Annotated in this window: 47 protein-coding genes (2 of these 47 running past the window's edge); 33 read left to right on the top strand and 14 right to left on the bottom strand. The window is 61.9% G+C overall.

Going from position 1 to position 57,671, the window contains the following annotated elements; translation table 11 throughout:
• The 4 genes in view from AC3IR3_RS10005 to AC3IR3_RS09990 are tightly spaced (at most 25 nt apart) and all read right to left on the bottom strand, a layout consistent with a single transcriptional unit that may run on beyond the window.
• Positions 1-1,620, bottom strand: partial view of a bifunctional sulfate adenylyltransferase/adenylylsulfate kinase gene (locus AC3IR3_RS10005; protein ID WP_489196730.1) — the 5' portion only. It extends 138 nt beyond the left edge of the window; only the first 1,620 of its 1,758 coding nucleotides appear in the window; its start codon is at positions 1,618-1,620; the stop codon falls past the left edge of the window.
• 25 nt (positions 1,621-1,645) lie between these two features.
• The gene (locus AC3IR3_RS10000; RefSeq protein WP_489196729.1) at positions 1,646-2,332 is read right to left on the bottom strand and encodes a phosphoadenylyl-sulfate reductase; all 687 of its coding nucleotides are present in this window, start codon (positions 2,330-2,332) and stop codon (positions 1,646-1,648) included.
• Complete coding sequence (gene cysI / locus AC3IR3_RS09995; protein WP_489196728.1) at positions 2,329-4,020, bottom strand: assimilatory sulfite reductase (NADPH) hemoprotein subunit; 1,692 nt, start codon at positions 4,018-4,020, stop codon at positions 2,329-2,331. The genes AC3IR3_RS10000 and cysI overlap by 4 nt, the downstream gene beginning before the upstream one ends.
• A 1-nt stretch (position 4,021) precedes the next feature.
• Complete coding sequence (locus tag AC3IR3_RS09990; protein ID WP_489196727.1) at positions 4,022-5,809, bottom strand: assimilatory sulfite reductase (NADPH) flavoprotein subunit; 1,788 nt, start codon at positions 5,807-5,809, stop codon at positions 4,022-4,024.
• 160 nt (positions 5,810-5,969) lie between these two features.
• On the opposite strand from AC3IR3_RS09990, the gene AC3IR3_RS09985 reads away from it, so the two are divergent.
• From AC3IR3_RS09985 to AC3IR3_RS09965, 5 genes are all read left to right on the top strand, one after another.
• Entirely contained in the window at positions 5,970-6,719 is a 750-nt protein-coding gene (locus AC3IR3_RS09985; protein ID WP_489196726.1) for a sulfite exporter TauE/SafE family protein, read from the top strand.
• An 86-nt stretch (positions 6,720-6,805) separates the two neighbouring features.
• On the top strand, positions 6,806-7,777 hold the full coding sequence (locus tag AC3IR3_RS09980; protein WP_489196725.1) for a glutathione S-transferase family protein: 972 nt from the start codon (positions 6,806-6,808) through the stop codon (positions 7,775-7,777).
• Between the two features lie 94 nt (positions 7,778-7,871).
• Positions 7,872-8,255 (top strand): DUF6249 domain-containing protein, encoded by a 384-nt coding sequence (locus AC3IR3_RS09975; RefSeq protein WP_489196724.1) that lies wholly within the window; start codon positions 7,872-7,874, stop codon positions 8,253-8,255.
• 4 nt (positions 8,256-8,259) lie between these two features.
• Positions 8,260-8,811 carry an RNA polymerase sigma factor gene (locus AC3IR3_RS09970; protein ID WP_489196723.1) on the top strand — a complete coding sequence of 184 codons (552 nt, stop codon included), beginning with the start codon at positions 8,260-8,262 and terminating at the stop codon, positions 8,809-8,811.
• Entirely contained in the window at positions 8,808-9,161 is a 354-nt protein-coding gene (locus AC3IR3_RS09965) for a hypothetical protein (RefSeq protein ID WP_489196722.1), read from the top strand. Before AC3IR3_RS09970 ends, AC3IR3_RS09965 begins: the two co-directional genes overlap by 4 nt.
• 405 nt (positions 9,162-9,566) lie before the next feature.
• Here the strand turns inward: AC3IR3_RS09965 and AC3IR3_RS09960 are convergent, their stop codons facing one another.
• From AC3IR3_RS09960 to AC3IR3_RS09930, 7 genes are all read right to left on the bottom strand, one after another.
• The gene (locus AC3IR3_RS09960) at positions 9,567-9,911 is read right to left on the bottom strand and encodes a lipid-A-disaccharide synthase N-terminal domain-containing protein (protein WP_489196721.1); all 345 of its coding nucleotides are present in this window, start codon (positions 9,909-9,911) and stop codon (positions 9,567-9,569) included.
• 93 nt (positions 9,912-10,004) lie between these two features.
• On the bottom strand, positions 10,005-10,508 hold the full coding sequence (locus AC3IR3_RS09955; protein WP_489196720.1) for an XVIPCD domain-containing protein: 504 nt from the start codon (positions 10,506-10,508) through the stop codon (positions 10,005-10,007).
• A 247-nt stretch (positions 10,509-10,755) separates the two neighbouring features.
• Complete coding sequence (locus AC3IR3_RS09950) at positions 10,756-11,394, bottom strand: hypothetical protein (RefSeq protein WP_489196719.1); 639 nt, start codon at positions 11,392-11,394, stop codon at positions 10,756-10,758.
• Between the two features lie 22 nt (positions 11,395-11,416).
• The gene (locus AC3IR3_RS09945) at positions 11,417-12,088 is read right to left on the bottom strand and encodes a lysozyme inhibitor LprI family protein (RefSeq protein ID WP_489196718.1); all 672 of its coding nucleotides are present in this window, start codon (positions 12,086-12,088) and stop codon (positions 11,417-11,419) included.
• Between the two features lie 130 nt (positions 12,089-12,218).
• Complete coding sequence (gene msrB / locus AC3IR3_RS09940) at positions 12,219-12,623, bottom strand: peptide-methionine (R)-S-oxide reductase MsrB (protein ID WP_489196717.1); 405 nt, start codon at positions 12,621-12,623, stop codon at positions 12,219-12,221.
• The gene (locus tag AC3IR3_RS09935) at positions 12,613-12,990 is read right to left on the bottom strand and encodes a TraR/DksA family transcriptional regulator (protein ID WP_489196716.1); all 378 of its coding nucleotides are present in this window, start codon (positions 12,988-12,990) and stop codon (positions 12,613-12,615) included. The genes msrB and AC3IR3_RS09935 overlap by 11 nt, the downstream gene beginning before the upstream one ends.
• 106 nt (positions 12,991-13,096) lie before the next feature.
• On the bottom strand, positions 13,097-13,861 hold the full coding sequence (locus AC3IR3_RS09930) for an AraC family transcriptional regulator (protein ID WP_489196715.1): 765 nt from the start codon (positions 13,859-13,861) through the stop codon (positions 13,097-13,099).
• 211 nt (positions 13,862-14,072) lie between these two features.
• Between AC3IR3_RS09930 and AC3IR3_RS09925 the strand changes: the two genes are divergently transcribed.
• From AC3IR3_RS09925 to AC3IR3_RS09860, 14 genes are all read left to right on the top strand, one after another.
• Complete coding sequence (locus tag AC3IR3_RS09925) at positions 14,073-15,014, top strand: proline racemase family protein (protein WP_489196714.1); 942 nt, start codon at positions 14,073-14,075, stop codon at positions 15,012-15,014.
• The gene (locus AC3IR3_RS09920; RefSeq protein WP_489196905.1) at positions 14,993-16,108 is read left to right on the top strand and encodes an NAD(P)/FAD-dependent oxidoreductase; all 1,116 of its coding nucleotides are present in this window, start codon (positions 14,993-14,995) and stop codon (positions 16,106-16,108) included. Before AC3IR3_RS09925 ends, AC3IR3_RS09920 begins: the two co-directional genes overlap by 22 nt.
• Positions 16,105-16,356 carry a (2Fe-2S)-binding protein gene (locus tag AC3IR3_RS09915; protein WP_489196713.1) on the top strand — a complete coding sequence of 84 codons (252 nt, stop codon included), beginning with the start codon at positions 16,105-16,107 and terminating at the stop codon, positions 16,354-16,356. Before AC3IR3_RS09920 ends, AC3IR3_RS09915 begins: the two co-directional genes overlap by 4 nt.
• Positions 16,349-17,638, top strand: a complete 1,290-nt coding sequence (locus AC3IR3_RS09910; RefSeq protein WP_489196712.1) for an FAD-dependent oxidoreductase — start codon at positions 16,349-16,351, stop codon at positions 17,636-17,638. The genes AC3IR3_RS09915 and AC3IR3_RS09910 overlap by 8 nt, the downstream gene beginning before the upstream one ends.
• A 4-nt stretch (positions 17,639-17,642) precedes the next feature.
• Positions 17,643-18,548 (top strand): dihydrodipicolinate synthase family protein, encoded by a 906-nt coding sequence (locus AC3IR3_RS09905; RefSeq protein ID WP_489196711.1) that lies wholly within the window; start codon positions 17,643-17,645, stop codon positions 18,546-18,548.
• Position 18,549: 1 nt separating this feature from the next.
• The gene (locus AC3IR3_RS09900) at positions 18,550-20,145 is read left to right on the top strand and encodes an aldehyde dehydrogenase family protein (RefSeq protein WP_489196710.1); all 1,596 of its coding nucleotides are present in this window, start codon (positions 18,550-18,552) and stop codon (positions 20,143-20,145) included.
• Positions 20,142-21,356 carry a M24 family metallopeptidase gene (locus tag AC3IR3_RS09895; RefSeq protein ID WP_489196709.1) on the top strand — a complete coding sequence of 405 codons (1,215 nt, stop codon included), beginning with the start codon at positions 20,142-20,144 and terminating at the stop codon, positions 21,354-21,356. The genes AC3IR3_RS09900 and AC3IR3_RS09895 overlap by 4 nt, the downstream gene beginning before the upstream one ends.
• A 36-nt stretch (positions 21,357-21,392) precedes the next feature.
• Positions 21,393-23,165: a DUF885 domain-containing protein gene (locus AC3IR3_RS09890; protein ID WP_489196708.1), complete on the top strand. Its 1,773-nt coding sequence runs from the start codon at positions 21,393-21,395 to the stop codon at positions 23,163-23,165.
• A gap of 38 nt (positions 23,166-23,203) precedes the next feature.
• Positions 23,204-24,607 carry an amino acid permease gene (locus tag AC3IR3_RS09885; RefSeq protein WP_489196707.1) on the top strand — a complete coding sequence of 468 codons (1,404 nt, stop codon included), beginning with the start codon at positions 23,204-23,206 and terminating at the stop codon, positions 24,605-24,607.
• Between the two features lie 13 nt (positions 24,608-24,620).
• Entirely contained in the window at positions 24,621-26,990 is a 2,370-nt protein-coding gene (locus AC3IR3_RS09880; RefSeq protein WP_489196706.1) for a twin-arginine translocation signal domain-containing protein, read from the top strand.
• A gap of 190 nt (positions 26,991-27,180) precedes the next feature.
• Entirely contained in the window at positions 27,181-29,151 is a 1,971-nt protein-coding gene (locus tag AC3IR3_RS09875) for a glycoside hydrolase family 127 protein (RefSeq protein ID WP_489196705.1), read from the top strand.
• Between the two features lie 276 nt (positions 29,152-29,427).
• On the top strand, positions 29,428-32,337 hold the full coding sequence (locus tag AC3IR3_RS09870) for a TonB-dependent receptor (RefSeq protein WP_489196704.1): 2,910 nt from the start codon (positions 29,428-29,430) through the stop codon (positions 32,335-32,337).
• A 199-nt stretch (positions 32,338-32,536) separates the two neighbouring features.
• Positions 32,537-34,714: a TonB-dependent siderophore receptor gene (locus tag AC3IR3_RS09865; RefSeq protein ID WP_489196703.1), complete on the top strand. Its 2,178-nt coding sequence runs from the start codon at positions 32,537-32,539 to the stop codon at positions 34,712-34,714.
• Between the two features lie 120 nt (positions 34,715-34,834).
• A complete protein-coding gene (locus AC3IR3_RS09860) occupies positions 34,835-35,134 on the top strand; it encodes a PepSY domain-containing protein (protein WP_489196702.1) in 300 nt (99 codons plus the stop codon).
• 23 nt (positions 35,135-35,157) lie between these two features.
• On the opposite strand, the gene AC3IR3_RS09855 is transcribed toward AC3IR3_RS09860, so the two are convergent.
• On the bottom strand, positions 35,158-36,042 hold the full coding sequence (locus AC3IR3_RS09855; RefSeq protein WP_489196701.1) for an SDR family NAD(P)-dependent oxidoreductase: 885 nt from the start codon (positions 36,040-36,042) through the stop codon (positions 35,158-35,160).
• A gap of 87 nt (positions 36,043-36,129) precedes the next feature.
• Here AC3IR3_RS09855 and AC3IR3_RS09850 point away from each other — a divergent pair, with 87 nt between their 5' ends.
• Positions 36,130-36,663, top strand: coding sequence for a MarR family winged helix-turn-helix transcriptional regulator (locus AC3IR3_RS09850; RefSeq protein WP_489196700.1), 534 nt, complete (start codon positions 36,130-36,132; stop codon positions 36,661-36,663).
• Between the two features lie 431 nt (positions 36,664-37,094).
• The gene (locus tag AC3IR3_RS09845) at positions 37,095-37,283 is read left to right on the top strand and encodes a hypothetical protein (protein WP_489196699.1); all 189 of its coding nucleotides are present in this window, start codon (positions 37,095-37,097) and stop codon (positions 37,281-37,283) included.
• Here the strand turns inward: AC3IR3_RS09845 and AC3IR3_RS09840 are convergent, their stop codons facing one another.
• Positions 37,284-37,472, bottom strand: coding sequence for a hypothetical protein (locus AC3IR3_RS09840; protein WP_132141690.1), 189 nt, complete (start codon positions 37,470-37,472; stop codon positions 37,284-37,286).
• A gap of 73 nt (positions 37,473-37,545) precedes the next feature.
• Complete coding sequence (locus tag AC3IR3_RS09835; protein ID WP_489196698.1) at positions 37,546-46,188, bottom strand: glycoside hydrolase family 94 protein; 8,643 nt, start codon at positions 46,186-46,188, stop codon at positions 37,546-37,548.
• Between the two features lie 444 nt (positions 46,189-46,632).
• Here AC3IR3_RS09835 and AC3IR3_RS09830 point away from each other — a divergent pair, with 444 nt between their 5' ends.
• The 12 genes from AC3IR3_RS09830 to AC3IR3_RS09775 all read left to right on the top strand — a co-directional run.
• On the top strand, positions 46,633-47,100 hold the full coding sequence (locus AC3IR3_RS09830) for a hypothetical protein (protein WP_489196697.1): 468 nt from the start codon (positions 46,633-46,635) through the stop codon (positions 47,098-47,100).
• Entirely contained in the window at positions 47,100-47,981 is an 882-nt protein-coding gene (locus AC3IR3_RS09825; protein ID WP_489196696.1) for a VirB8 family type IV secretion system protein, read from the top strand. The genes AC3IR3_RS09830 and AC3IR3_RS09825 overlap by 1 nt, the downstream gene beginning before the upstream one ends.
• 38 nt (positions 47,982-48,019) lie before the next feature.
• Entirely contained in the window at positions 48,020-48,748 is a 729-nt protein-coding gene (locus AC3IR3_RS09820) for a TrbG/VirB9 family P-type conjugative transfer protein (RefSeq protein ID WP_489196904.1), read from the top strand.
• Entirely contained in the window at positions 48,745-50,016 is a 1,272-nt protein-coding gene (locus AC3IR3_RS09815) for a TrbI/VirB10 family protein (protein ID WP_489196695.1), read from the top strand. Before AC3IR3_RS09820 ends, AC3IR3_RS09815 begins: the two co-directional genes overlap by 4 nt.
• A gap of 20 nt (positions 50,017-50,036) precedes the next feature.
• The gene (virB11, locus tag AC3IR3_RS09810; protein WP_489196694.1) at positions 50,037-51,074 is read left to right on the top strand and encodes a P-type DNA transfer ATPase VirB11; all 1,038 of its coding nucleotides are present in this window, start codon (positions 50,037-50,039) and stop codon (positions 51,072-51,074) included.
• Positions 51,075-51,097: 23 nt separating this feature from the next.
• Positions 51,098-51,898 carry a lytic transglycosylase domain-containing protein gene (locus AC3IR3_RS09805; RefSeq protein ID WP_489196693.1) on the top strand — a complete coding sequence of 267 codons (801 nt, stop codon included), beginning with the start codon at positions 51,098-51,100 and terminating at the stop codon, positions 51,896-51,898.
• Between the two features lie 34 nt (positions 51,899-51,932).
• Complete coding sequence (locus tag AC3IR3_RS09800) at positions 51,933-52,379, top strand: TrbC/VirB2 family protein (RefSeq protein ID WP_489196903.1); 447 nt, start codon at positions 51,933-51,935, stop codon at positions 52,377-52,379.
• A complete protein-coding gene (locus AC3IR3_RS09795; protein WP_489196692.1) occupies positions 52,372-52,680 on the top strand; it encodes a VirB3 family type IV secretion system protein in 309 nt (102 codons plus the stop codon). Before AC3IR3_RS09800 ends, AC3IR3_RS09795 begins: the two co-directional genes overlap by 8 nt.
• Positions 52,681-52,737: 57 nt before the next feature.
• The gene (locus AC3IR3_RS09790) at positions 52,738-55,161 is read left to right on the top strand and encodes a VirB4 family type IV secretion/conjugal transfer ATPase (protein WP_489196691.1); all 2,424 of its coding nucleotides are present in this window, start codon (positions 52,738-52,740) and stop codon (positions 55,159-55,161) included.
• A gap of 73 nt (positions 55,162-55,234) precedes the next feature.
• Positions 55,235-56,005, top strand: coding sequence for a hypothetical protein (locus AC3IR3_RS09785; RefSeq protein ID WP_489196690.1), 771 nt, complete (start codon positions 55,235-55,237; stop codon positions 56,003-56,005).
• 76 nt (positions 56,006-56,081) lie between these two features.
• Positions 56,082-57,212: a TrbL/VirB6 family protein gene (locus tag AC3IR3_RS09780; protein ID WP_489196689.1), complete on the top strand. Its 1,131-nt coding sequence runs from the start codon at positions 56,082-56,084 to the stop codon at positions 57,210-57,212.
• Positions 57,209-57,671, top strand: partial view of a DUF4189 domain-containing protein gene (locus AC3IR3_RS09775; RefSeq protein ID WP_489196688.1) — the 5' portion only. It continues 56 nt past the right edge of the window; the window shows 463 of its 519 coding nt (coding positions 1-463); it begins with the start codon at positions 57,209-57,211; the stop codon falls past the right edge of the window. The genes AC3IR3_RS09780 and AC3IR3_RS09775 overlap by 4 nt, the downstream gene beginning before the upstream one ends.

Below are 57,671 nucleotides of genomic sequence, written 5' to 3'. Positions count from 1 at the left end.
AATCTTTCCCGCGCGGGCCTGTGCATACAGCCCTTTACGGTCGCGCGCTTCGCATACTCCGATGTCCGTGGTCACGTGAATCTCGACGAACCCGCCGTGCGCCTCGACGAGTGCCCGCGCCTCCGCACGCGCATCGGCGAACGGCGCGATGGGTGCGCAGATCGCGATGCCGCCATGGCGTACGACTTCACTGGCGATGTAACCGATCCGCGTGACGTTGGCCGCACGATCCTCGCGCGAAAAACCCAATCCACGCGAAACATGACGGCGAACCTCGTCCCCATCCAGCACCGTGACCGGGCGGGCCGTGCGCTCAAGCAGCAGGGCAAGCACGGCCTGCGCGATCGTCGACTTGCCTGCACCGGACAGCCCCGTGAAGAACAACGCGAAACCGCGCGCCGCGCGCGCGGGATGCCTCTCGCGCAGGATGTCCACGACTTCGGGGAAGCTGAACCAGCTGGGGATCTCGGTACCCTCGCGCAGATGCTTCCGCAACTGCGTACCGGAGATGTCGCGCACATCGTCATCCTCGACGACTTCGGTGCTGGGAAGATAGCTGTCCCGATTGGCCGCATAGACCATCGCGGGAAACGGCACGATGGCGATGCCAAGCTCCTTCTCGTGTTCCAGCAGCAACGTCTGAGCGGCGAACGGATCGTAGAAGGGTTTGCCGTCCGCGCCGTTTCCCGGGCCCGCGTGATCGCGGCCGACGATGAAATGCGTGGCACCGTAGTTCTTGCGGATAATCGCGTGCCACAACGCCTCGCGCGGTCCGCCCATGCGCATGGCCAGCGGCAGGAGCGAGAGCTTCACGCTGTCCGCGGGGTATTGCGGCAACAGCGCACGGTAGCAGCGAACGCGCGTGTAATGATCGACATCGTCCGGCTTGGTCAGGCCCACGACCGGCTGGATGAGCAGCCTCGCTCCGACTTTTTCCGCAGCGCGCAAGGTCAGTTCGCGATGGGCGCGATGCATCGGGTTGCGCGTCTGGAAAGCGACGATCCGGTCCCATCCATTGGCCGCGAACCAGTCGCGCAATGCGCGCGGGGTATCGCGTAATTCCGCGAAATCGAAATGGGCGATACGGCCAATCCCACGGACCTTGCCGCCCAGCGCCACCGGCGCGGCCCCGTCGAGAAGCCGGGCCACACCGGGATGCAGACGGTCGACGGTTCCGAATACCTCGCGTGCTTCGTGCTCGCGATCCGGACGCCAGATATCGCTTACCTCGAGGATGGCCAACGGCACGCCCTGTGCGTCGCGCAACGCTAATTCGTCGCCGACCGACAGCGTCGCCGCGACTACCTCGTCCACGCCAAGCGTGATGGGGATAGGCCACAACGTGCCGTCGACGAGGCGCAAGCGCTCAACCACGCTGTCGTAATCGGCCCGGCCGAGGAACCCTTCCAGCGGCGAGAACGCGCCATTGATCAGCAGCTCGAGATCGCACAGCTGCTGCGCGTCGAGGACGACGCCAGGCAATGAGGCGCTGCGACGGCGCAGAAGGTCCGCCTCCGCATGCGGTGCGGCAAGATCGCGAAGGACGCCGCCGTACGGCGCGACGGGGTGGAAAGGACGGAAGTCATCCGTGGCGGGAGTGGCGAGAGCTGGCAGATTCATGTTTTTTGTCTTTGCTCGGGGTAGTTCAGGCGGGATCGTGCAGGCCGCATTCGCGTTTCCATCCAAAGAAACGCGTGTCTTCCGGGTCCATGCCCGATTCAAGACGACGGGTGGTGTGGGTGTCTCCGATGGAGACGTATCCCTCGTCCCATAGCGGGTGATATGGCAGGTCGTGCGCGCTGAGATAGCGCCCGACATCGCGGTCGCTCCAGTCGGCGATCGGGTGGACTTTCCAGCGGCCATCGCGAAACTGCGCGAAGGGAGTCGAGGCGCGGCTTCGCGACTGACCGCGGCGCAGCCCGGCGAACCAGGTGCCCGCGCCTAGCTCGGCCAGCGCGCGCTGCATGGGCTCGACCTTGCGCACACGGTTGTATTCCGCGAGCCCTTCGGCACCCTGCTCCCACAACCGGCCACGCGAGGCCTCGTGCCATGCGGGACTCCATGGCGACGCACAGACCTTCAGATTGAGATGGAGCTTTGCGGACAACGTGTCGATGAAGCGATAGGTCTGCGCGAACAGATAACCCGTGTCGATGACGACGACTGGCAGATCGGGCCGGATCGACGTGGCCAGATGCAGCGACACGGCTGCCTGAGCACCAAAGCTAGACGACAGAACATGTTCGCCCGGCAGGTTTTCAAGCGCCCAGGCGATACGCCCCTGCGCGTCGAGATCGGCCAGATGCTCGTTGATGGCGTCGATCTCGTTCATGCGACGGTCGCCACGGAAATCGAACGATTCTCCGTATCCAGCGCCCCGCTGCGCAGCAACCAGTCGCCGAAACCTTCGGCCTCCTGGCGTTCCGCCGCATACGCACCGAACAACGGATCGAGCGCGGCGAGGATGGCCGACTCGTCGACATTCTCGCGATAGACGCGGTTGAGGCGCTGCCCGCGAAAGTCCGCACCCAGACGCAGATCGTAACGCCCCGGTGCGCGCCCGATCAGCGCGATCTCGCCCAGATAAGGCCGCGAGCAGCCGTTAGGGCAGCCGGAAAGACGCAGCAAGATGGGCGCGTCGATAAGACCGTGCGTATCGAGCAGGGCTTCCAGACGCGTCGTGATATCGGGTAGGTAGCGCTCCGCTTCCGCCATGGCCAGACCGCAGGTCGGCAAGGCCACACAGGCGACGGCATGACGGCGGATGCCGCTCTGCTCGCGATACACATCCAGGCCGTGAGCGACCACGAGTGCATCGATGCGTGACCGATCCTTCGCTGCCACGTTGGCGACGATCACATTCTGGTTGCAGGTGAGACGAAAATCGCCGTCGTGGATCGCCGCGATTTCGCGCAAACCAGTCAGCCAGCGCCGTTCGCCGGTATCGGCCAGGCGACCCGACTCGATATGCAGCGTGAGGTGCCATCGCCCGTCGTGCCCTTCGACCCAACCGTAGCGATCGCCGTTGTGGTCGAACCGGTACGGCCGCGCCGGTTCGAAAGCGAATCCGGCGCGTGCCTCTACTTCGCGGACGAAGGCGTCGAGACCGCGATGATCCAGCGTGTACTTCAGTCTCGCGTGTTTGCGTTCCACGCGATTGCCCCAGTCGCGCTGCACGGCCACGATCGCCTCGGCGATCGCAGGCAACCGCTCTGGCGTGACGAAACCCACGACGCTGCCAAGGCGTGGATACGTGGACGGATCGCCCTGTGTCGCACCCATGCCACCGCCGATGGCGATGTCGAATCCTGCGAGACGCCCGTGTTCGACGACGGCGACGATGCCCAGATCCTGCGCAAATACATCGACGTCGTTGAGCGGAGGAATGGCCAGTCCGATCTTGAACTTGCGCGGCAGGTAAGTCTTTCCGTAGAGCGGCTCCGGCTCGGGTTCGCCGATCAACGGTTCGCCGTCGAGCCATATCTCGTGGTAAGCGCGCGTACGCGGCGCCAGTTTGTTCGACAGGCGCGCGGCCCACGCATAGGCTTCGGCGTGGCCTTCGCTTTCCACGGGATTGGCGGTGCTCACCACGTTACGCACCACGTCGCCGCAAGCGGCGATGGTGGTCGCCAACGCGTCGTGAATCGTGGCGATGGTCGGCTTGAGGTCGCCCTTCAGAATGCCGTGCCACTGGAAGGTCTGCCGCGTGGTAATACGCAGCGTACCGTTGGCGTGCTCGCGCGCCAGTACATCGAAGACCAGCCATTGCGCCGGCGTGACCACGCCACCGGGCAACCGCGCACGCAGCATGAAGGCGAACGCGGGTTCGAGTTTCTGTCGGCGGCGTTCGTCGCGCAGATCGCGATCGTCCTGCAGATAGCTACCGTGGAATTTAAGGATCTTGTTATCGTCGTCGCCGATGCCTCCGGTTACCGGATCGGCCAGCGCTTCACGCAGGCTACCGCGCAGCTGGCGACTGCCTGCCTTCACCCGCTCGAAGTCGGAAAGATTTTCGCTCATCTCAGTACACGTCCCGGGCATAGCGCCCTTGCTGAAGCAGTTCGTCGAGCCATGCCGCCGCCTCGGCGCGATCGCGCCCGCCGTGCTCGACAACGATATCGATGAGGGCCACATGGACGTCCGGCGCCATGGCCTGGGCGTCGCCGCAGACATAAAGGTGCGCGCCGCCCGCAAGCCATGCATAAAGTTCGGCACCGTTTTCACGCAAGCGCTGCTGCACGTAGACCTTGCCACCCCGATCGCGCGAGAAGGCAAGATCGAGCCGGGTCAGTGCGCCCGTCTTGAGGGCGGCCTGCCATTCGGCCTGATAGAGGAAATCGCGGCGTGCGTGCCGGTTGCCGAACAACAGCCACGACCGGCCTCGCGCCCCTGTGGCCTGACGCTCCTGAACGAAGGCGCGGAACGGTGCGACGCCCGTGCCGGGACCGATCATCACGATGTCGGTCGCGGGATCGGCAGGCAGGCGGAAACGATCGTTGGTTTCGATGAACACGCGCAGGCTCGCATCGTCGCCGGCCAGCGCGAGATGACTGGTCGCCGCGCCGACGTGACGATGACCATGGGCCTCGTAATCGACGACGGCGACGGTGAGATGTGCCTCCTCACCGACCGCGGTGGCGCTCGATGCGATGGAATACAGGCGTGGCAATAGCGGGCGCAGTGCGGCAAACAAGGTCTCGGCCGTCCATGTCGCGGGATACCGTCGCAGCAGGTCGAGCGGCTGGTGCGAGTCCAGCAGCGCCCGCAATGCCGGAGCCTGCACCGGGTCAAGCACGGCATGCAGCTCGTCCCGGTCGCTGCGCTCCGCGAGCGCGGCGACGAACGGCCTCGACAGCCGCGTGATCTCCTTCGCGTCGGTCAGCCATTCGGCCAGCGTGCGGCGGCGTTCCGCGACGGCGATCATTTCGTCACCCGCCAGATGGGCGGCGGCAAGCAGATCGGCAACCAGTGCCAACGGATTGCGCGGCCACACGCCCAGCGAATCGCCCGGCGCATAGTGCAGGCCCGAACCCTCCAGGGATATCTCGATGTGCCGGACGTCGCGTTCGCAGTCGCGGGACACGATGCGCTGATTGGCAAGCACGGCCGCTTCGAAAGGCTGCTCCCGGGAGTATCGGGGCGATACGACCGTCTCGCGTGCCGGAGCAAAATTAAGGACATTCGTCGTGGTCAACAGCGGACGCACACCGTCGATAGCCTCCGCGGCCCATGGCGCCGACACCGTTTCCACATCGACGTCCGCCTCGCCCAGCGAGGCAAAGCGCTCGGCCCCCAGCTCGGCCAGGCGGGTATCGAGACGCCGCCCGATCTCGCAGTAACGCGGATAGCTCGAATCGCCGAGCGCCAGTACGGCGTAACGAAGGTCCGGCAGCCGGGGGGCGCGCCGGCTCTCGAGGAACTCGACAAAGGTTTTGGCGTCGTCCGAAGGGTCGCCGTCGCCTTGCGTGCTGGCCACGATCGCCAGGAAGCGCTCTTTTGCCAGCTCCCTGACCGGATACGCATCCGCGCGAACCAGCCGGGCGCGCAAGCCGCCGGATTCCGCACTACGAACCAGCGCTTCGGCAGCCCGCCTGGCATTGCCGGTCTGACTGCCATAGATCACGGTCAGCGTGTCGCCGCCCGAACGTGCGGGCGCGTCTTGGATCGGGGGCGCCGCCCGTGCCGCCAGCCACGCCGCGGCCCAGTACAGCTCGGCCGGTTTCAGCCCATCGGCCACGCGAGCGAGCTGCGCCCGTGTCGCCGCATCGAGCGGCAAGGCTTCAAGGTCGGTGGAGACGACGGCATTCACGGATAAACCTCGGGACGTTTGGGCTTCTGGACGTCCAAAGGTTAAGAACAAGCTAAGCGCGACGGAAAGGATGCATTCGTATATCCATATAGCGAATGCTTACTTCACGCGCCGGAAGGCGAACGCGAATACTCTGGCCTTGCCACACCGCCGGACGACCATGCCTCCGCTTTCCGAATTTCTTACCTTTGTCGCCGCCGGCGTGCTTGCCCAGCTGGTCGACGGCGCGCTGGGCATGGCATTCGGTGTCGTCTCGGCCGGTATCCTGCTGGCCCTGGGCCTGCCGCCGGCCCTGGCCAGTGCCAGCGTGCACTACGCCGAAACCTTCACCTGCGGCGCGTCCGGCCTGAGCCACTACCTGGCGGGCAACGTACGCAAGCGCCTGCTCTGGACCCTCGCCGTGCCCGGCCTCATCGGTGCGACGATCGGTGCCTACGTGGTCACCCACGTACCGGCCGCCTGGATGAAACTCGCGCTGACACCCTATCTGCTAGGTGTCGGCATCTTCCTGATCGCCCGCGGCGCGCGTGCCGCGCGCGTCACGAACGACGATCCGCGCAGTCCGAAGTGGCTGGGTTTCCTCGCGGGACTCGCGGACACGATCGGTGGCGGCGGCTGGAGCGCGATCAACGTCACGGCGCTCATCGCGCGCGGCGCCACGCCACGCATCGTCGTCGGCACCGTGCACGTGGCCAAATGCATCGTGAGCGCGGCGGCAAGCGTCAGCTTCCTGTTCCACGTGGGCGCGCCGCACCTCGCTTCGGTCGGCGGGCTGATCGTCGGCGGCATGCTCGCCGCGCCATTCGGCGCCGCCTTCGCCCGGCGCGTACCGGCACGCGCCATGACCTGGCTGGCGGCGCTGGCCGTACTGGGCCTTGGACTGAACAACGTCGCGCGCGCCTTCGTCTGAAACAGCCGTTATCTCCCCCCAACCCAACGCAGCTTGCAAGGCCGCAAGGGCGCCCCCATCCGTGGGGAACGCGCAAGGGGAACGGCATGATCGATCTGTACAAATTGCACTGGTCGCACTATGTGGAAAAAGTCCGCTGGGCGCTGGACTTCAAGAAACTGCCGTGGCGCGGCATCGACATCGTCGCGTTCACCAAAAAAGAAATGCGGCACTTCGACTGTCCCCAGACCGTACCGCTGATTAACGATACGGCGACCGGCATAGCCATAAGCGATTCGTCGCCGATCATTCGATACCTTGACGAAACCTATCCGGAACATCCCCTGTTCCCGAGCGATCCGGTCGAACGCGACCAGGTCTGGCAATGGATGCTTCGCCTCGATTCCACGCTTGGTTTATATGCGCGACGGCTCGGCTATACGCAGCTGATCATGGAATGCCCGCAGACCCTCGCTCAGTTGTTCGTGCCGGATGTTCTGGGCGGCCTGTTCGCGCGTCGCGGGTGGCGCACGGTCGCTTCCCCGGTGCTTGGCATGATGCTGACGTTGCGCTTTCACTTTCATCGCAACCGGCATGATCGTATCTACGAGAAACTTGAAGCGCTTCTGATACCGATTGCGGATCGGCTAGAGCGAGACGGTTTTCTGGTGGGCGCGCAATTCACGGCAGCGGACCTGACGCTGGCGTCGCTGCTGCGACCGTTGCGCATCGTGCCCCACTTCAGTCACCACGCCCGGCTGCAATCGCTGTTCGCCTGGCAGGAAGGGCTCTTTCGCGAACATGATCGCGATGTATCGTTTCCTTATGAAGAAGCGATTCAGGCGAAGCGCGAGCGCAGCGGCTCCATGCGGAGCCGGGTGAGCTGGATGGGAAAGCGTCCCGAAGCCACCAGCGACCACGACCACCATGTGCCGCTGGATACGGCAAAGAACGATCTGCACCCGGTGAGCAGCAGGACACTGATTCTCGGGTTACCGGCCTATTTCAGACTGCGCTGGTTCAATGGCATTGCAAAGACGGCTTACAGGCAGGCACCGTACGTCGCCGGCCTGGCGTAACCTGCCCGGGTTTCCTGTATGAATCCAATGGCCCCTCCCACTGCATCTAAGCTTCGATACCCCTAACTCGCAGACTTAAAGGAAGGCAGGCGCCATGAGCGACGTGTTCGATTCGTTAACCGGGCTACTCACCATCGTACTGGCCCTGGGCGGGCCAGTATTCGTAGTCGGGCTGGTGCTGCGCTTTAAGTTGCGCAAGCATCGATCCCGGCAGGAGTTCGCGATTCGCATGCTCGAACAAGGCCATACCCCTGACCTGGACCTGCTCGACAGCAAGGACGACTGGAGCGATTTCCGCTGGGGCGCGATCCTGGCCATGCTGGGCGTCGCCCTGCTCGCTGTGGGGGCTGTCGAGGCCGACAAGGACTTTCTGGCGGGCGCGTTCATTCCATTGCTGATCGGCCTCGGCTTTCTGCTCACGTTCTATGTGCGGCGCCGCAGCCAGGGCCAGACGACGACTGGCGTGAGGACGGACTAAGCCGGTGCCAGTCGACCCGCTGGACGATCGGGCACTGGTTGCCCGTGTACGCCTCGCCAACGACCAGCATGCGTTCGCTACTCTTGTGCGTCGGTATCAGGGGCCCTTGCGGGCCTGGTTACGTCGTCTGCTATCCGGCGATGAGGCCATCGCCGACGACCTCGCCCAGGAAACCTTTCTGCTGGCCTACCGCAAGCTGGACCAATATCGCGGAGAGGCTTCGTTCTCCACCTGGCTGCACAGCATCGCTTACCGGCAGTTCCTGATGCAGCGCAGGAAAAATGGGCCAACAACGACATTTGCAGAACCCGCTGGGTTGGCCGAAGCACCGGTGACGGAGAATCTTGCCGCCGTCAACGATGTCCGGCGCGCTCTGGCCGAACTTTCGACCGAAGAATACAGCGCCATCGTGCAGTGCTATTACTTCGACCGCAGCCATACCGAAGCTGCCGAAATACTCGAAAGCGCCATCGGTACGATCAAATCGCGCATTCTGCGAGCCAAGGCGAAACTCCGCCTGTCGCTTGCGGCATGGGCAACAGAGGACACGCCATGAAAAAACCGCTGGAACCCCATGAATCACCCAACGACGCTCTGGACGTCTTTCTGCGTAAAGCGCTGGTGGATGAATTGAACGTACCGGCCGACGACGGCTTTACCGATCGCGTCGTCAGCCGCTTGCCCGCCCGCCGTGTCCACGGTTCCCGGTGGAACTTCGCTCCGTACGTGGGGGCGATCCTCGGCGGAACGATCTTCGTGACGAACGCTCCCGATTTTCGCGCCACCGTCAGCCAGCTCATCGCCACACCCGGCCCTGTTCCGGGCATGACTATATTGATGGCGCTATTGCCCCTGATCCTTACCGGCATGGTGTTTTCAGTACTGACCATGATCGATCGCCGGTAACGGCGTACCGCGTGGCCGGCTGTCAGTCTTTCAACAATGCGTGATAGTCGGGACTGAGTTCGGCGACAACGCTTCGGCGAACGTCGGATAGCTCACGGCGAAGACCTGTCGTCCCCGGGTGACGCCCTTCGGGTCCAGCAGTACCGCGATACTCGGACATACGGTTTACCCGTTCGATGTCTCCACCGGCCGCGGACACGACCCCGAAGGGCTACTCGGCATCCTGCCCTCGCTCGCCACCAGTCTGCTTGGACTTTGCGCGGGCCAGTGGCTACGGAAAGGACAACGCGACATCTCGTCGTTGCCGGCATCGTTGCGGCTCTGGTCGCGATCGCGTGGACTATGGATCGCAAGCGGGTATATATCAAGTTGTGAGGTATCCGAAGCGGCTTCCGGGTCGCTGCGCTACTGCAAGTCCGCAGTAACGTTACCCTGTTTTTTTTCCCTGCGTAGAAGCCATAAATTGCGACCATACAGTGCCGGGAGAAACACGTAGCTCAGAATGATGGGTAATTTATCGACGTGTAAGGCATAAATCAGGGAAAGCAGGCTGCCCCAAAAACTGATGTGCCAGAACATGGATGGAACCACCAAACGGCCTTTGCGTTCCGACTGCAACCACTGCAGGATAAACCGTGAACTGAAGAGGAAGCCACCGGCCAGGCCGACGCCGGTCCAGGCTACGGAGTCCGTGTAAAGCCATGGTGCAACCGAGCCGAGATAAGTCTGAAGAAACGATTCGGAGATCATGTACCTGATTCTTTACGATGAGGGCGCAGTAAAAATCGCGCCCTTACAAAATACTAGAGGCTGGAGCTACCGAAGCAGCACAGCCAACGGTCTTCAGCGCTGTATCGAATCGTGCTGCTGCACTTGCTGATTCTGCAGTGTCTGAGCGGCAATATGCTCCGGTTGTGCCGTCCGGTTCCAAGCGGCGCTGCTCTGTGCTATGGAGGTATTCACTGCCTGGGCAGTCGCGACATCGGCATACTGCTTGAACGCGGAATTGAGGTCACCCTGCACCGCCCATATACGGCTCGCATCGTCATTCAGGACAGCATGATCGATTCGTTGTAACCCCTGCCCCCGCGCCGCTACGGTCAAGGCCGCTGCGAGGTTGTCGCTAAGATGGTCTGGCGTGCGTCCCTGTCGCGCATCCAATGCGTGGACGGCAGCTCGTGCTTGCTCATACAACGGATTGCCGGGATGCGATGCGTTGTCCAGCATCGCCGACGAACTGAACGCCTCACGTGCCTGATCGTGCAAAGCGCCTTGCAGTGTCTCGAGCGTCTTCGTTCCCACTATGCCGTCATCGTTCAGATGATGAGCGCGCTGAAATGACTGCACAGCATGCCGCGTGTCCGGACCAAAATCGCCATCGGCGGTCAGTGGACGACTATCGGGCCAGTGATGCCGAGCCCGGCTAGTTGTCCCTGCATCGTGCGGACCGCATCACTGTCGTGTTGACCTTCATGCAGAGACTCGTGGCCAGGTTGCGGAGCAGTGTGTGGCGCAGGCTGAGCTTGAGGCTGTCCGGGCGCTCCCTGTCCACCTGCGTGGCTCTGATCCAGAGGTAGCGTGTTCAATGCATCGGTCAGGCGGCTCTCACGATTGGCAACGGAGGTCGGATTGTCAACCCCGTAGCGGGTAGCGTCGATAAATCTCTGAATATCGGTTCGGCTGATTGTGTCACCCAGTTGCAATGTGCCCCGGGAAGCGTGACGGGATTACCTTCCAGGTACGACAACATGCTATTGCGAGGTGGCGCATTCGCGCCGATGCCACTGATCGCGAACTGATTGTCGTAGTCGGCCAACGCCAACTGCAGTTCGAGGCTATTGGCGATGGTGCTTCCGATCGTCGGGTTCGCGCCTTGCACCGTGGTGACAAGGTCACCAATGCGGCCAACACTATTTATCAGCTGGCTATCCGTGAATGTGTCAAGTCTTTCCTGTGGTATAGCCCGAAGCTGACTGTTCAGCGCACTTACCTCAGCAGCACTGAGACCACCGTGCTGCGATAGCTGCGCGATCTGCTCCTGCGAGAAACCGTTCTCAGCAAGAAATCCCTGCACATTGCCATGATTGCTGCCGACATCAAACTGGAGCATGCCGAACGAATACGTACTCGTTCCGCTCCCCGCATAACTAAAGGTATTGAGGATTGCCCGATTATTTCCGTTCTCTGTGGAGAACAACACCGTTCGCAATTGGTCCGTCGTCATGTCCGTCACGGTAACGCTCCTTGTCGTGATCTCAACCGCCAAAACACTGGGTATTGGTGAAGTCGATCAGGTCCTTCTCCGACGCACTTTTCGCGTCCACTTTCTGTATGGAGAAATGCCCGACCATGTCGTCGTTACAAATCTTCACATCGCTGCGCGACGTGCCCGTCTGCAAAATACAGATACCACCGAAACTATGATTGCCACTGGCGGTGCCCACCGGGAGGTCGACCAGTTTGCTGCATCCGATGATTTTTCCGCCCTGTTTTTGTTCGACCAGCGATCGGTTGAAGGATTCCACGCGCGCGGCTGGATCACGATAGAACACGACGCTGCGGCATGTTTTTCCGTCGGGAATGTCACAGGATGTCTTGTTGACGAGGTACTTGTCGTTATGTTGAAGAAGGGCAATACGCGATTTGTACGCATCGCCCAGACAAGTCTCGTTCTCGCATATGTTTCGGACATAGCGAATCCAGTTGCGTTGCTCTTTGAGAAGTGCTGGTTTACTTGGCGCGGCAGCCGCGTTCGCAGCGCTCTCGTAGACAATCTGCAATTGCGAGTCCAGATTGGATAGCGAAGTGCTACTACAGATCAGCTTCTCGGTGGAACTTGCGGCCTTCGCACAATCGAAACTCGCCGAAAACGCAGCGGGCGTCGTCATGGAGAGGCAAAGAAGCAGCGATAGTCGGATCGGCTTCATCTATTGTCCTTGTGCAGCATCCAGGGTCGTCGTCGAGCGGCAAATTCGCCTCTGCGCCCAACGCATCATTCCCCAAAGTCTTGCCTATCATCGGAGCGTTGTCGAGTCCGCGCCCACATGTACCTTCGGATCAATCCGGCACGAAGTTCAACGCCACACCATTGATGCAGTAACGCAACCCGGTAGGCGGCGGCCCATCCGGAAACACATGCCCCAGGTGGCTGCCGCAGCGACTGCAATGGACTTCCGTGCGTTGCATGCCGTAGCTGGTGTCGACGGTGGTTTCGGTCGAGCCCGGAGCCGGCGTGTCGAAACTGGGCCAGCCGGTTCCGCTTTCGAATTTCGTGCCGGAGACGAACAACTTCTGACCGCAGCCGGCACATGCGAAAGCGCCGGTTCGTTCTTCGTGCAGGAGGCTGCAGCTTCCGGGACGTTCCGTCCCGTGACCGCGCATGACGGCATACTGCTCCGGCGTCAGCAACCGGCGCCATTCCTCGTCCGTGTGCGTTACTTCGAAATGTTCGTTAGCGCTCATGATCGCGTTCTTCGTCTACGGTATAGATGGCTTCGGGGATTGCCTCGAGCCGTGCTTTGGGAATGGGGTCGCCGCTATCGTCCGACAAGCCATAGGTGCCTTCGTCGATTTTTTCCAGCGCCCGCCTGACGTCGTCCAGTCGCTTGACGGACTGGTGGAACACGGCTTCGTCGTTTTCCTGAATCGCCATTTTCTCGGCGTCATCTTCGATGTCGCCTGCCTCGCCGCCCGCGGTGTCCTGAAGCAATCGCTCCTCCGCACCCGCCGCGTCGCCCGTCCCTACCAACTGCGCACGAAGGGCGATCAAACGCAGACGCTGCGCTTCGACGAACGAAGCGCTCAGGGGATGATTCGTGGAGCTGTTCATAAAACTCTCCGTTGCTCGTGGGAGCCAGGCGCGATTATCGCGACTATGCGCGCAAGCAGGAAATATTTCTTGCACGGATGTGCTGCGCCCGTCGGGCCGTTGCGCATCAGCGCCGTATATAGTCGTCGGTCGACACAGCGGAAACGCCTTGCCTGGGTTCGCCTCGCTCACCGCGCAGTGCCGCCATGGCGCGATAGTCTCGCGGCGTCATGCCCACGGTGGCCTTGAACTGACGGGCGAACGCGCTCTGATCGACGAAACCGCAGGCCAGTCCGATCGATGCCACGGTGTCGTTGCCTCCCAGTAGCCGCATCCCCGCTTCGATCCGGAGCTTAGTCAGCACCTGTTGCGGCGTGAGCTGAAATACACGGCGAAAATGCCGTTCCAGTTGAGCTACCGAAAGATCGGCCAACCCGGCCAGCGTGTGCACGCGCACACCCTCGGCATAGTGTTGCTGCATATAGTCGAGCACCCGGCGCAGACGGTCGTAGGTGGGATGGCGTCCGTCCGGCTGGCCCAGATCGCGCGAGATGCCGATCACGCCGCGTATCTCGCCGCGCACTCGCAGCGGCCGCTTGCAGGTCAGGCACCAGCCCGCTGCCCGGTTGCTGAAGATGTGTACCTCGAGCTGGTTTTCGATCACCTCGCCGCTCAGTACGCGCTTGTCCTGTGCCGCATACGAACCGCCCATGGTGGTGGGAAACAACTCGGTGACACTCTTGCCGATCACCTCGCTGCGCCCTTTCAGGCCCAGCCGGCGCACCAGGGTGAGATTGGCATGCGTATAGCGCGCCGCGGCGTCCTTTACGAAGAACACCACATCCGGCAGCGCATCGAATAGCGGCTCCAGTTCATCGGCTGAAATCTTCATACGTGTTATGTGCTCCCCGACCGGCGGCGACGGCGTTCGCGGCATCGCAAAGCGCTTGTGCACCGCATCATAAACAGCAATTTACCCGCTTGCGCAAGTAGGGACCCCAAAAGCGGGGGTTTTACTCCGACCCGGCCGTTATGCCGAATTCCGCATTCAATGACAGTAAGGCTTTCTAGACGCCCGGTGGCGGTGACGCGAGCATGACGCCATGCACACCATCGACTTCATCGACTCGCACACCGGCGGCGAACCCACCCGGGTCGTGCTCGCGGGCTTTCCCGATCTGGGCACCGGCACGCTGGCCGAACGGCGACGCCTTTGTCACGACCGCTACGACCGCTGGCGCCAGGCCATCGCCTGCGAACCACGGGGCTCGGACACCATGGTCGGTGCCCTGCTGGTATCTCCCCAGGACCCGCGCGCCTGCGCCGGGGTGATTTTTTTCAACAATGTCGGTTACCTCGGCATGTGCGGTCACGGCACCATCGGCGTGATCCGCACGCTGTGCTTCCTCGGCCGCATCGGACCGGGACGTCACCTGCTGGAGACGCCGGTGGGCATGGTCGGCGTGGAACTGTACGAAGACGGCCGGGTGGCGATCGACAATGTCGAGAGCTACCGCTACGCCGCGAACACCGTGCTCGATGTGCCCGGCTATGGCAAGGTGCGCGGCGACGTGGCCTGGGGCGGCAACTGGTTTTTCATCAGCAACGATGTCCCGCTGCCCTTGACCCTGGTCCATCAGCGCGAGCTGACCGTCTATACCGAAGCGATCCGCAACGCACTCGAACGAGCCGGCATTACCGGTGCCGACGGCGCGGAGATCGACCATATCGAACTCAATGGGCCGCCCGGGCAGGACGATGCCGACGCGCGCAATTTCGTGCTCTGCCCCGGCATGGCCTACGACCGCTCGCCGTGCGGTACGGGCACCAGCGCCAAGGTGGCCTGCCTTGCGGCGGACGGCAAACTGGCACCCGGTCAGGTCTGGCGTCAGGGCGGGATTCTCGGCAGCGTGTTCGAGGCGCAGTACGTGCCCGGCACACGCGGCGTGCTACCGCGGATTACCGGCAGCGCATACATCACGGCGCAGGGTCAGTTGCGGATCGACGATACGGACCCGCTGGCCTGGGGTATCGGCGCGGCGTGAAGACTTATGACCTGATCGTCGTTGGCGCGGGCATCATCGGCGCGGCATGCGCGGACTACGCCAGTGCCGAAGGCCTGCGCGTAGCGATCGTCGAGCCGGGTCCGATCGGCGGTGGCGCCACCGCCGCCGCCATGGGTCATCTGGTGGCGATGGACGACGATCCGGCCGAACTCGCGCTGTCGCGTTATTCGCTTGAGCTGTGGGAATTGCTGAGCAACCTGCCGCAAGCCGAATTCAGCCGCTGCGGCACATTGTGGGTGGCCAGCGACGAACGAGAACTGGCGAGCATCCCGGCCAAGCGCGCACGCCTGGCCGCCGCCGGTGTGGAAACCGAAGCGATCGACAGCGACACCCTGTATCGGCTGGAACCGGCGCTGGCGCCGGGCTTGGCCGGCGGCATGCGCGTGCCTGGCGAAGCGGTCGTTTATCCCCCTGCGGTAGCCCGGCACCTGGTCGATCGCGCGGTCGAGCGCGGCGCCCAGATGTATTCGCGGCGTGTGGCACACATCGAATATGACGGCGTCCGGCTGGACGACGACACCCGCCTGCAAGGTCCCGCACTGATCGCTACCGGCTGTGCTCTTGCTCAACTGCTGCCCACGTTGCCGCTACGCGCGCGCAAAGGTCATCTGGTCATTACCGATCGCCATCCGGGCCTGGTGCATCATCAATTGCTGGAACTGGGCTATGCCGACAGTGCGCATGGCGATGCCGATAGCAGTGTCGCCTTCAATGTGCAGCCGCGCCCGACCGGACAGATCCTGATCGGTTCCTCACGCGAGTTCGGCAGTTCGACGCCCGAGGTATCGCTGCCGATGGTGCGCCGCATGCTGGCGCGGAGTTTCCGGTTTCTTCCCGCGCTACGTCAGCTCGAAGCGCTGCGCATCTGGACCGGTTTCCGACCGGTCAGTCCCGATGGACGTCCCTATCTGGGCCGCGTGCCGCACGAGCACCAGCTATGGGTCGCCGCCGGACACGAAGGTCTTGGCGTCACCACGTCGCTGGGCAGTGCGCGCCTGGTGGTCGACCAGTTACTGGGGCGCGCCACCGCTATCGACGCCACTCCTTACGATCCCGCGCGGGTTGCGGCATGAATGCCATCTCGACCATCCGCCTGTTCGTCGACGATCAACCCGTTGACGTGCCTGCGGGTGCCAGCGTGGCGGCGGCCATTGCCACGCTGGGTATTCCATTCCGCCGCTCGATAAGCGGCCAGTGGCGGGCGCCGCTGTGTGGCATGGGTGTGTGTTTCGAATGCCGCGTACGCATCGACGGCATTGCGCAACAACGCGCCTGCATGTGGCCGGTGCACGACGGCATGCGGGTATCCACCCATGAATGAGTACTACGACGTTCTCGTCGTCGGTGCCGGTCCTGCGGGGCTGGCCGCCGCACAGGCCGCCGCCAGCCATGGCGCGCGGGTTGGACTGATCGATGCGCAGGCCACCGCAGGCGGCCAGGTATGGCGTCACGATGTGCGACATGCCGCACCGTCGTTGGCTCGTCGCAGCATCGAGGGAGCGCTGATGCATTCGCGCGTGGACTGGCTGGCGCGAACGCAGGTCGTCGCCGCCGAGACCGGCAGCCTGTTGGTGGAAGATCCCCGGCGCGGCAGCCGGCTGGACTATGGCGCATTGGTTCTTGCCACCGGCGCGCGCGAATTATTGCTGCCGTTCCCCGGCTGGACCCTGCCCGGCGTTACCGGCGCCGGTGGCTTGCAGGCGCTGGCCAAGCAAGGTTGGCCGCTGGCGGGTCGCCGTGTGCTGATTGCCGGCAGCGGACCGTTGTTGCTGGCTGCCGCCGCCACCGCAAAACGCCACGGCGCGACCGTACTGGGCATTTACGAACAGGCCGGTGCCGATGCGGTGCGTCGTTTCGCCGGCTCCCTGTGGCGCTGGCCGGCCAAGGCGATCCAGGCGGCCCTGCTTCGCGGTCAGCTGGCAGCCGTGCCGTATCGATGCGGTAGCGTGGTGCGTCGTGCCCTTGGCGACAACACCGTGCGCACTGTCGAACTGGACGGCCCCCACGGAATCGAACAGGTTCCATGCGATCAGTTAGCCATCGGCTACGGCCTGCTACCCAATGTGGAACTGGCGCAACTGCTGGGATGCAAATTGCGATGGGAAGACGCGCATCCCCAGGTGTCCACCGACAACTGGCAGCAAACGAACATCGACACCGTCTACGCGGCGGGTGAAGTCTGCGGCATCGGCGGTCGTGACAGCGCACGCGTCGAAGGAGCGATCGCCGGACATGCCGCTGCCGGCGCACGATCCGCCGCCATGGCCTTGCAACTCCGTCGACGCCGTGCCCGCGCTTTCGCCGAGGCGCTGCGTACGCACTTCGCGCTCGACGCTCGCGTCCATGCGCTGGCCACACCGGACACGCTGATCTGTCGCTGCGAAGACGTCGCGCTTTCCGATCTGGACGGCTATACGGATGCACGCAGCGCCAAACTCGCCACGCGTTGCGGCATGGGCGCGTGCCAGGGCCGCGTCTGCGGCGCCGCACTGGCCGAACTTGGCCGATTTCCCGGCGGCGGGCAACGCCCGCCGCTATTTCCAGCCCGGCTATCCACGCTGGGCGATACCGACTTCTTTTCCCTTGCAACGATCGAGGAATGACCGCATGAACAACGCTTCCCTATGGCACGGTGTGCTGCCCGCTATCACCACACCGTTCACCGCCGACGGCCAGGTCGATCACGTCTTCCTTGCAAGCCACGCGCGCCAGATGATCGATGCCGGCGGCAAGGGGATCGTACCGCTGGGTTCGCTGGGCGAAGCCGCGACGCTGAGCTTCGATGAAAAGCTCGCGATCCTGCGCACTCTGGTCGAAGCGCTCGACGGACGCGCGCCGGTGATTCCCGGCATTGCGTCCCTGTCCACGGCCGAAGCGGTGAAACTGGCGAAAGAAGCCAAGGCGATTGGTTGTCGCGGCCTGATGGTGTTGCCGCCCTATGTGTATTCCACCGACTGGCGTGAAATGGGCACCCATGTGCGCGCCGTGATCGGCGCCACCGATCTGCCTTGCATGCTTTATAACAACCCCGTCGCTTACAAGACCGATTTCAGTCCGGCGCAGATGGCCGAACTGGCCGCCGAGTTTCCGAATCTCCAGGCCGTCAAGGAATCCTCCGGCGACGTGCGTCGTTTCGCTGGCATCCGCGCTCTGCTTGGCGATCGTCTGCAGTTGCTGGTGGGCATGGACGATGCCATCGTCGAAGGCGTCAGCATGGGCGCGGTAGGCTGGGTCGCGGGACTGGTCAATGCCTACCCGAAGGAATCGGTAAAGCTGTTCGAGCTGGCCCGCGATGGTGGTCCCAAAGCCGCCGAATCGCTGTATGCATGGTTCCTGCCCCTGCTGCGTCTGGATACCGTGCCGACCTTCGTGCAGTTGATCAAACTGGTACAGGAAAAAGTCGGCATGGGCAGCGAACGCGTGCGCGCACCGCGCCTGCCGGTCGCTGGCGCCGAACGCGATGCCGCACTGAAGGTCATCGATCGCGCTATCGCTACTTACCCGGGGCATTGAGATGAATGCATTCGAGCCGGTGCTGGTAGGCGGTAGCTGGCGCGCACCGCTCGATCCGCAAGGCGGATTCCGTGCCGAAGACCCGAGCAGGGCAACCGCCATCGGGCCGGAATTTCCGGTCAGCGGTCCGGCGGATCTCGAAGCGGCGATGCGCGCCGCCGTGGCGGTGGCCGATGAAATGGCCGCCACGCCGGCCACTCGCATTGCCGATTTCCTCGATCGCTATGCCGATGCGATCGACGCGGATGTCGACACGCTGGTTGCACTGGCGCACGCCGAAACCGCGTTGCCCGTCGAACCGCGACTGCGCACGGTGGAACTGCCTCGCGCCAGTGGCCAGCTGCGGCAGGCAGCGAAAGCGGTACGCGGTTACACATGGACCCAGCCGACCATCGACACCGTCGCGGGTCTGCGTGCCCATCGGGCGCCGCTTGCCAAACCCGTACTGATCTTCGGTCCCAACAATTTCCCGTACGCCTTCAATGCGATTGCCGGCAGCGATTTCGCCTCGGCGATTGCTGCGCGCAATCCCGTCATCGCCAAGGCACATCCGTCGCATCCCGCCACCAGCCAGCGGCTTGCTCAGTTGGCGCATACCGCGCTCACGGAAGCAGGTTTGCCTGCCGCCGCGGTGCAGTTGCTGTATCACTTCGACAATGCCCACGGCATCGGACTCGCTGGCGATACGCGGCTGGGTGCGATCGGCTTTACCGGAAGCCGTACAGGCGGACTGGCACTGAAGGCCGCCGCCGATCGCAGCGGCGTGCCGATATATGCGGAGTTGTCGAGCGTCAATCCGGTCTTTCTTCTGCCCGGCGCACTGGCCGAACGAGGCGATGCGCTGGCGCAGGAATTCTTCGCCTCATGCGTCATGGGCAGTGGCCAGTTCTGTACGAATCCGGGCATCGTCGTCGTGCCCGAAGGACCGCGAGGCGATACTTTCGTGACCAGCGTCCGCGCGCTGTTCGCCGCTGCCGCACCGAAAGTGCTGTTCTCGCGCGGCGTACGGGACCATCTGGTCCGTGCGGTCGCCGATTTGCGCGAGGCGGGAGCGACGGTGCTGGCCGGCGGCGGAACAGGCGATGGCGACGGCTATCTCCATGAACCCACCTTGCTCGTCGTCGACGCGGAAACCTTCCAGGCCTCGCCCGGCGCATTGCAGACCGAGGCATTCGGGCCGGTCAGCCTGATCGTGCGGGCTGCCGATACGCAAGCGATGGCAGCGCTTGTCACGACGTTCGAAGGCAACCTCACCGGCACCCTGTATCGCGCCGCCGACGGCAGCGACGATGCGGCATGGCAAACGATTGCCCTGGCGTTGCGTCACAAAGTCGGCAGGCTGATCGCCAACAAGATGCCGACCGGCGTCGCGGTAAGCGCGGCGATGAACCATGGCGGGCCCTATCCCAGCACCGGCCATCCGGGATTCACCGCTGTAGGTATGCCTGCGTCGATCCATCGCTTTGCCGCGTTGCACAGCTACGACGGCGTTCCCGAAGCGCTGTTGCCGATCGAACTTCGCGATAGCAACCCGGGCAACGTGCAGCGGCTGATCGATGGCCGCTGGAGCCAGAACGACATCGGTGGCAACGCATGAGCAACGCGCAAATTGGTGGCCTCAGTCCTGTCGACGCGCAAGCCGCGTTGCGTCCGTGGTCCGCTCGCGCGCCGGCCATCGACGCCGACGAATACCAGCAGCGGCTGGATCGGGCGCGCCGGCTCATGCACGAACGGGGCGACGATGCGCTGCTCATCACGGCCGGTACCTCGCTTCGCTATTTCGCCGGCGTGCCATGGGCTGCCAGCGAACGACTGGTGGCGCTGCTGGTAACGATGCACGGCGAACCGGTGCTGATCTGTCCCGCGTTCGAGGAAGGATCGCTCAGCCATGAGCTGAAAATTCCCGCCCGGTTGCGGATGTGGGAGGAACACGAAGATCCCCAGGGGCTGGTGGCCGACCTGCTCGCGGAACGTGGCGCACATCGACTGGCGCTGGACCCGGCCGCATCGTTCCTGGTGTACGAACGGCTGCGCAAACAACTGGGGCAACGCGCCATCGTCGACGCGAGCGGGATTGTCGACGGCTGCCGCATGCGGAAATCGCCAGCCGAACTGGCGCTGATGCGGCAAGCCACCGCGATGACCCTGCAGGTCCATCGTCTGGCTGCCGGCCTGATTCGCGAAGGGATCGGCACCGGCGAAATCAAGCGCTTTATCGATCAGGCCCATCGAGCCCTGGGCGCGGATGGCGGATCGACCTTCTGCATCGTTCAGTTCGGACATGCCACCGCCTATCCGCACGGTATCCCCGGCGAGCAGTTCCTCGGCGAGAACGAGCTGGTACTTATCGATACCGGCTGCAGCGTGCATGGTTATCAGTCGGATATCACACGTACCTACATCTTCGGCAAACCGACCGCCGAGCAGGCGCGCATATGGGATCTCGAACAGGCCGCGCAACAGGCCGCGTTCGACGCGGTGCGGCCCGGTGTGCATTGCGGCGATGTCGATGCCGCCGCGCGTCGCGTACTCGAGGCTGGCGGCCTCGGCCCCGACTATCGATTGCCCGGCCTGCCCCATCGCACGGGCCATGGCTGTGGCCTGAGCATTCACGAAACGCCTTATCTGGTGCGTGGCGACAACACGCCGCTGGAACCGGGCATGTGTTGCAGCGACGAACCGATGATCGTCGTGCCCACGCGTTTCGGCATCCGTCTTGAAGACCATTTCCACGTTACCGAAGGAGGAGCCGCCTGGTTCACTTCGCCATCGCCCGCGATCGACCAGCCATTCGCGATCCATGCCTGAGTACGCCGCCCCCTGCCAGCCAACACGGATGCCCGAATGAAAGCGATTCCGCTCCGCCAGGGCGTCTGCCTGGTTCTTCTCTGCTTCGGCGGTCTGGCACCGGACCGGTCATCGGCGTTGGCGGCGACCGATGCCACCGCACGCTTCCATCAGCTGTATTCCCGTGAATGGCAGTGGCGACAGGCGCAGTTTGCAGGCGGCGACGACGAAGACAGCCAGGGAGCTGCCGCCGATCACCTGCCCAGGGTCGACGCCGCCAGCCAGGCGGCGCGCGAACGTTACTGGACCGGCGTACTCAAGGAACTCGATGCGATCCGCGAGGACCAGCTCGCCGGCGAGGACCCGGTCAACTACGAGGTATACAGGCAACAGATCGGGGTATTGCTGGCCAACGAGCGTTTTTGCACCTGGCAGATGCCGTTCAACAGCGACTCGGCGTTCTGGAGCGATCTGGGATTCACGGCCCGTGGCCGTTTCACCACCGAAGCAAGCTATCGCGATTACCTGGGCAAGCTGCGCGACATGCCACGCTATTTCGACGAACAGATCGCCAATATGCGGCTAGGGCTCGCGCGAGGATTCAGCCAGCCGAAAATCGTCCTGAAAGGCCGCGATCGGGCGATCGCCGATGTCGTTGCCCAAACCGGCGAGCGGAACCTGTTCTACACACCGTTCGCGAACATGTCGCCGACCCTTCCGGCGGCGAAACAGGCCAGCTTGCGCGCCGAGGCGCTGGCGACGATTGCCCACGACGTGATTCCGGCCTATGCAAAGCTGCTGTCCTTCATGCGCGACGAGTACATGAAACAGGCGCGCGACACGCTTGCCGCCGACGATCTCCCTGACGGAAACGCGTTCTATCGTGCGCAGATAAGCGAGTACACCACGCTCGACATGGACCCGGAGGCGATTCATGCGCTGGGCCTGAAGGAAATGGCTGGCATCCACCAGCAGATGCTCGACACCATCGCGCAGACCGGATTCAAGGGAAGCTTCGCCGAGTTTCTGCAATTCCTGCGCAGCGATCCGCGCTTCTACGCAAAGACTCCCGACGAGCTGCTCAAGGATGCCGCCTGGATCGCCAAGCGGGTCGACGGCAAGGTCGGCGACTACATCGGTCGACTACCGCGTCGACGCTTCGCCATCGAACCGGTACCCGCGGATCTGGCGCCTGTCTACACGGGCGGCCGAGGCGGACCAGGCATCTACCTGGTCAACACGTACGACCTTCCCTCGCGCCCGCTTTACTCACTGCCGGCGCTGACCTTGCACGAATCCTCACCGGGTCACGCATTGCAGATGCCGCTCGCCGCCGAAATGGACGGTCTGCCGGACTTCCGTCGTTACAGCTATATCTCGGCCTATGGCGAGGGCTGGGCGCTGTACTCGGAATATCTCGGTGTCGAGATGGGTATGTACGACACCCCGTACGAACGTTTCGGTTATCTCAGCTACCAGGCGTGGCGCGCCGCGCGGCTGGTAGTCGATACCGGTCTGCATCACCTGCACTGGACGCGCGAGCAGGCGCAGGATTATCTGCGCGAGAACACCGCGCTGGCCGGGCACGAAATCGAGACCGAGGTGGACCGCTATATCGCATGGCCCGGTCAGGCGCTGTCCTATTACCTCGGCGAACTGGCGATCCGCGACGGCCGTGCACGCGCCGAACGCGCGCTGGGCGAAAAATTCGACATCCGCGCCTTCCACGATACGGTGCTGTCCACAGGCTCGGTGCCGCTGCCGGTACTCAACCGGCGCATCGACCGCTTCATTGCCAACGGTGGCGCGACACCTTACCCGCCACGCTGAGCCGCGCCATAAAGAACAAGTCACCGGGGAGAGACACGATGGGTTTGATGGCGGACATGACACGACGCAAGTCGGTCGAGACGATGCAGCGCGAAGTTGGCGAGCGCAGTGGTTTGCGCCGGATACTGGGGCTATGGCAACTCACGGCGATCGGACTGGGCGGGATCATCGGTGTCGGCATCTTCGTACTCACCGGTACCGTGGCCGCCACGCAGGCCGGTCCCGCCGTGGTGCTTTCATTTCTCATCGCCGGTATCGCCAGTGCCGCCGCCGCGCTGTGCTATGCCGAGTTCGCCGGATTGATCCCGGTCTCCGGTAGTGCCTACACCTATGGCTACGCCGTGCTGGGCGAGTTCGTCGGCTGGATCATCGGCTGGGATCTTTTGCTGGAATACGCGCTCATCGCCGCGGTCGTGGCGGTGGGCTGGTCTGGCTATGTGCAGGCTTTGCTCGAAGCCGCCGGCATACCGTTACCGGTATGGGCGCAAGGTGCCTACGGCAGCGCACCGGGACGCCTGTTCAATTTGCCCGCCGTTGTTATCTCGCTGGCAATCACCGCCGTGCTGGCGATGCGGATGCAATGGGGCGCCCGCTTCAATACCCTGATCGTAGCGATCAAGATTGCCGCTGCCGCATTGATCGTGATCGCCGGCGTGGCCTATGTGAAACCGGAGCGCTGGCATCCGTTCATGCCGTTCGGTATGCATGGCGTGGTCACCGGCGCGGCCGTGGTGTTCTTCGCGGTCTTCGGCTATGACATGCTGACCACCGCCGCCGAGGAAGCGAAGAACCCGCAGCGCGATCTGCCGCGAGCCGTGCTGCTTTCGCTGGGCATTGCAATGGCGCTTTACTTCGCGATATGTCTGGTACTGACCGGCATCGTGCCGTACACCTCGCTGGACAACGCCGCACCGGTCGCCGGCGCATTCACCGCAATCGGCTTGCCGCAAGTGATGGTGGCGATCTCGCTGGCTTCGGTATGCGGTATCACCAGCGTGATCTTCGCCAATCTGATGGCCGGCGCGCGGATCTGGTTCGCGCTCGCGCGCGACGGCTTGCTGCCTGGCTGGTTCGCCAAGGTCCATCCGCGCTGGCACACGCCTCATCGCACCACGTTCCTGCTTGGCCTGGTGACGGCAGTCGCTTCGGGCCTGTTCCCGCTGGACGAACTGGCCAAACTGGTGAACATCGGCGTACTCGGCGCCTTTATCGTGATCTGCAGCGCGGTGGCTGTCCTGCGCTGGCGTCGACCCGAACTGGCGCGACCCTTCCGCACTCCTCTGGTCCCGCTGGTGCCGATCATCGGCGTGGGTTTTTCCTGCTGGCTGATCTGGGGTCTGCCAGGTATCACTTATGTACGCTTCGCACTATGGCTCGTACTCGGTGGCATCGTGTACTTCGCTTATGGTCGACGTCACAGCCGTCTGGCCGTCCATAACTGAGGAATACCGATTCATGGATCGCCGACGTTTTCTGCAAGGCCTGACCGTCACCGGCGCGGGCCTTGGCCTGGGGGGACTGACTTATACACCCGTCGCACCGGCGCTGGCTGCCGCTCGCAGCGCGTCGATAAAGTCCACGCTCCCACCGGTGCGCGTACCGGTCGCCGGCCTGCCGCTTCGGGATTACGTGCCGGTCACCCGATTTACCCATGACGACGTCGACTGGCATGTGGTCGAAGATCTGCGCCATGCCGACGGCGTATTGATCCTGCATAACGGAAACCTGGCCTGCGTGTTCGACAAACGAACCGAGCCGGCCTACGCCGACGAAGGTGCTCCGTACCTCGGCATGAAACTGGCCGATATCGCGCTTGCCGAAGCGGATCTGTTGGCCGACCGTCTGCTGCGTCACGGCGAGCCCGACGAACAGGAGGTACGCCGCGCCGCACCCCCGCCGGCCTCGCTACTCAATCCGGAGAACTATTACGGTCGACTGCCCTGGACGACCTTCGTCGGTACGAAGCAGTGCGCCGACACCATGCCGGTGTATACGTCAGGCAGCACCCGCGGCTATCACTCCGACCAGGTATTCGCCGACCTGCACGACCCCAAACGCGTCGCACGTCGCCGCGAAGGCGTGCTGGGCGGCTGGATGCCGGCAGTGCACAAGGTCGTGCCCATCGACGAGGGCCGCTGGTACGACGTGCTGGTGTTTGCCGATGTCGATGCCCATGACCGCTTCGTCGTGCAGACATGGCACCGCACAGCACTGGTCGAACACGGAAAAATCAGCAAGGTCGGCTATGGATACAGCTACCCTGCCTGCCCACCGCGACGCGAGGCGCCCGATGCGGCAGCGTTCTATCGCGCGCTGTTGCGCTTCCACGATTACTGGCAGCGCGAACTGGCCGATGCCAGCGTGGCGACCGTGCCCGCGGCCGGCTGGAGCGAGATGGCACGCTTCGCCTTCGCCCGCGAACTGGTGGTACGCCCGGGTGGCGACTATCCGAAGTACGGCGCTGTCGACCGGGACTATTACGGCAACGAATACGACGGGTTTCAGGATACTTTCACCAGTTCGCTGTATGCGAACCTGGAATGGGGCCGCTACGCCCAGGCTGCCGCGGTATTGGACGAATTCTTCGACGACTTCGTACAACCGGACGGCATGATCAACATGCGCGGCGCGGAAATCGGTCAATTCGGCCTTACTTTGTCGCTTATGGCGCGCTATCTGCGCTACACCGGCGACGATGCCTTGCTGCGCAAACATCGCGGCAAGATCGAAGCCACTGCGCAGATACTTCTTGAACTTCACGACGAAAGCCTTGCGCTGCCTCGCGACCATCCCGGCCACGGACTGATCCACGGCTGGAACGAGTCCGACGCGTGCCTGTTTCCCGAACCCATGCTCTGGTGGAAGCCGTACTACGCCAATAGTGCATTGGCCGCCCGGGGTCTGACCGACCTTGCCGGCGTATGGCCCGACCTTGGCGCGACGGACGCGCGCACTACGGCGATGCAATGGCAGGAACGCGCCGGAACGTTGCGCGGGCAAGTCGAACGCAGCTTGCGCGCGAACATACGACACGACCTCACCCCGCCGTACGTGGGACCGCTGCCCGGCGCGAAGCTGACGTTCCGCGAGTCGTTGACGCAGGAGAAGCCGAGCGAACAGCAATGGCCGCATCGCGCGTATGCGGAACTGCTGCAGGCCGACATACTTCCCGACGACCTGGCCCACCTGGTGATCGACTGCATGCGTGGCCATGGTGCCACCAGCATGGGCGTGGTAGCGAACGTGGCGCCACCCAGCGCGGACGGCCGCGACATTCTGGGTTTCATCTCCTACGGTTATGCCCAGCAACTCCTGCGCCTGAACCGCATCGACGAGTACCTGTTGTTCCTCTACGCGCATCGCTACCACGCGCACACGCCGGGCAGTTGGACCGCTGGCGAAGTAACGGATCTGAGCGGCGGCATGCCGTTATTCTGCATACCCGCCCAGATGACCATACCGTTGCTGGTGCGCTGGATGCTGGTGTTCGAAGACAGCGCGGGACAAACGCTCCATCTCGGCCGCGCGATCCCCCGTACATGGCTGGAAAGCCGGAGACCGATCGGTATAGATAAGGCTCCCACGCGCTGGGGAGACACCGGTTTTCAATTGCGCGCGACCGCCGATGGCGACATAGAAGGCACGGTCACCCTACCCCAGCACGCGATGCCCGATGCCGTCTGGCTGAGCTTGCGCATGCCCGCCGGCAAACGCCTGTCCGACATTCATCTGGATGGCCAACCGGTGCCGGAAACCGATCGACGCGGCGAAACCGTGCGATTGCGTGGCAAACCGGGCCAGCGAATCGCAATCGGCGGACGCTGATCGAACACGCGTGTATCGCGTCATTCTGCGACGCCAGGCTTTAACTGTGCGGAATTCCGCATGCAGGTACCGCAAATGACACAAGACGGCGCGGTGGTGTGACGGCACGATGAAAGCGTGCATCGGGGGATGTGCGATCGGGGCGGCAAAAGTATCCGCTGCGCCGGTATCCGGGTTTCATGGGGGTGGCATGCAGCAAAGCGTCGACTATCGCAGGCGATTTCTCAAAGGTGCAGCGACTGCGCTGGTGTCCGCGATAGCGGTCCCACGCGCATTCGGCTTCGGCCCCGACACCGCGGAACCGGCCACCGCACCGGGCGACGCGGCGCTGGGCAAGGGATCGCGCGAACAGCCGGTGCGTCGCATGCAGCCTTTTGCACTGAATCGGGTGCGTCTGCTGGATAGCGATTTCAGTCACGCCGCCGCGATCAACCAGCGTTATCTGCACAGTCTGCCAGTGGATCGTCTGGCGCACAGCTTTCGCGTTCAGGCCGGTATAGCCTCCCGCGCGACGCCACTGGGCGGCTGGGAAAAGCCCGATTGCGAACTGCGCGGTCACTTCAGCGGCGGCCACTACCTGTCGGCCGCGGCGCTGGCATACGCAAGTCTCGGCGACGAATTGCTGAAGACCCGTAGCGACCAGCTGGTGACCGCACTGGCGGCATGCCAGCAACCGAACGGATATCTGAGCGCCTTTCCGGAAAGCTTTTTCGACCGCCTCGGTAGCGGACAGAAAGTATGGGCGCCGTTCTACACCGTCCACAAGATTCTTGCCGGCATGCTCGACATGTACCTGCATACCGGCAACCAGCAAGCCTTGCAGGTCGCCATCCGCATCGGCAACTGGACCGTACGCTGGCTCAATGGTTTCTCCGACACCGAGATCGCCCACGTGCTCAAGACCGAGTACGGCGGCATGAACGACGCGTTGTACGAGTTGTACGCGATCACCGGCAACGACCGTTACCTCGACGCCGCACACCGTTTCGACCAGATGTCCCTGTTCGCCCCGTTGGCGGGCCATCGCGACGAGCTGCAAGGTCTGCACAGCAATACGCAGATACCCAAGGTCATCGGTGCCGCCCGGCGCTACGAACTGACCGGCGAACCGCGCTATCGGCGCATCGCCGAATTCTTCTGGGAAACCGTTACCGAAAATCGCAGTTACGCCACCGGCGGTTCGAGCAACGACGAATTCTGGAAAACCGGTCCCGGCGATCTGAAAGATCAGCTCGGTCTCTACAGCGCCGAATGCTGCGTGGCCTATAACCTGCTCAAGCTGTCCCGGCATCTCTACGCCTGGAACGGAGATCCGCGCATTTTCGACTACTACGAGCGCACCCTGTACAACGCGCGCCTGGGTACCCAGGACGACGACGGGATGAAGCTGTATTACTACCCGCTGCAACCCGGCGCGGCGAAGTTCTATAACACGCCGACCGATTCGTTCTGGTGTTGCACCGGTTCGGGCGCCGAAGAATTCGCCCGCTTCAACGACAGCATCTACTTCCACGATGGACAGGAACTCTACGTCAACCTGTTCATTCCTTCCGAACTCGACTGGACGGAACGTCAGCTCACCCTGCGCCAGGAAACCGCTTTCCCGCGCGAGCCGCGCACACGACTGAGCCTGAAACTGACGGCACCGACGCGACTGACGCTGAATCTGCGTATTCCGTCGTGGATTGGCCCGAATGCCCATGTGCGCGTCAACGACGAGGTACTCGACGTATTCGCCTCACCCGGCAGCTATCTGAGCTTGCAGCGCGAATGGCGCGACGGCGATCGCATCGAACTCGACCTGCCGATGCGGCTGTATAGCGAGGCGCTGCCCGGCGACGACACCCAGCGCGCCATGCTCTATGGCCCGTTGGTACTGGCTGCGCGTCTGGGCAACCAGGGGCTGACGCGAGCGATGCAGTACGGCGCTTACGACGCAGGCCCCAAGCCGGAGCCGAAGGCGCAACCAACGCCGCGTATCGCGACAACGACAACGCAGGACAACCGCTGGATGCAAGTGAAGTCCGCCGATCCACTGCGCTTCGAAGCGACAACGTATCAGGGCAGGCTCGCGGTCGTTCCGCTCAACCAGATCAAGGGCGAGCGATACGCGGTGTACTGGCAGACCGATCAGGATGCGGTGACCACCGGCAACGGCTGAACCGTATCGAGCCGGTCCTCGCTGCAGCGGGAACCGGTGCCGATGGAAAGGACGAGTTGCGTCCCCGCCATCGATAGGCAGGCATGCGCCGGTTCGTCCGGCGCCGTCGGAGAAACCGACCACGCGAGCTATCGCGCCCGTCGTCCCGGTACCGGGACGCGACGGCGGGTGCTGCACGGATGCGACTTGAGTTACTGCGCCATGAGCGCGTTCGCATCCGGATACACGCTATCTCGCCACCGCCAATCACGCCGTTAAAGCCACACGAGGGATACCATGCGCAAGACCACGAATGCCCATCCACCCTGTCGCCGCTCACCGGCCATCCGCGGCAATCGGCGCCTGCTCGTCCGCACCATTTGCGCGGCAATCACCATAAGCTTGCTGGCCACGGCAACCGTACATGCACAGGACGCCGTCGCAAGCGTCGATGCCGCCGATTCGCCGGAGAAAGCCAAGGATCTGGAAGGCATCACCGTCACCGGCTCGCGTATCCGCCGCGTCGATGTAGAAACCGCCAATCCCGTCATTACCATCGATCGTGCGCAGATCGCCGCGACCGGCAAGGTCACCCTCGGCGACCTCGTACAGGACCTGCCCTCGGTGGCGGGTAATGCGACCAATGCAAGCACCAACAACGGCGGCGGCACCGGCGCGGCCACCATCTCGCTGCGCGGCCTGGGCGACAGACGCACGCTGTTGCTGGTCAACGGTGTGCGTCTGGCTTATAACGACGTCAACAGCATTCCAGCCAACATGATCGACCGCATCGAAGTACTCAGCGACGGTGCCTCGGCGGTCTACGGCTCCGACGCCATCGGCGGCGTGGTCAATTTCATCCTGCGCGATCGTTTCGACGGCGTGCAGTTCAGTACGGATTTCGGCGAAAGTGCCCACAGCGACGGATTTCGGCGCAATTTCTCGCTGACCGCCGGGCATACAGGCGAAAAGGGAAGCATCGTTGCCGGTGTGTCCCACCACACTATCGACGAGGTGTCGGCCGCCAATCGCGATTTTTCGCGGGATGCGCTCAACCTGTCCAGCGGCGAGGTCATCTACAGCGGTTCGTCCGCTACTCCCAGCGGATCGATCACGCTGCCCAGCGCCCAGGCTGCCGCACTGGGCTGCGGTTCGCGCGTATCGCTCAACAGCGGTGTCGGCGGACGTACCGGCACCTCCGACTATCACTGCTATTCCAAGGCGGATTCCTATAACTACCAGCGCGACAACATTCTGCAGACACCGCAGGAACGCACCAATCTGTTCGCGCTTGGCAAGTACAAACTGACACCCGATATCGAAGCTTATGCCAACGTCTATTACACGAAGACGAAGTCGGACTCGCTGCTGGCGCCCGTACCGATCTTCGCCAACGGCGACAACTATCTCGTTTCAGCCGACAATTACTACAACCCGTTCGGCGTCAATTTCGGCACCGATCGCGGTACCAGCCAAAGCTACAACGACTTCAATACGCGCCTTGCCACGCTGGGCAAGCGCCGTTACAGCTTTACGACGGATAACACTCAGATCAATCCGGGCATCCGCGGCAGCTTCGGAGACAGTTCCTGGCGATGGGACGCCGATATCAATTACGGCAAGCTGAAACAGCGGTCGGTTAACTATGGATTCCTCGACTATGCCAAATTCCAGCAGGCGGTCGGCCCGTCCTATCGCGATGCGGGCACCGGTGTGGTCACCTGCGGCACACCAGGCAATCCGATCGCCAATTGCACGCCCATCAATCTGTTCAACCTCAACGACCCGGCCACCATCGCCGCCCTGAAGGGCATCCAGGTCAATCCGGTAACGACCACCAACTACACAGTGAAACAGTTCGAAGCCAACGCCAATGGCGACCTGTTCGATCTGCCGGCGGGAACGGTCAACCTTGCCGCCGGCCTGTCCTACCGCAAGGAATCCACCTCGACGACCACCGACCCGCTCGCCGTTGCCGACCTCGATGGCCTGTGCGGCGTCGTGGAGTTCTGCACCACGGTGCTGTCGGGAAGCTTCAACGTGAAAGAAGCCTATGCCGAAGCGCTGATTCCGTTACTGACCGACAAGCCATTCATCCATTCGCTGAACCTCACCGTCGGCTCGCGTTTCTCCGACTACAGTTCCGCTGGCAGCAGCACCAACAGCAAGGTGTCGCTGGAATGGCGACCGATCGAGAACCTGCTAGTGCGCGGGACCGTCTCGCAGGTGTTCCGCGCACCGAACATCAAGGAACTGTATTCCGGCATCGGCGGCGATTCCCCGACGGTCAACGATCCGTGCAATTTCTACACGGGAGGTCATTCCGCCGCGTGCGCCAATGTACCCACCGACGGCAGCTACCAGCAGGCCAATCCGCAGATCGGCGCCAAGACATCCGGCGCCATTGCAGCCGGCTATCAGCTGAAACCGGAACAAGGCAAGTCGTTCGACTTCGGCGTGGTGTACGACCCGCAGTGGATCAATGGGCTGTCGCTGAGCGCGGATGTATGGCGCATCAACCTCAACGACACGATCACCTCGATCTCGGCACAGACCGTGCTCAACCAGTGCTATGCGAACGCGTCGAGCCCGTTCTGCGGCTTCATCCATCGATTCGATACCGGCGCGATCAACTATGTCGCCGAGCCGACGGTCAACCTGGGTTCGCTTTCCACGAAGGGTTTGGACAGCAACATCACGTATCGCTTCGACGAGAGCCGCTTCGGCCGCTTCAACGTAGGCCTCAACAATACCTATGTCGCCCGCTACGACATCAACCCCAATCCGGCCGACCCCTCATCCGTGACGATCCATAACGCAGGCAAGTACACCTACGCCTACGGTGACTTTCCCCGTTGGCGCAGTCTTGCCACGCTCAACTGGAACCGTGGCCCGTGGAGCGCGAGCTGGCGCATGCGTTACATCGGCCGCACGCAGATCGGCAGCGCCGACGAAAAGCAACAGTTGTCGGCAGACACGGATCAGGCAGTCGTGGTCCGTAAGATTGGCGCCTACACGTATCACAGCGTGCAGGCCGGTTATAACTTTGAACGCTGGCATACCCGAGTGGATCTTGGTGTCGACAATATCGCCGACAAGCAGCCGCCGTTGTTCTACCAGAACAACGTCACCAACTCGAACACCGACGTGGCTACCTACGATGTCATGGGTCGCTATTACTGGGCTCGTGCCACCGTGACGTTCTGAGGAAAGTGCGGCATATGACGGCCGGCCCCCGGGCCGGTCGTCGGACATGCCCATCGCGGGACAGGGTCTTGCGAAATAAATGATAACGATTATCATTCGCTACGTTATTACTCCTCCCCCGCTCGCGCACCCCCTCCCGGCGTGGATACCCTCCGCGCTATAGGGAGCGGCGTGCAAGGACCACAGGCAATCCATCCGCATGACGATCAAACGCTTGCCCGGCATCTTGCTGGCTGCTCTCCTGGCGCCGGCCATGTCCCATGCCAACGGGACCGCCAGCGATACCGAAAACGACACGACGGATCCCCAGAAGGCGCGCCCCGAACAGGCAGCGAAGCTATCGGCCATCGATGTCCAGGCAGCGGTAAGCGATATGGACGCCCGCACGGCCGAGTCGGCCACCAAGACCCGCACGCCGCTGATCGAAACGCCGCAGATGGTGTCCGTGGTGACGCAGGAACAAATCAGAATGCAGGGCGCGCAGAGCGTCGTGCAGGCACTGGGTTATTCCGCAGGCGTCGCCGGCTATGGTCCAAACCTGCGCTCGGACTGGTACACGGTCATCCGCGGATTCTCGCCGTCGCTCTATCTCGACGGGTTGCAGTTGCCCGTGACGATGAATCTGGCCAGCTGGATCGTCGATCCTTACCAGTTGGAACGCGTCGACGTACTGCATGGCCCCTCCTCCGTGCTTTATGGCCAGGGCGACCCAGGCGGAACGGTCGACATGGTGTCCAAGGTGGCGGGCGGCGCCCCGGTGCACGAAGTGCAGATGCAGATCGGCGATCGCGCCCGCAAGCAACTGGCGTTCGACTATGGCGATTACCTCAGCAAGGATGGCCAGTGGTCGTACCGTATCGTGGCGGTGGGGCGTAAGCAGGACATCGCGAACACGCCGTTCGGCAGCTCGCGCATCATGGTCGCACCGTCAATCGCGTGGAAACCGTCGGCCGACACATCGCTGGTGGTGACCGCGAATTATCTGCGTGATCGCCTCAACGCCAGCGACAGCTTCCTGCCGGCGGTCGGCACTATCCAGCCCAGCCCTTATGGCCGCATATCCCCGCATACGTTTATCGGCGATCCCGATTTCACCAAATACCTGAAGCACGAGTACGCGGCTGGTTATCGCTTCGAACACCGTTTCGACGACACCTGGACCTTCCGCCAGAACGCCCGCTACTCGCGTACATGGCTCGACAACAACATGCTTTACGGCATCGGCATGGCCGAGGACGGTCATAGCATCGACCGCTATGCAGGCATCGCCAAACCCGACTATCGGCGCCTGACCGTGGACAACCAGCTCGAAGCGCGCTTCAACACCGGCGCATTCCAGCACGTCGTACTGATGGGCGTGGACTATCAGAGCCAGCGCACCTCCGATCCGGAAAACTACGCGCTCGGACCCTCGGTAGATTTATACAACCCGGTCTACGCGCCGGTCGATCCGGCCATCTTCGCGCCGGGTGCCGCCAACTATCCACAGGACCTCCAGCAGCGACAGAAGCAGTTGGGCGTCTATGCGCAGGACCAGATCAAGTACGACGATCATTGGGTACTGGTGCTGTCGGGACGACAGGACTGGAGCCGTAGCGAATCCATCGACTACGCCGTCGCCAATGCATCGAAAGCGAAGCAGAACGATCATGCCTTCACCGGACGAGTGGGTCTGGTCTATCTCGCGGACAACGGTCTGGCTCCGTATCTGAGCTATTCCGAGTCGTTCAATCCGCAGACCATCGCAAATGCGTACGGCGCGCCGTTCCGGCCCACGACGGGCACGCAGTACGAGGCGGGTTTGCGCTTCCAGCCGAAGGGAACGCAGACCACGCTGACCGCGGCCGTGTTCCAGATCCGGCAGCAGAACGTCACCACCCCCGATCCCGATCAGATCAACCATCCCAACGGCTACGTGCAGACCGGCGAAGTGCGTTCGCGCGGTGTGGAACTGGAGGCGCGTACTACGTTCGCCAACGGCGTCAACATGCTCGGTTCGTATACCTATCAGGACGTCCGCAACACCAAAGCCAACGACAATACGTTGAACAGGTGGCCGGTCTCCATTCCCATCCCGCGCGAACTGGCATCCCTGTGGGCCGACTACACGCTATCGGGTGGCGATCTGGCGGGTCTCGGTTTCGGCGGCGGCGTGCGCTACATCAGTTCTTCGTTCGGCGCGCCGGACAATTCCCTGCGTGTGCCCGCTTACACACTCATCGATGCAACGGCCTTCTATCAGTTGCCGCAATGGCGTCTGGCACTGAACCTCAGCAATCTGGCCAACAAGGTCTACATCGCGGGCTGCTACGACGCGACGCGATGCATGTACGGCAGCGGACGCACGGCCATGCTTAGCGCGACATACGACTGGTAAGGACATTCGGCGGAGTTTCGGGCAACTGGTATACCCGTAAGCGCGAACTAAGCGGCAGCATTCAGGATGGCATTCCGCCCATATGCGATATGGGCGGAATGCCATCCACCGGAGAATGTCATGCGTAAACCGCTAATGCTTGCATCCGCTTTCGCACTGCTTGCCACGACACTCGGCGCCGTCGCTGCTACCGATGACAAACTCGCCTCGCAGGCGCACGTAAAAATGCCTGAAGCGCGCGAGATCGCACTGAAAACGTTTCCCGGAAAGATCGTGAAGGAAGAGCTTGAGAAGGAAAAAGGCGGCAGCGGACTTCGCTACTCCTTCGATATCGCCGCCAATGGCGCCACGCGTGAAATCGGCGTCGATGCAAAAGACGGCAAGGTGCTCGAGAACTCCGTCGACAACGGAAAGGATTGACGGAAGCTAGCCGGAACATCGGGTCACGGCGCGGCCGGAAACGGCCAGCGCTCGGAGAGGAGTGCCGATGTGATGGACCAAAGCTCCTTTCGAACGGAAATATCGTTGCCCGCTGCTATCGGCACAAGCGGCTTCGTGTCCTTGACTGAAAAATAGCCACCCGATACGAGCTCGAACTCCGGATCGGTAGCCAGCTTGACGATGATGCCCGCGCCTCGTTCCGGGTTGCCGATGTTCAATGCCCTGAGCACCCGTTCGAGGACGGCGGCGAAGCCCAGTTCGCGCCCCAGTCCGGTGACATTGAAACCGGGGCACAGACAATTGACCGCGACACCGGTGCCCTGCAGCTGGCGAGCCAGCTCCAGCGAAAACATGATGTTCATCAGTTTCGTCTGTCCGTATATCTTCGACGAGCCGAGCCGTGAAAACGGTGTCCTGTCGAGAATGTCCCGACGGGGAACAAAGTCGCCGGCACGCCGCGATGCTTCCGAGGCGACGGTAACAATCCGCGACGGGGCCGACTCGATCATCTTCTTTCGCAGGATATTCGTCAGCAACCACGGGGCGACGTAGTTGACGGCAATCATCTCCGCAAAGCCGTCCGTCGTGATGCGCTGCTCGAAAGCATGTATCCCGGCATTGTTGATCAGTACGTCGATGCGTTCGTAGCTCGATGAAATCTCGTGGGCAGCCGAGGCGACGGTATCGAGATTCGCGAAATCCGCGTAATGGACGTCGACCCGCGTTCCCGGCGCCGCCGCGTCGATGGCGGCCCGAGTTGTGGCGGCCCTGGCTTCGTTGCGCGCGATAAAGACAATGTGGGCGCCCCGTCGCGCCAGCTCGATGGCGGCAAGCTGACCGATACCGCTTGTGGCGCCGGTGATGACAATGGTGGGTACATGGGTCATGGCATGGGACTCGCGGATGCTATATAGTGGATAAATGTCCACTATATAGATCGAGTGGCGCGCAGTCCACTACACCCAGAACACCACATGCCAACCAAGAAAAAGATGTCCGAACCGGCAAAAGCCCCGGCAAGGACGAAGAAAAGTACGGATGGAACGCGCACTGAGCGCGACAGACTCGTCGGCGCACTGGGCGAACAACTCAACGCGCTGTTGAGTGCTTCGCGCGCCCTGATGACAGAGGCGGGAGCCGCCTTTCATCCCGACCTGCCGCCAGCTGCCTTTCATATCGCGCAATGGCTGCGCTCATTCGGCGCAGCAAAAGTCAGTCGCGTGGCTGAAGCCGTTGCCATGGACCGAAGTGCGACGAGCCGATTGACCGCCCGCCTCATCAACCTCGGATTGGTCGAAGCCCGGCCGGACCCAGACGACGGACGCGGTGTCGTGCTGGACCTTACCGACCTTGGACGCAGGAACATCGACCAGGCGATCGCTCGCAAGGGCGATGTCTTCCATCGGAAGATCGAAGGCTGGAGCCACGCCGATCTCGAACAGTTCACGGCAAGCCTTCGCCGGTTCAACGCGATGCCTCAGCGCGATCCGTCGGATAAACGTCGCTGACACCGTCTATGCGAGACGTGCACGGTCGGTCAGACGTTTTTCCGCCCCTCCCAAAAAAACTCTTCATGCATTAGCCGGGACGGCTTGACGTGTCTCGTCGAGCTTCGGTCAAGGACAGCCGCCTTACACTTGTGCTGTCGGGGAGGCCGCGACCGGGTTGGCCCTTGGGGCCTTCGGCGCCGTCCCTGCGGGAGCGGGCCGTAGCGCCGCTTTCGCTCCAACGGGTCATCGCGGCCCTCGGCTAAGGCGGCCCCAAGGGCCAACCCGGCCACGGCACCAGCGACTGCGGCTTGCTGTGAGGAGCGCGCGAGCCGAGCACGTGAGGGGACCGGACCGGCATGCGGTCATCCCTGGTCATGCGTCACGTGATGCCTTCCTCCACGTAACCGCAAGGCGGCGGGGTCATCGCGGCGCTACGCGCGGAGCTGGGCATGGACATCCCCGCACTCATCGTCACCGGCGACACCGCGCCGGAACGACTGAGGGAAGCGGCTTCAAGCGATATTCCACTCATCCACAAACCCCTGTCGCCCATGCAGCTGCATCAGACCATGGCGAACATTTTCATGCTCGGCTATGCCGGGAAAACGGGCCGTCGCGAAGACGCCCTTTCCGTCTGACTATATTTTCCGGCGGACGGCGCCGTGCTGGACCGTCGACGATGGACGGCCCGGCGCCGCCCGGGTTTCGTCGATCACGCGAGGCCGGCAGGCGGCCGGGTTCGTGGCGGCTGCGACGTTATAGGCATCCAGTAACGTTTTCCTCGATTCCAGGTAAGTCGGATCGCCCCGTTTCGTTTTCTTTCCCATGGCGCTGCTCCACAAAGGCGACAAGCCGGAAATATCCGACGTCTACCCTCTCCCCCGCCGCGTTAGTGCGGCGTTACGAGGGTGGGTAGGCCACCTCGACGAGGTACTCGCCACCGTCGTCGCGAAGCGCCACCACGCCGTCTCCCATGATTTTGCCGTCGACGCTGACCGTGAGGGCACTCCCGGGCGCCGACCGGCGAAGCCCGATGCGGTAGACCGATGTGCCGTGCCGATAGGTCACTTTGTAGGATTCCCAATCGCCCGGCACCACGGGGGCGAAACGCAGGCTTCCCGATGCCAGGGTAATGCCGAGCAACGATTCCAGGATCAGACGATACATCCACCCGGCCGATCCGGTGTACCAGCTCCAGCCGCCGCGCCCGATATGCGGATCGACCGCGTAGACATCCGCGGTGATCACATAAGGTTCGACTTTGTAGATGTCGGTCGAGTCGCGATCCGCCGAATGGCTGAGCGGATTGATCATCCGGGTCAGTTCCCACGCCCGCGCGGAATCGCCCAGATCGGCAAAGGCCATGGCCGCCCAGATCGCGGCATGCGTGTATTGGCCGCCATTTTCGCGCACGCCCGGAACGTAGCCCTTGATGTAGCCCGGGTCCATCGACGAACGATCGAAGGGCGGGTCCAGCAACTGGATCAGGTCCGCATCGCGGCGTACGAGATGTTCGTCGAGCGAATCCATCGCCCTCCTGCGCCGTTCGTCGCCGGCGACGCCTGAAAGTACCGACCAGCTTTGCGAGATCGAATCGATGCGGCACTCGTCGTTCGTGGCCGAACCCAGCGGCGTGCCATCGTCGAAATAAGCGCGTCGATACCATGCCCCGTCCCACGCCTGTCCCTCCAGCGCGTCGCGCAATGTCGCGATCTGCGCTTCGCAGCGATCGGCGAACACGCTGTCGCCGTGACCGCGCGCGGTTTCGGCGAAGGCTTCGAGTACCTTGCAGGAGAAGAAGCCCAGCCAGACGCTTTCGCCCAGCCCGCGCTCGCCCACCTTGTTCATCCCGTCGTTCCAGTCGCCGCTGCCCATAAGCGGCAAACCATGCATGCCCCGGCGAAGACTGTGTTCGATGGCACGCACGCAATGGCGATAAAGCGGCTCGTTGACCGACGACACCAAAGGAAGGTCGTAGTACGACTCCTCATTCGGATGCAGCGGCCGCCCCTCGATGTAACCCACCGGCACATCGAGAACCGACGTGTCCCCCGTCGCGAACACGTAGCGGCTGGTGGCCAGCGGCAGCCAGAGGTAGTCGTCGGAGCACTGCGTTCTTACGCCGCGATCCAGTGGCGGATGCCACCAGTGCTGCACATCGCCTTCGACGAACTGATGCGCGGCACATACCAGAAGCTGCGCCCGGGCAAGCTCGGGCGCGGCATGGATCATCGCCATGGAATCCTGCAGTTGGTCGCGGAAGCCGATTGCACCACCCGACTGGTAGTAACCGCTGCGCGCCCAGAAGCGACAAGCAATGGCCTGATACAGCAACCAGCCATTCGCTAGTACGTCCAGCGCAGGCTCGGGTGTTTCGACGCGCACGGTGCCCAGCACCCGCTGCCAATGCGCGCGCACCGATACGAGCGCTTCGGCGGCGGAGCCTTCGCGACGGAAGCGTTGCACCAGCGCCTTCGCATCGCGCTCGTCCCGGCCCATACCGAGTCGAAGCACGATCTCGCGCATCTGCCCTACCCCAAGATCGACGCTCAGCTGCAGCGCACCGCAAGGATCGAGTCCCGCACCGACGCGGCTGGACCATTGCGACCGTTGCATGGCAAACGGCATCGAGGCGTCGCCGTTGCGACCGATGAAATCGCCACGATCCCCGCCGACGCGCCGGGCCGGGTCTTCCACATCGAAGAAAGCGACCCGGCCTGGAAACTCGCTGTTATAGGCGTTACGCGCGAACAACGCGCCGCTGACCGGATCGGTTTCCGTCACGACGTGCATCGCCGTCTTTTCGCGGAGGTCGCCGAGAATCCATTCGACGTATCCGGTGACCGAGAGTTGCCGTGGCGTCTTGCTATCGTTGCGAAGCTTGAGTACGTGGAACTTTACCGAGGCATCCAGCGCGACGTAAACCCATAGCTCCGAATGAATGCCGTCCTCGATGTGCTCGAATACGCTGTAGCCGAATCCATGCCGGGTGACGTACTCGCCTTCTCCGCGTGCAGGCAACGGCGTCGGCGACCAGACGCGTCCCGTCGACTCGTCCCTCAGATAGATGGCCTCTCCGCATCCGTCCTCGACCGGATCGTTCTGCCATGGCGTAAGGCGGCACTCGTGCGCGTTCTCCGCCCACGTATACGCGCTGCCGCTCTCCGATATCACGCTGCCGAAATTCGGATTCGCCAGCACGTTGGACCACGGCGCGGGCGTCGTTTCGCCGGCTTTCAGAACGACGACGTATTCGCTGCCATCCGCCGTGAAGCCGCCATATCCTCCGGGCATATCCAGCGTCAGACGTTCCGAAAGTCCAGGACCGGTGGCGGCATTGGGCGAAGGCCCCACCAGCCCGGGGAACCGGGCGGGTTCGGGTGCCTGGAATCGCGGCTCGAAGCGGTGCCGCTCTATCTGCTCCGAAAGCGTGCCGAGGCTGTCGGTCACGACGATCCGCGCACTCGCCTGCATCACCATGCGATCTTCGTTCGACAACGGCTGCGCCGCACGAACGAAAACGCCGCCGGGCCGGTCGAGCAGGCTCGCTTCGCTTCCCGTGGCGACCATACCCATGATCGCGTCCTGCAGCTCCTGCCGGTATCCAGCGCTGTCCTCGTTCCAGATAACCAGGTCGACGGCGAGTCCCTTCATGCGCCAGTACGCATGGGCGCGGATCATCTGCCGGACGATATCGATGCGCGCGAGGTCGGCGATGCGCAACAGGACAATCGGCAGATCGCCGGAGACGGACTGTCCCCACAAACCGGATTGGCCGCGCTTGTTCGCGGCAATGATTTCGGGCGCCGCCCGCATTGCCGCGTTCGGATACACGATGGCCGTCGCCATGTGTTCGTACAACTGGGCATCCGCCAGCGTGGCGTTAGCCTGGCGCAGCAGTACCTGACTATGGGTCCACGCCAGATCGAAAACGCGGTCGGCAAGATGACGGTCGCGGTATTTTTCGATGAGTTGCATGCACGCGTCGCGACTATCGCCAAGCCCGGTCACGAAATCGAAGGTGGCCGTTTGTTCCGGTTCAAGCGTGAGACGTACCCGTATCGCCACCACCGGATCGAGCACGGAACCCTGACTGCCGGATAGTCGCACCGAATCCGCATCCATGGCGGTCGGACGGGAGGCATTGCGACCTCGCCCTATGAAGCGGGAGCGATCGGTCTCGTAGGAAATCTCTTCGATGTCGGCATTGTGTACCGCGACGAGATGGCACATCCAAGGCGTATGTTCGTCGCTCGAACGCGGGCGGCGGCTGCACACGATGGCCTGGAGCGATTCGACGATCTCGGTCATCACGAACAGCTTGCTGAAAGCCGGATGCATGGCATCGCCGATCGCATCGGCCAGCACGACTTCGGCGTAGCTGGTCAGCTCGACGGTACGTCGCGTCCGCCCGAGGTTGGTGACACGCGTGCGCCGCAGTTCGATATCGTCTTCCGGAGAAACGACGATCTCGGTATGCGCGTCGATCGACCGCTCCCTGACGCGGAATTCCGCGCGGGCATCCGAGAAAATCGCCTCGTAAAGTTCGGTCTTGCGCACCGCCGGCTGATACGCCGTCGACCAGAACTCGCCACCCGAAACATCGCGTATATAGCAGAACATGCCCCAGTTATCGCGCGTGATGTCTTCGCGCCAACGCGTCACCGCCAGGTCCTGGCGACGGCTGTAACCGCCACCCGCGCTGCTGACCATGACGTGATAACGCCCGTTCGAAAGAAGCTGCACGGCGGGACGCGGACGGTCGGGATTCGTGAACAGTCGCAGGCGCGGCTCGGGGGCGGTCGCGTGACCGTTGGTATCCGGGAATCCGATGGCGTGCAGGTATTCCACCGCCGTTCGCGGAACGCGCTCCTGCAACAGCAGACTCGTCGCCCTGAAACGCGGATCGGAATCGAAGCGCCGCTGCATGGGTTGCCCGAGCAAGGCATGCCCCAGAGCAAGCAGGCTCATGCCCTGATGATGTGCCATGAACGATCTGACGATGGCCGCATCCTGCCCCACGGGCAGCCGTGCCGGCGTGTAATCGACAGCTTCGTACAGTCCGAAACGACCGGCCATGCCCGCCAGAGCAAGGCGCTGAAGATTCGCGGTAGCCGCCGTCGGATCGACCATCATGGCCAGCGCGCACGCATACGGCGCGACGACCAGGTCATCGCCCAATCCGCGTTTCAGGCCCAGACCCGGAACACCGAAGGCCCGGTACTGATAGGTTTGCTGCGCGTCGATCGCGTTGTATCCCGATTCGGATACGCCCCAGGGCACGCCGAGCTGGTTGCCGTATTCGATCTGTCGCGTCACCGCTGCCCGGCAAGTCTGGTCCAGCAGGGTGCCCTCGTAGTTGGGCATGACCAGCATCGGCATGAGGTACTCGAACATCGACCCGGTCCACGACAGCAGCACCGGCTCGCCTCCGCTGGTCGTGAGCAGGCGTCCGAGCGAGAACCAGTTGTCCTGCGGAATCTGGCCTTGCGAGATCGCGACGAAACTGGCGAGCCTCGCCTCCGATGCCAGCAAGTCGTAGAAGCTGCCATCCAGCCGGCGCTGTTCCACGTCGTAACCGATGGACAGCAGATGTCGCGCGCTGTCGTACAGGAAGCGGAAATCCATCGACGCCAGTTCGCCCGCCATGCTGGCCGTGGCGTCGAGTGCCGCGATACGCGCATGAGCCCGTTCGCGCACTGCTTCCGCGTTGGCGTCGCCCGGCCAGCAAAGCGGCTCGATTCTCGCCAGCTGCATGGTCGTGGGGATGCCGACGAACGTGGTCGTACCGTCGGCCACGGGATCCAGATTCCACATCTGGGCTTCGGTGAGCATATCGGTGCATTGCACCGAAAGCTGCGTCATCCAGAAGACGGCATCGTCCGATGCGTCGCTGCCAACGAACGCGCCCAATGAATCCAGACGATCCACCTGCGTCCGCGCCAACGACAGTACGTCGCTCGCCACGGCCGGCGGCGATCCGATCGCGTCCGACAAGGCACGCATCCATTCGGAAAGCGGAACCTTTCCGTCGTCGGTCAGGTAATCCTCCAGCACGTGGAGCGTGTCCAGCAAGCCGGTCAGCGCCGATGGCTCGAACACTGGCCGGTGAAGCATGGCCAGCAGACCGGGCTGTAACGTCAGCAGATGACCGGCCAGGTTTCCGCTATCGACCGACGACACATACAACGGCCGCAACGGCTCGAGCGTCAGCGTGTCGTACCAGTTATAGAAATGCCCGCGATGACGGGCAAGTGCCTGCATCGTGGACAGCGTGGCCTGCGTACGCTTCAGTAGCCGCTCCGTGGCGATGAAGCCGAAATCCCATGCCGCGAGATTCGCCAGCAGCGCCATGCCCATGTTGGTAGGCGACGTGCGATGGGCCACCGTGACGTCGGGCACCATCTGCAGATTATCCGGCGGCAGCCAATGGTCCGCCGGGCCAACGTGGGTATCGAAGAACGCCCATGTACGCCGGGCCAGTGCGCGAAGAAAGTTGCGCTGCGATGTCGTGGGAGCGAACGGCGTTGTCGTACGCGCCTGACTCATCCACCATGCGACAGGCGGCGATACGAACCACAAAGCCAGTACGGGAAGTGCGACCGTCATCGCCATCGGGCGCGTGACAGCAAGCGTAAGCAAGGTCAGAACCGACAGGACCGGACCCATCCACATCGAGCGCCAGGGTATGTTGCGATCATCCTTGCTGCGTCGCTCCACATCGATCGATGCCTGCCACTCCAGCAGGCGACGATGGCTCACGCCCATGCGCCATAGCGTCCTTGCCATCGCATCGAGGCTATAGAAAGCTTCGTGCGGCAGCCACGAAATCGTAAGCAAGACGCGGGAAATGTGCTGACCGACGCTGCGAAGCGCCGCATGCAGATGCTGATTCAGCTGGACGCCTCGCGGTTTCTGGACCACATCCAGAAATGCCGACAAAAGCACGGGCACGAATACCATCGACAGCACGGAAAGCGTCCACGCCAGCACGGGCGCGATGCCCAGCCAGCCACCGACCAGCAGCGCAACGACCACCGGCGGAACAGCGCTTCGGCGAAGATTGTCGAAAATCTTCCAGCGCGATAACGCGGTCAGCGCATTCTTTCGCCAGCGGCCTCCCTCGGTGGGAGCCCATGGCAGCAACCAGGGAAGCAATTGCCAGTCGCCACGGATCCAGCGATGCCTGCGTTTGGCATCGACGGCGTATCGGGCTGGGTACTCCTCGAAGAGCTGTACATCGCTCAGCAGGCCCGAACGCGCATAGCACCCTTCGATCAGATCGTGACTGAGTATCCGCTCCTTCGGCAAACGTCCGCGCAAGGTGCTCTCGAACGCGTCGACATCGTAAATGCCCTTGCCGATGAACGATCCTTCGCGGAAAAGATCCTGATATACATCCGAAACCGCGCGCGTATACGGATCGATACCGGCATCGGCGCCATACAGGTGCGCATAACGCGACCGCGCGCTGCTGGACAGACTGATACCCACCCTGGGCTGCAGGATGCCGTAGCCCGAAACCACGCGCCCCTTGCCGGCGTCATAAACGGCGCGATTGAGCGGATGATCCATCGCACCGACGAACAGGCACGCCGTATCGCGAGGCAACTGGGTGTCGGTATCCAGCGTGATCACATAGCGGACATGCGGCAGTGCCGCCACATCCCCTGCGATAAGCACGAACCGTTCGCTGCCCTCTCCTCGCAGCAACGCATTCAGATCGGCCAGCTTGCCGCGTTTGCGATCCCTGCCCATCCACGCCTGTTCCGTTTCGCTCCATTCGCGCGGCCGGTGGAACAGGAAGAAACGGTCGACCGTATGCGTCGCATGACGATCGTTCAGGCCATCGATGCGCAAACGCGCGCGCTGAAGGATTGCCTCGTCGCCATCGACGATCTGCGTATCCGCATCGGTAAAGTCGGTAAGCAGGGCAAAGTGCAGGCAGTCGTCGCGATTGGCGAGAAACCGCACTTCGAGGGCTTCGACGAGATCTTCCACATCGCGGATGCTGCCGATCAGGCTCGGCACGGCCACCATGGTTCGCGCGTCGGCGGGTATGCCTTTCGCATAGTCCATGCGTGGAAGCAGTTCGGGTACGACGGTCAGCGTCGCCACCCAGTTGATCAGACTCAATGCAAGCTGACTCGCGACGACGAATGCCGCCAGACCCAGCGGCAACATGGTCCACAAGGAAACATCGACCAGTGCGGCGGTCGCCACGAGCGTACGCGTCAGGGCCACCGTAAGCAGGAACAGCAAGCCCAGAAAAATGGGTAACGGCGCTTGATCGAACACACGACGAAGGGTGTCCACAAGACGCGGCCGTATACCTAACTGGCGCTCCAGAGCCACGCGTCCCCCATCCATGAGGAAATAGCCGACGTGACGTCGCAGCGGCACCGATTCTCCATCGCGATTCGCACCGCACATATCCAGCACAGCCTGTGCGGTATCCACTTCGCTCCGCTTGCCCAGTCGCGCCAGGCGTTCGACCACATGCCTGTAGCGATCGCGCGTTGCAAAATCCATCGCCATGTAAACGCCCGCGGGATCTTCACGCAGCCGTTGCTCCACGAGGCTCGCGCGTTCCACGAAATCGCGCCAGTCGATCATGGCAAGGGCGCGCAGGCTGCCGATGCTGTTGCCGATAGAAACCTGATCCGCCGCCTGCTGCTGCGATTCGACCTGGACGAGATGCTCGACACTCTGCCCCGATTCGGCAAGCCGCTGCTCGACCCAGCTGAGCGGCAACGCGAGTGCGGGTCCCTGCCCTTGCAGACGTCGCGCCAGTTCGGCGACGAAGGGAGCGCTCATCACCGGATTGGAGCGGGCCATATCGGCCACGACGAGCACGACATTCTTCGGATCGCGCCCCGCCATGTCGGTCATCGCATCCGCCCAGCGAGCCGCACGGCGGCGACGCGTACGGCTGACCATCACACGTACCGCCACGCGCCTGAGGTTCTCGATCAGGGCCAGCCGAAGCATGATCGGAATAGCCCAGAGTTCTCCGAGCTTCAGCGGCGTGACGCGCTGATACGAACCGATGAAGCGATTCAGGCCGCCAATATCGATGCGGCCGTCGCCATGCGAAATGACTTCGAGCGCGATGTCGTAAACGCGCGGCAGTCCCTGCGAGGGGCCATTTGCAAGCCGTGGCAACTCGCGACTGTACCCTTTGGGAAAATCCAGTCGCGCGATACGAACCTGTTCCTCGATCAAATACAGGTTATCCAGCAACCATTCGCCCGCGGGCGTAATACCGGGACCAAAGCGACTGGCCGACGTCAGTCGCTGGCACGCATCCAGAAGCACCTGTTCGTTGTCGGCCAGACGGGTCAGCAACCGCTCCGGCAGACGACCCACGGCCAGCTCGTGCTGCAATGCCAGCGTCTGTCCATGCGCTTCCAACTGGTCGGCGTTGAACAGTTCGGAACGAAGAGCGGGTTCGGACTCACCTTTCGCGCGGCGCTCCAACGTACGTCGGCGTTTTTTCGACGCCCCATCGAGCCCAAACCAGGCCAGTACGTCGCGAATCATTCAGGTTGAGCCTTCTACAGGCCTGAGTTACGTCGGCCGAGACGGTGATCCTATGCCTTTTCTTGTGAAGCCGTTGCGTTTTTTTCTGGAGGGATGTAGCGAATACGCATACGGCAGTCCTTTCGCTCGTTTAATTAAGTCGAAAAATTCAGACTAGTCTGAGTTGCGCATGGTGCCGACCTGACTACTCTTCCGCTCGCCGCGCTTCCGTGTGCATGTACTGGCTGACATACGGGCCTTCAATCCTATTCACACTTCCCGTCCGTTTCCGCAAGGATGCGCACGCGCGGCAGTGGCTCGGCCTGACGCGCCTCATCAAACGTTTGCCAGTAAGGGACCGTTACCCGTCAACACTATGCTGTGTCACATCTGTCGTAGATACATCGTTTCGGGTTTCCCGAAAACAATCGTCACACTTCCACCCTATCGCGAGACCAGAGAAAAATGGACTTTCCGAATCAGGCCCGACCGGGCGTTGTTCTGTTTCTGACACTGCTGCTGGTGGGGTGTGCGACGCCATCGGCAAAAGATCCCGGCGGAAGATGGCGGCCAGTCAATCAATTTCAGGAAACGCCCAGCGAAATTCCGCTGGCGAGCACATACGTTTTTTATGCATCGCCCATGGACGGAACGCTGAAAGCCATGCTCACGCGGTGGGCGGAAGACACGGGCGTGATGCTCTCCTACCGGCTTGCTTTTGACTACACGCTCTACAAGCCCGTCGCGGACATTCGCACCTCGAACATCTACGCAGCCATAGCTCAACTGAACGCGATCTATGCAGCGCAACGCTTGTCTGTGACAGCGAACGGCAGCGAGATCGTCGTGCAAGAACCTCCTGCCGACACATCCCATCCTGAACGCATCTCTGAACCGAACATGGTCCTCACCCCGGCCGAGGGGACGAAGTAATGTTTGCCAGGAATACCACCAGTCCCGCCATTGACGCGGCAGTTGCCACGTCGGTCAATTTCGAGCTCACGCTGGCCGATATCGCCAGAAGAAGCGAGCGCCGTGCGTGGTGGATCGCGGGCGCGGCTATTGCCATGGCGATGATGCTCGCGTTCGGCCTCTTCTACGTACTTCCGCTGAAGGAAAAAGTCCCATACATCGTCATGGCGGACGCGTACTCGGGCACCGCCACTTTGGCGAACCTTACGGGCGATTTCACCCATCGCCGGATCGCGACCAGCGAAGCCGTCAACCGTAGCAACATCGCGCATTTCATCCTGGCAAGGGAGGCATACGACATTGCCATGATGAATCTGCGGGACTGGACGACCGTCCTGACTATGTCCGCACCCGAAGTAGCCACCCCCTATCGAGCGCTGCATGCGCCGTCCAATCCTGACGCGCCATATCATCTCTATGGCCGTGAGCGGGCGGTACGCGTAAAAATCCTGAGCATCGTCCTGATCATCGGCGATCCCGCACAGCCTCCCAAGGGTGCCACCGTCAGATTCCAGCGAAGCATTTACAACAAACGCACAGGGTCGATCCGGCCACTGGATAGCAAGATCGCGACGCTCGGCTTCGCATACAAGCCAAACCTGAAGATGGATGAGCAAAATCGAATCGAAAACCCACTGGGTTTCCAGGTCACCAGTTATCGGGTCGACAACGATTTTTCTTCGCCAGCCCCCATGGAAGTCGAAGCTCCCAAAGCCTTCGGCCATACGGAAACGACACCCATCAACAGCACCAGTGAAGAGCTTTCCGATCTGGAAGAAGTACCCGGAAGCGATGCATCGGCAGCTCCGGACAGCACAGCCAATGGAACAAGCTCCCCATGATTCGAAAAGACTTTCTTCCTCTTACCGCCGCGTGCCTGATGGGCATGGGCCTGGTGTCGATGGCCAGCGCGCAAGCCGTGCAGACATATGAATACAAGCAGGATCGCATCTATCCGGTAAGTACCGGACTGGGTATCACGACGCAGATTGAACTCAGTCCTAATGAAACGGTGCTCGATTACAGCACCGGTTTCAGCAATGGATGGGAGCTGACTCGGCGCGAGAACGTGTTCTACATCAAGCCGAAAAACGTCGATGTCGATACGAACCTGATGATCCGCACGGCCACGCATGCGTACATCTTCGAACTGAAGGTCGTGGCAACCGATTGGAAGGCACTCGATCAGGCCAAGCGTGCCGGCGTCCAGTACAAAATCGCCTTTACCTATCCGGCCGATGCGAGTTTTTCGCCAAAAATGAATGCGAAAGGTAGCGCAGGCCCAGCCGAACTGAATGCATCGATCGTGAAGGATCGAAGCTACAACTTCGACTACGACTACGCAAAGCGCGGCAAGAAAGCGCCATGGCTGGTGCCTGCCAACGTTTATGACGACGGAAAGTTCACGTACATCAAGATGAGCGACATGAAGACGTTTCCGACGGGAAGCTTCCCGACCGTCTTTATGCGTGAGCGCGAAAGCGACGACGATGCTGCGGTCAATACCACCGTCGAGGGAAACACCATCGTTGTCCATGGAACCTATCCCTATCTTGTCATCCGCCACGGTGACGACGTCGTAGGCCTGCGAAGGAACGCACCGAAATGAATACCGGCAATAACCAGCAGTCCAACGGCGGCGGCAACGGCAAGGAAGATGTTGTCCCCGAGAACACCCGGAGTGATACCGAAACGGTGCCAGTAGAAAGCATCTATAAATCGCCAATCGAGACCACGACCGATACCGATCTCGACGCCAGCGCGCCACGGCTAAGTACCAGCGCTTCCAGGCGCATGAGTCTACGTGCCGGGACGTGGATCGGCGGGATCGTGATGGTGCTGCTCGGTGCCTCCCTCGCCATGACCAACATCATGAATGGCGCGAAAGAAAAGAAGGTCAAGGTACGCGACGAAACGGTCGACGTACCGTCCATGCCACTGTCCGACTCCTTGTCCGACTCCCAGCCCGCATCGACGACCACAACGAAAACGACAACAACCGCCGATACGCGCACGTCGGCATCACGGATGCCGGAGTCGACATCGTTGGTAACTCTGGGACCGGCAAAGCCGAGAGATCAGGCCGTACAGGCTTCCGAAACCGCTCCATACGGACCCTCGCTGCTCGAACGTCGCATGATGACCCGTGACGGTGCGGCACCATCCGCCGCGCCAGACCCTTATGCGCAAGCCCTGTCGGCGTTTCAGAGCCCAACGCAGGCGTCACCGGACAACAACCGCACCGGCGTTGCCGAGGCAGCGCGTGCGTCCATGGCGCAACCCGTCAATAACCCCAACACGCTGATGCTGCGCGGCACCTTCATCCGCTGCGTGCTGCAAACCCGCATCGTCACCGACATCCCGGGATTCACTTCCTGTGTCGTGAACGAGCCCGTTTATTCGTTCAACGGCCGTCGATTGCTGCTTCCCAAAGGATCGAAGGTCCTGGGTAAATACAGCATGGAGCCGACAGGTCCGCGCGTTGCCGTTATCTGGGATCGGGTCGTGACACCCAATGGCATCGATGTCGATATGGCGAGCCCCGGTGTAGACAACCTTGGTGGCGCCGGACACCCGGGCCATTACAACGCGCATTGGGGAAGCCGTATCGGCTCAGCGCTCCTTATCAGCATGCTCAGCGACGCCTTCAAATACGAAGGTGCGAAACACGGTCCCGCGCAAACCAGCATAAGCAACGGTGTGATTACGCAATCGCCGTTTGAAAGCAATACCGCGGCCACGCTGCAAAACCTGGCCAACCAGGCTGTCCAACAGTCCGCCAATCGTCCTGACACGGTTACGATCAACCAAGGCACGGTCGTCAGTATCTATGTCGCGAAGGACGTCGACTTCAGCGGCGTGATCGCGCGCTTCTGAGCCCGACCGAACCCATGAACATGAACCACGAAGCAATGGCGCAGGTATCCAGTGACTTTCTGGACTACCAGTACGACGTACTTGGCATCCGGGAGTTCATGGGGTCCAGCGACGTCACGGAAATCTGCATCAACCGTCCCGGCGAGCTATATCTGGAATGCCGGGGTTGCTGGCAGCGGGTAGAGGTGCCGACACTGACGCTCGAACGTGCCCGACAGTTTTGCACCACCGTGGTCAACGAGAGCAATACCGGGCAGCGCATTACCGATATCGATCCCGTGGTTTCCCTTACCTTTCCGACGGGTCAGCGTGCCCAGTTCGTGATTCCCCCCGCCTGCGATGCCGGTACGGTGTCGATCACGATTCGTCTGCCTTCGCGACAAACCCGAACCCTCGCGCAGTATCAGGAAGGCGGATTCTTCGACCGGATCGTTGAGGACGATGGCAACCTGAACGACGACGACCGCGAGCTTCTGGAGCTGCGGTCAGGACGAAAGTACGCCGAGTTCTTCAGAAAAGCCGTGCTCAGCAAGAAGAACATCGTGGTTGCCGGCGCGACGGGAAGTGGCAAAACGACGTTCATGAAATCGCTGGTCAATCACATCCCCGCCAACGAGCGGCTGGTGACTATCGAGGACGCGCGCGAACTGTTTATCGACCAGCCGAACGTCGTGCACCTGCTTTATCCGAAAGGCGGCCAGAGTGCTAGCAACGTCACGGCAAAAAGCTGCATGGAAGCCTGTCTCCGCATGAAGCCCGACCGCATCATTCTGGCGGAGCTTCGCGGCGACGAATCCTTTTACTTCATCCGGAACTGCGCGTCGGGCCACCCGGGCTCCATCACCAGTTGCCATGCAGGAAGCACCGAACAGACGTGGGACCAGCTCGCACTGATGATCAAGGCATCGACAGAAGGCGCCGGGTTGGAGTTCGCCACGATCAAGCGCCTGCTGATGATGACCATCGACATCGTCGTGCACATCAAGGCACACGCCGGACAACGCTACATATCCGGCATCCATTTCGCTCCCGATCGCGCCATAGCGTCGGTCGCCTGATACCCAAGCCCACGGAGACCGCAATGCTGCCTGGCATGGAAATGATGGGATGTCAGAACCTGGCCGTACCGGCCCAGGTGATGCATCACGTCGTCAACGTCGAATCGGCACATAACCCCTATGCCATCGGCGTGGTCGGCGGCACGCTGAAGCGGCAGCCAAAAAGCCTCGATGAAGCGCTGGCGACAGTGCGGGTGCTCGAAGAAAAGGGCTACAACTTCTCCGTGGGCCTTGCCCAGGTCAACCGTTACAACCTCGGAAAATACGGGTTGGACAGCTACGAAAAAGCCTTCGATATATGTGAAAACGTATCGGCGGGTGCCCGGGTACTGGCCGAATGCTACGCCCGCTCCGGAGGTAGTTGGGGAAAGTCATTCAGCTGCTACTACTCCGGCAACTTCACTACGGGCTATCGAGACGGCTATGTAAAGAAGATCTTCGACTCGCTGAACCAGATGCCAGCCATGGGCACCTCAACGGTAGCGGCGATTCCGCTTCAGCAGAACGACGCCTCACGCACACCGCAGAAGGCGCCAAAACCCGAAGTGTCAACCGGCGCACATCGTATCGCCATCCGTACTGTTGCCATGAGTGAAACGGTGGCAGCACCGTTGCCGTTAGCGAATGCAGGCAAACCGTCCGCCGTGTCGGGCTCCTTCGACAAAGTGCGCGAACGCATTGAACCGTCCGCCGACGCCATCGGCAACGCGTTCGTTCCCCTGATTAACAGCCCCGGCGAACCGATGCCGACACCACCGCCCGTATCGATCTCGGACCGGGCTGACTCCCATCAGCCTGTTCGCGACGGAGCCTTCGTCTTCTGACAACCCTTCTTACGTGCATCGACCCTTGAATGGCATGCCACGTAACGACCAACACTTTCGCTTCACCATCAACCGCAAGAGGAAATCCAACATGGATGTAGAGCTCAACAACGACACGATCACCAAATTCCACAACATGACCACCGCCTTTATGGCAGCGCTCGTACTACTCGCGGTCGCCACCTTCCCGGAACTGGCATTCGCCGATGAATTCGCCGGCGCCGATCAGAAGGTCTGCGGCTTCTTCAAAAACATCAACGGCCTGCTCAACATGGCATCGATCGCTGTGGTGACCGTCGCGATCGTCTTCTCCGGATACCAGATCGCATTCGCGCACAAGCGCGTCGGCGACGTCGCGCCCATTCTTATTGGCGGCGTACTGGTCGGAGCCGCCGCCCAGGTCGCCAAGATGATTGTTGGCGACACCGGTCAGGCGTCGTGCACGGCCATGGTCATGCAGGTACTTCAGCACTATGCATAAAGATGCGTTGTTCCGTGGCTGCACACGGCCAGCGATGTTTATGGGCGTGCCCCAGATACCTTTTTTCATCGGTGTGGGGGCGGGACTGCTGTCGGCCATGTATTTCAACATGCTCTTCCTGCTGGCCATCCCTCCGACGATTTTCGTCATGCGTCAGATGGCCCGACGCGACGAGATGATCTTCCGCCTGATGGGGTTGCGCATGCAGTTCCGTATGCGGGCAAGAAACATCCGGTCGCACGATGGCATGTGGTCATTCACCCCCAACGCCTATCGCGTGCCGGGCAAGAAAACCAGGTGAACGCGTGGCGCTACGGCGCCACGCGTCGAAGCGCATCCATGACACGGCAGAAGAATCATGTTCAGTCCAGACCAGACCATCGGCGAATTCGTCCCGCTTTCCACCCATGTATCCCCGACCGTCGTGAAAACGACGGGAGGCGACTTCCTGATGGTCTGGCGACTGAACGGCCTTCCTTTCGTGGGACGGGAAGCATGGGAGCTTGAGCATCGACACAACACCTTTAATCGCATGCTGCAAACCCTGCGTGCACCCGACTTCGCAAACGTAGCCTTCTGGGTCCACGATATACGTCGCCGTCGCAGTCTCAAGAATGCCAGCCGGTTCGGGCAGGCGTTCAATCAGAATCTGTCGGACACCTACTACGACGCGTTATCCAAGCAAAAGCTGATGCAAAACGAGCTGTATCTGACGATGATCTATCGACCCATCGTCACCGGCAAACGCTTCGCCGAGAAATCCAGCGACACGGCACGACTGGAAGCCGAACAGCGGCAGGCCATCGACACTATTCAGGAACTGGCCGGAAATCTTGAAGCCGTGCTCAGAGAATACGTGCCCGCACGACTCGGCATGTACGAGGCAGCCAACGGCGTGATCTTCTCCGAGGCACTGGAATTTTTCAGCTATCTGCTGAACCGCCTCGACGAGCCTGTGCCGGTCCTGCGCGCATCCATATGCGACTACCTTCCGCTCAGCAGACACCGATTCTCCGCAAAAACGGGCGATTTCGTCGTCAGCACACCCGACGGCCGCCATCATTTCGGCGCCCTTCTCAATATCAAGGAATACACGGACAGCACCTATCCAGGCATCCTGAACGGCCTGAAGTATCTCGACTTCGAGTACGTCGTCACGCATTCCTTCAGTCCCATGGGGCGGCAAGATGCACTAAAAGCACTCGACCGCACCAAGGGCATGATGATCTCATCGGGAGACAAGGCCGTCAGCCAGATCGTGGAACTGGATCAGGCGATGGATCAGCTCGCCTCCGGCAACTTCGTCCTGGGCGAGTACCACTTCACGATGGCGGTCTATGCGCCGAGCCAGGAGCTGCTGTCACAGCAGATCGCCACCGCGCGTGCGGAACTGTCCAACGCGGGCTTCGTATCGACCAAGGAGGACCTGGCCGTCACGGCGTCCTTCTATTCGCAGTTCCCCGGCAACTGGAAATACCGTACCCGCCTTGCCAACGTCAGTTCCCTCAATTTCCTTGGCCTGTCGCCGCTGCACAGCTTCGCCACGGGAAAGAAGCATCACAATCCTTGGGGCGACTGCGTCACCACCCTGCAAACCATCAACGGTCAGCCGTACTACTTCAACTTCCACCTGACCGCTCCCGACGAAAAATCGCTGGGGGAAAAAGCCATTGCTAACACGATGGTCATCGGCAAATCGGGTACCGGTAAAACGGCGCTGATTAATTTCCTGCTGAGCCAGGTTCAGAAATTCGATCCGTCCCCCACGATCTTCTTCTTCGACAAGGACCGGGGCGCCGAGATATTCGTACGTGCCTGCGGGGGAAACTATCTGGCACTGGAGAACGGCCACCCCACCGGCTTCAATCCGTTCCAGTGCGAGCGCAGCGAAGACAACGTCCAGTTCCTGGCCGGACTCGTAAAAATACTTGCCGGTAAGGAGCGCTACAGTCCGCGCGAGGAGGAAGACATCTTCCGGGCGGTCAAGAATATCCTCGACACCCCCATGCATCTACGCAGCATGACCAGCTTCCAGAAAAGCCTGCCCAACATGGGCGACGACGGCCTGTATGTACGCATGCGCAAGTGGACTGCCGGAAATTCGCTGGGCTGGGTCTTCGATAATCCCGTCGACACCGTCGACCTGACGAAGGCGAACATCATCGGCTTCGACTACACCGACATCATCGACAACCCGGAAGTACGCGCACCCGTCATCAATTACCTGCTTCATCGACTGGAAACCCTGATCGACGGACGTCGACTGATCTACGTGATGGACGAGTTCTGGAAAATACTCGATGGCGAAGGGGGTCTGAAGGAATTCGCCAAGAACAAACAGAAAACCATCCGCAAGCAGAACGGTATGGGCATCTTCGCGACCCAGAGTCCCGAGGACGCGCTGTCCAGCGACATCGCGGCGGCACTCATCGAGCAAACCGCCACGATGATCCTTCTGCCCAACCCCAATGCCAGCAAGGCCGACTACATCGACGGGCTAAAGCTTACCGAAGCCGAATACAAGGTCGTCGTCAACTTCGACGAACGGTCGCGCCAGTTTCTTGTCAAGCAAGGCCAGACATCCTCGGTATGCCAGTTAAACCTGCGCGGCATGGACGATGCGCTTGCGGTGATTTCCGCGTCGACAGACAACATCGAAATCATGCATTCGGTACTTCAGAGCCAGGCAACGACGCACGGTATCGACGTGGCCGATCTTCGTCCCGAACAATGGCTCGAGGCGTTCTACGCCCAACGCAAGGGCAGCGGCAAAGGCAAATAGTCGAGGTCGGATACCGCGAAACGATCCGTACCAACGACCGCCGCGTGACCGCACACGAAAAGGAAGATCTTCAATGAACAAGGGACAGTTCCCCATGATGAAATGCACTGCCACCATAGCCCTCGCCACGCTGATCGCGTTCAGTGCTTCGCCCTCCCGCGCCCAGTGGATCGTCACCAACCCGACGAGCCTGGAGGCAACAATCAAACAATGGGCCGTAGAGGCAAGAGAATGGGCCTCGACGGCCGAGCACTACCGCAGCCAGCTCCAGCATTACACCGACCAGATAGCTCACTACCAGCAGCAGCTTATCAAACTGAAGCGTCTCGACTTCACGCTGCTCGAAGCCAAGAATAATTTTCCAAAACGCGAAGAGGACTGGGGCCTGAAGGAATCCTGCCCCCGATCCGGTGGCCTGTCCGTGGGCGATCTTCTCCGGATGGTTATGCCGAATATTCGCGGCAACCTCAATGACGAGCAACGAAAGGTCTGCACGAAGATCGTCCTTATGGAGAATGCCAAGTACAACCGGTCCGTCGAGCTTCTCGAAAGACTCGCTGACAACCAGAACAAATTCAACGAGCTCATCGAAACCCAGCGTCAGGCCATTGAGAAAAGTCAGGGCGCCCTCGCGGCAAACAGCAACGAGGCGGCGCGCTTCCTCAACCGTATCACCAATGAAATGCAGCATGCCCAAAGCGAGATCGCCGCATACGACGGCCGGATCGCCACGCTCAAGGTCGAGCAATCGATGCTGGCATCGCGGGCTCTCAAAGGCGACAAGGACAACCTGCTCGGTCAACTGATGAAGGCCGCTACGCTGGAGGCGGCGCTGAAACTCTGATGCGCCCCGCACCTCCACGCCCCGCGCGGTGACGCGCCGAAGAGCCCACCTTCCAGCATATGAATCCGAGAAACGAATGGACGCACTGACAAACTTCCTCACCGGGTGGCACGTACCGACGGGAGCCATCGCCTTCGCCGATCCGGCGAACCTGGGCGATTTCCTGTTCTTCGAGCTGATCTACAACTACCTGAACCACCAGATCGCCACGACCGGCATGGACCTGATGCGCCGGACCATGACCTGGGCCAGCAGCATCGCATTGGTCCTGACCACCCTCTGGGTCATGCTCCTTGGCTACCGCCTGACCACCGGCCAGCTACGCGAACCCATCGTGCACGTCGTCGAGCGGATGGCGCGCACGGCCTTCATCGTCGTCACCGCCACGACCATGGGGATGTTCGGCGAAAACCTGCATACATTCCTGACCGTCGATGTGGGCAAGGAAATCAACTACCTGGTCACGGGCGATCACGAGGAATCCTCCAAAGCCATCGACAAGAATCTGGCTTACACGCAGATCGCGCTCGCGGCCATCGACGCGGTGCAGGTCCCCCAGGGCGACGACGAAAACCGCGAGCAGAAAGCCCACGCCATGCTCTTCGCTGGCTTCGGCACAGCGAGCCCGCCCATGGCGGCTGGCGCGATGCTGCTCCTCTATCAGTTCACCCTCGCGCTCTTTATCGGACTGGGACCGTTATTCATCCTCTGCCTGATCTTCGATCAGACCAAAGACCTGTTCCGTAAGTGGCTGATGTACGGCGTCGGCACCCTGTTCTCCATGGCGGTACTGAACATGGTCAGCGCCATGGTGCTTAGCCTGTCGTTACGTGTCGCCGGGGCGATGTGGGGGGCGAAATTCATCAACGATGAAATCTTCGGTTCGGACCCCGAAGGTCTGTCCAGTCAGGCGCTGCAACAAGGCGGCCTCGGTCTTCTGTTGACCGTATTGATCGTTTCCGTTCCACCGCTGGCGGCGGCGTTCTTTCAGGGCACGGCGGGGAGCTTCATGCATTTCTCGGCGTTCAACAGCAACAACCAGCCCGGACCGCAAGGACAGCCACCGGGGTCGTATGCGCCATCTGCAAATACCCAAGGCCAAGCATCGCCAAATTGGCAAGCAGAGGCAGGATTCAATAGTTCAAGCACGATGGGACGAACCAACGCGCCGCAACAAAATGACACCATTAAAAGGCACAGCGCATGAAGTTTTGCAGTTGCAAAGGCTTGATTATGAAGTGTCTGTCTTACCTGCTGGTAGGGGCGACGATGGTCAGCTATCCCTACGCCGCCCAAGCCGAGGGTGGATGCCCGCCGGGCATGATCCCAGCCAGTGGGACGAACATAAGTTCGTGTGCGCCAATGTCTTCGGGGCGGCCCCAAAGGCCGCCGCCTCCGCGCTGGGAATCTCGTTGGGGCGCAATCGCCACCGATGGGCATAAAGGCATTCTTGGTACGTCACTAAATACACCGAATCAAGTAAGTGCTGAGAACACGGCGCTTCAGGATTGTCGGTCAAAAGGTGGGGAGAAATGCAAAATTCAAGTTTCCTACTCAAATGGATGCGGCGCGATGGTTGTCGGTCAAGATGGCTATGCCACGGCACAAGGTGCCACGCTAAACGATGCCATCGAGTCAAGCATGAATATCTGCAAGCCTCAAAGTG

The sequence above is a fragment of the Luteibacter sp. GL_149 genome (assembly GCF_057834065.1).
Note: the sequence above shows the minus strand (reverse complement) of the source record. Positions and strands in the feature narration are given on the sequence as shown.

Excerpts from the sequence above, each read along its gene's own strand:
- AC3IR3_RS10000 (WP_489196729.1), bottom strand. The coding sequence starts at position 2,332 with ATGAACGAGATCGACGCCATCAACGAGCATCTGGCCGATCTCGACGCG.
- cysI (WP_489196728.1), bottom strand. The coding sequence starts at position 4,020 with ATGAGCGAAAATCTTTCCGACTTCGAGCGGGTGAAGGCAGGCAGTCGC.
- AC3IR3_RS09985 (WP_489196726.1), top strand. The coding sequence starts at position 5,970 with ATGCCTCCGCTTTCCGAATTTCTTACCTTTGTCGCCGCCGGCGTGCTT.
- AC3IR3_RS09980 (WP_489196725.1), top strand. The coding sequence starts at position 6,806 with ATGATCGATCTGTACAAATTGCACTGGTCGCACTATGTGGAAAAAGTC.
- AC3IR3_RS09975 (WP_489196724.1), top strand. The coding sequence starts at position 7,872 with ATGAGCGACGTGTTCGATTCGTTAACCGGGCTACTCACCATCGTACTG.
- AC3IR3_RS09965 (WP_489196722.1), top strand. The coding sequence starts at position 8,808 with ATGAAAAAACCGCTGGAACCCCATGAATCACCCAACGACGCTCTGGAC.
- AC3IR3_RS09960 (WP_489196721.1), bottom strand. The coding sequence starts at position 9,911 with ATGATCTCCGAATCGTTTCTTCAGACTTATCTCGGCTCGGTTGCACCA.
- AC3IR3_RS09945 (WP_489196718.1), bottom strand. The coding sequence starts at position 12,088 with ATGAAGCCGATCCGACTATCGCTGCTTCTTTGCCTCTCCATGACGACG.
- msrB (WP_489196717.1), bottom strand. The coding sequence starts at position 12,623 with ATGAGCGCTAACGAACATTTCGAAGTAACGCACACGGACGAGGAATGG.
- AC3IR3_RS09935 (WP_489196716.1), bottom strand. The coding sequence starts at position 12,990 with ATGAACAGCTCCACGAATCATCCCCTGAGCGCTTCGTTCGTCGAAGCG.
- AC3IR3_RS09930 (WP_489196715.1), bottom strand. The coding sequence starts at position 13,861 with ATGAAGATTTCAGCCGATGAACTGGAGCCGCTATTCGATGCGCTGCCG.
- AC3IR3_RS09925 (WP_489196714.1), top strand. The coding sequence starts at position 14,073 with ATGCACACCATCGACTTCATCGACTCGCACACCGGCGGCGAACCCACC.
- AC3IR3_RS09915 (WP_489196713.1), top strand. The coding sequence starts at position 16,105 with ATGAATGCCATCTCGACCATCCGCCTGTTCGTCGACGATCAACCCGTT.
- AC3IR3_RS09910 (WP_489196712.1), top strand. The coding sequence starts at position 16,349 with ATGAATGAGTACTACGACGTTCTCGTCGTCGGTGCCGGTCCTGCGGGG.
- AC3IR3_RS09905 (WP_489196711.1), top strand. The coding sequence starts at position 17,643 with ATGAACAACGCTTCCCTATGGCACGGTGTGCTGCCCGCTATCACCACA.
- AC3IR3_RS09900 (WP_489196710.1), top strand. The coding sequence starts at position 18,550 with ATGAATGCATTCGAGCCGGTGCTGGTAGGCGGTAGCTGGCGCGCACCG.
- AC3IR3_RS09895 (WP_489196709.1), top strand. The coding sequence starts at position 20,142 with ATGAGCAACGCGCAAATTGGTGGCCTCAGTCCTGTCGACGCGCAAGCC.
- AC3IR3_RS09890 (WP_489196708.1), top strand. The coding sequence starts at position 21,393 with ATGAAAGCGATTCCGCTCCGCCAGGGCGTCTGCCTGGTTCTTCTCTGC.
- AC3IR3_RS09885 (WP_489196707.1), top strand. The coding sequence starts at position 23,204 with ATGGGTTTGATGGCGGACATGACACGACGCAAGTCGGTCGAGACGATG.
- AC3IR3_RS09880 (WP_489196706.1), top strand. The coding sequence starts at position 24,621 with ATGGATCGCCGACGTTTTCTGCAAGGCCTGACCGTCACCGGCGCGGGC.
- AC3IR3_RS09875 (WP_489196705.1), top strand. The coding sequence starts at position 27,181 with ATGCAGCAAAGCGTCGACTATCGCAGGCGATTTCTCAAAGGTGCAGCG.
- AC3IR3_RS09870 (WP_489196704.1), top strand. The coding sequence starts at position 29,428 with ATGCGCAAGACCACGAATGCCCATCCACCCTGTCGCCGCTCACCGGCC.
- AC3IR3_RS09865 (WP_489196703.1), top strand. The coding sequence starts at position 32,537 with ATGACGATCAAACGCTTGCCCGGCATCTTGCTGGCTGCTCTCCTGGCG.
- AC3IR3_RS09860 (WP_489196702.1), top strand. The coding sequence starts at position 34,835 with ATGCGTAAACCGCTAATGCTTGCATCCGCTTTCGCACTGCTTGCCACG.
- AC3IR3_RS09855 (WP_489196701.1), bottom strand. The coding sequence starts at position 36,042 with ATGACCCATGTACCCACCATTGTCATCACCGGCGCCACAAGCGGTATC.
- AC3IR3_RS09850 (WP_489196700.1), top strand. The coding sequence starts at position 36,130 with ATGCCAACCAAGAAAAAGATGTCCGAACCGGCAAAAGCCCCGGCAAGG.
- AC3IR3_RS09845 (WP_489196699.1), top strand. The coding sequence starts at position 37,095 with ATGGACATCCCCGCACTCATCGTCACCGGCGACACCGCGCCGGAACGA.
- AC3IR3_RS09840 (WP_132141690.1), bottom strand. The coding sequence starts at position 37,472 with ATGGGAAAGAAAACGAAACGGGGCGATCCGACTTACCTGGAATCGAGG.
- AC3IR3_RS09835 (WP_489196698.1), bottom strand. The coding sequence starts at position 46,188 with ATGATTCGCGACGTACTGGCCTGGTTTGGGCTCGATGGGGCGTCGAAA.
- AC3IR3_RS09830 (WP_489196697.1), top strand. The coding sequence starts at position 46,633 with ATGGACTTTCCGAATCAGGCCCGACCGGGCGTTGTTCTGTTTCTGACA.
- AC3IR3_RS09825 (WP_489196696.1), top strand. The coding sequence starts at position 47,100 with ATGTTTGCCAGGAATACCACCAGTCCCGCCATTGACGCGGCAGTTGCC.
- AC3IR3_RS09820 (WP_489196904.1), top strand. The coding sequence starts at position 48,020 with ATGGGCATGGGCCTGGTGTCGATGGCCAGCGCGCAAGCCGTGCAGACA.
- AC3IR3_RS09815 (WP_489196695.1), top strand. The coding sequence starts at position 48,745 with ATGAATACCGGCAATAACCAGCAGTCCAACGGCGGCGGCAACGGCAAG.
- virB11 (WP_489196694.1), top strand. The coding sequence starts at position 50,037 with ATGAACCACGAAGCAATGGCGCAGGTATCCAGTGACTTTCTGGACTAC.
- AC3IR3_RS09805 (WP_489196693.1), top strand. The coding sequence starts at position 51,098 with ATGCTGCCTGGCATGGAAATGATGGGATGTCAGAACCTGGCCGTACCG.
- AC3IR3_RS09800 (WP_489196903.1), top strand. The coding sequence starts at position 51,933 with ATGCCACGTAACGACCAACACTTTCGCTTCACCATCAACCGCAAGAGG.
- AC3IR3_RS09795 (WP_489196692.1), top strand. The coding sequence starts at position 52,372 with ATGCATAAAGATGCGTTGTTCCGTGGCTGCACACGGCCAGCGATGTTT.
- AC3IR3_RS09790 (WP_489196691.1), top strand. The coding sequence starts at position 52,738 with ATGTTCAGTCCAGACCAGACCATCGGCGAATTCGTCCCGCTTTCCACC.
- AC3IR3_RS09785 (WP_489196690.1), top strand. The coding sequence starts at position 55,235 with ATGAACAAGGGACAGTTCCCCATGATGAAATGCACTGCCACCATAGCC.
- AC3IR3_RS09780 (WP_489196689.1), top strand. The coding sequence starts at position 56,082 with ATGGACGCACTGACAAACTTCCTCACCGGGTGGCACGTACCGACGGGA.